Origin of the sequence: Lentzea sp. NPDC102401 (genome assembly GCF_044765805.1) — a bacterium.
GTDB classification, from domain to species: Bacteria; Actinomycetota; Actinomycetes; order Mycobacteriales; family Pseudonocardiaceae; genus Lentzea; species Lentzea sokolovensis.
Map to the genome: position 1 here is coordinate 350,969 of NZ_JBIWKS010000001.1, position 57,671 is coordinate 408,639.

48 protein-coding genes and 1 pseudogene (1 of these 49 cut by a window edge) are annotated in these 57,671 nt (G+C 69.7%); 24 read left to right on the top strand and 25 right to left on the bottom strand.

Annotation, left to right across the window (positions count from 1 at the left end):
- Nucleotides 1–545 precede the first annotated feature (545 nt).
- From ACIRG5_RS01720 to ACIRG5_RS01730, 3 genes are read left to right on the top strand one after another with little or no spacing between them, the layout of a single operon-like run.
- Entirely contained in the window at nt 546–2,948 is a 2,403-nt protein-coding gene (locus ACIRG5_RS01720; RefSeq protein WP_402898572.1) for a type 2 lanthipeptide synthetase LanM family protein, read from the top strand.
- 56 nt (nt 2,949–3,004) lie between these two features.
- Nucleotides 3,005–3,226 (top strand): hypothetical protein, encoded by a 222-nt coding sequence (locus ACIRG5_RS01725; protein ID WP_319974447.1) that lies wholly within the window; start codon nt 3,005–3,007, stop codon nt 3,224–3,226.
- 57 nt (nt 3,227–3,283) lie between these two features.
- A complete protein-coding gene (locus tag ACIRG5_RS01730) occupies nt 3,284–6,151 on the top strand; it encodes an ATP-binding protein (protein ID WP_402898576.1) in 2,868 nt (955 codons plus the stop codon).
- On the opposite strand, the gene ACIRG5_RS01735 is transcribed toward ACIRG5_RS01730, so the two are convergent.
- Nucleotides 6,148–6,522, bottom strand: coding sequence for a nitroreductase family deazaflavin-dependent oxidoreductase (locus ACIRG5_RS01735; RefSeq protein WP_402898579.1), 375 nt, complete (start codon nt 6,520–6,522; stop codon nt 6,148–6,150). The genes ACIRG5_RS01730 and ACIRG5_RS01735 overlap by 4 nt on opposite strands.
- A 64-nt stretch (nt 6,523–6,586) precedes the next feature.
- Between ACIRG5_RS01735 and ACIRG5_RS01740 the strand changes: the two genes are divergently transcribed.
- The 3 genes and pseudogenes from ACIRG5_RS01740 to ACIRG5_RS01750 all read left to right on the top strand — a co-directional run bounded on the left by ACIRG5_RS01740 (nt 6,587) and on the right by ACIRG5_RS01750 (nt 9,483).
- The gene (locus tag ACIRG5_RS01740; RefSeq protein ID WP_402898582.1) at nt 6,587–7,129 is read left to right on the top strand and encodes an SMI1/KNR4 family protein; all 543 of its coding nucleotides are present in this window, start codon (nt 6,587–6,589) and stop codon (nt 7,127–7,129) included.
- A 131-nt stretch (nt 7,130–7,260) separates the two neighbouring features.
- Nucleotides 7,261–9,069 (top strand): annotated as a pseudogene (locus ACIRG5_RS01745) (glycoside hydrolase family 3 protein); the annotation flags it as partial.
- A 27-nt stretch (nt 9,070–9,096) separates the two neighbouring features.
- Entirely contained in the window at nt 9,097–9,483 is a 387-nt protein-coding gene (locus tag ACIRG5_RS01750) for a carbohydrate-binding protein (protein ID WP_402900843.1), read from the top strand.
- A gap of 43 nt (nt 9,484–9,526) precedes the next feature.
- On the opposite strand, the gene ACIRG5_RS01755 is transcribed toward ACIRG5_RS01750, so the two are convergent.
- Nucleotides 9,527–11,992 (bottom strand): CHAT domain-containing protein, encoded by a 2,466-nt coding sequence (locus ACIRG5_RS01755; protein ID WP_402898585.1) that lies wholly within the window; start codon nt 11,990–11,992, stop codon nt 9,527–9,529.
- Between the two features lie 93 nt (nt 11,993–12,085).
- Here ACIRG5_RS01755 and ACIRG5_RS01760 point away from each other — a divergent pair, with 93 nt between their 5' ends.
- Nucleotides 12,086–13,279, top strand: coding sequence for a S8/S53 family peptidase (locus tag ACIRG5_RS01760; RefSeq protein ID WP_402898588.1), 1,194 nt, complete (start codon nt 12,086–12,088; stop codon nt 13,277–13,279).
- On the opposite strand, the gene ACIRG5_RS01765 is transcribed toward ACIRG5_RS01760, so the two are convergent.
- From ACIRG5_RS01765 to ACIRG5_RS01780, 4 genes are all read right to left on the bottom strand, one after another.
- A complete protein-coding gene (locus ACIRG5_RS01765; protein ID WP_402898591.1) occupies nt 13,210–14,340 on the bottom strand; it encodes a glycosyltransferase 87 family protein in 1,131 nt (376 codons plus the stop codon). The genes ACIRG5_RS01760 and ACIRG5_RS01765 overlap by 70 nt on opposite strands.
- A gap of 185 nt (nt 14,341–14,525) precedes the next feature.
- The gene (locus tag ACIRG5_RS01770; protein ID WP_402898595.1) at nt 14,526–15,152 is read right to left on the bottom strand and encodes a response regulator; all 627 of its coding nucleotides are present in this window, start codon (nt 15,150–15,152) and stop codon (nt 14,526–14,528) included.
- Nucleotides 15,149–16,141 carry a sensor histidine kinase gene (locus ACIRG5_RS01775; protein WP_402898598.1) on the bottom strand — a complete coding sequence of 331 codons (993 nt, stop codon included), beginning with the start codon at nt 16,139–16,141 and terminating at the stop codon, nt 15,149–15,151. The genes ACIRG5_RS01770 and ACIRG5_RS01775 overlap by 4 nt, the downstream gene beginning before the upstream one ends.
- Before the next feature lie 69 nt (nt 16,142–16,210).
- Complete coding sequence (locus tag ACIRG5_RS01780) at nt 16,211–17,437, bottom strand: aspartate aminotransferase family protein (RefSeq protein WP_402898601.1); 1,227 nt, start codon at nt 17,435–17,437, stop codon at nt 16,211–16,213.
- 77 nt (nt 17,438–17,514) lie between these two features.
- Here ACIRG5_RS01780 and ACIRG5_RS01785 point away from each other — a divergent pair, with 77 nt between their 5' ends.
- From ACIRG5_RS01785 to ACIRG5_RS01815, 7 genes are all read left to right on the top strand, one after another.
- The gene (locus tag ACIRG5_RS01785; protein ID WP_402898604.1) at nt 17,515–18,384 is read left to right on the top strand and encodes a LysR substrate-binding domain-containing protein; all 870 of its coding nucleotides are present in this window, start codon (nt 17,515–17,517) and stop codon (nt 18,382–18,384) included.
- A gap of 2 nt (nt 18,385–18,386) precedes the next feature.
- Nucleotides 18,387–19,370, top strand: a complete 984-nt coding sequence (locus ACIRG5_RS01790) for a LacI family DNA-binding transcriptional regulator (RefSeq protein ID WP_402898606.1) — start codon at nt 18,387–18,389, stop codon at nt 19,368–19,370.
- A gap of 89 nt (nt 19,371–19,459) precedes the next feature.
- Nucleotides 19,460–20,743 (top strand): extracellular solute-binding protein, encoded by a 1,284-nt coding sequence (locus ACIRG5_RS01795; RefSeq protein WP_402898609.1) that lies wholly within the window; start codon nt 19,460–19,462, stop codon nt 20,741–20,743.
- A complete protein-coding gene (locus ACIRG5_RS01800) occupies nt 20,740–21,630 on the top strand; it encodes a carbohydrate ABC transporter permease (RefSeq protein WP_402898612.1) in 891 nt (296 codons plus the stop codon). The genes ACIRG5_RS01795 and ACIRG5_RS01800 overlap by 4 nt, the downstream gene beginning before the upstream one ends.
- Nucleotides 21,627–22,454 (top strand): carbohydrate ABC transporter permease, encoded by an 828-nt coding sequence (locus tag ACIRG5_RS01805; protein WP_402898615.1) that lies wholly within the window; start codon nt 21,627–21,629, stop codon nt 22,452–22,454. The genes ACIRG5_RS01800 and ACIRG5_RS01805 overlap by 4 nt, the downstream gene beginning before the upstream one ends.
- 47 nt (nt 22,455–22,501) lie before the next feature.
- Nucleotides 22,502–25,204: a glycoside hydrolase family 2 TIM barrel-domain containing protein gene (locus ACIRG5_RS01810; protein ID WP_402898618.1), complete on the top strand. Its 2,703-nt coding sequence runs from the start codon at nt 22,502–22,504 to the stop codon at nt 25,202–25,204.
- A 45-nt stretch (nt 25,205–25,249) separates the two neighbouring features.
- Complete coding sequence (locus ACIRG5_RS01815; RefSeq protein WP_402898621.1) at nt 25,250–26,254, top strand: LLM class flavin-dependent oxidoreductase; 1,005 nt, start codon at nt 25,250–25,252, stop codon at nt 26,252–26,254.
- Here ACIRG5_RS01815 and ACIRG5_RS01820 read toward each other — a convergent pair.
- Nucleotides 26,243–27,472, bottom strand: a complete 1,230-nt coding sequence (locus ACIRG5_RS01820) for a lanthionine synthetase LanC family protein (protein ID WP_402898624.1) — start codon at nt 27,470–27,472, stop codon at nt 26,243–26,245. The genes ACIRG5_RS01815 and ACIRG5_RS01820 overlap by 12 nt on opposite strands.
- Nucleotides 27,473–27,542: 70 nt before the next feature.
- Between ACIRG5_RS01820 and ACIRG5_RS01825 the strand changes: the two genes are divergently transcribed.
- Complete coding sequence (locus ACIRG5_RS01825; RefSeq protein WP_402898627.1) at nt 27,543–28,394, top strand: phosphotransferase family protein; 852 nt, start codon at nt 27,543–27,545, stop codon at nt 28,392–28,394.
- 30 nt (nt 28,395–28,424) lie between these two features.
- Complete coding sequence (locus tag ACIRG5_RS01830; protein ID WP_402898630.1) at nt 28,425–31,463, top strand: BTAD domain-containing putative transcriptional regulator; 3,039 nt, start codon at nt 28,425–28,427, stop codon at nt 31,461–31,463.
- Between the two features lie 22 nt (nt 31,464–31,485).
- Here the strand turns inward: ACIRG5_RS01830 and ACIRG5_RS01835 are convergent, their stop codons facing one another.
- The 12 genes from ACIRG5_RS01835 to ACIRG5_RS01890 form a co-directional block, all read right to left on the bottom strand.
- On the bottom strand, nt 31,486–32,259 hold the full coding sequence (locus tag ACIRG5_RS01835; protein ID WP_402898633.1) for an ABC transporter permease: 774 nt from the start codon (nt 32,257–32,259) through the stop codon (nt 31,486–31,488).
- A complete protein-coding gene (locus tag ACIRG5_RS01840; RefSeq protein ID WP_402898636.1) occupies nt 32,256–33,206 on the bottom strand; it encodes an ATP-binding cassette domain-containing protein in 951 nt (316 codons plus the stop codon). The genes ACIRG5_RS01835 and ACIRG5_RS01840 overlap by 4 nt, the downstream gene beginning before the upstream one ends.
- Nucleotides 33,207–33,274: 68 nt before the next feature.
- Nucleotides 33,275–34,381 (bottom strand): MalY/PatB family protein, encoded by a 1,107-nt coding sequence (locus tag ACIRG5_RS01845; RefSeq protein WP_402898639.1) that lies wholly within the window; start codon nt 34,379–34,381, stop codon nt 33,275–33,277.
- 15 nt (nt 34,382–34,396) lie between these two features.
- Nucleotides 34,397–34,840: a winged helix-turn-helix transcriptional regulator gene (locus tag ACIRG5_RS01850; RefSeq protein WP_402898642.1), complete on the bottom strand. Its 444-nt coding sequence runs from the start codon at nt 34,838–34,840 to the stop codon at nt 34,397–34,399.
- Complete coding sequence (locus tag ACIRG5_RS01855) at nt 34,837–35,778, bottom strand: LLM class F420-dependent oxidoreductase (protein ID WP_402898645.1); 942 nt, start codon at nt 35,776–35,778, stop codon at nt 34,837–34,839. The genes ACIRG5_RS01850 and ACIRG5_RS01855 overlap by 4 nt, the downstream gene beginning before the upstream one ends.
- The gene (locus ACIRG5_RS01860; protein ID WP_402898648.1) at nt 35,775–36,863 is read right to left on the bottom strand and encodes an acyl-CoA dehydrogenase family protein; all 1,089 of its coding nucleotides are present in this window, start codon (nt 36,861–36,863) and stop codon (nt 35,775–35,777) included. Before ACIRG5_RS01860 ends, ACIRG5_RS01855 begins: the two co-directional genes overlap by 4 nt.
- Before the next feature lie 119 nt (nt 36,864–36,982).
- Nucleotides 36,983–38,464, bottom strand: coding sequence for an alpha/beta hydrolase (locus ACIRG5_RS01865; protein ID WP_402898651.1), 1,482 nt, complete (start codon nt 38,462–38,464; stop codon nt 36,983–36,985).
- A gap of 74 nt (nt 38,465–38,538) precedes the next feature.
- Complete coding sequence (locus tag ACIRG5_RS01870; protein WP_402898654.1) at nt 38,539–39,288, bottom strand: glucose 1-dehydrogenase; 750 nt, start codon at nt 39,286–39,288, stop codon at nt 38,539–38,541.
- The gene (locus tag ACIRG5_RS01875) at nt 39,289–40,794 is read right to left on the bottom strand and encodes an aldehyde dehydrogenase family protein (protein WP_402898657.1); all 1,506 of its coding nucleotides are present in this window, start codon (nt 40,792–40,794) and stop codon (nt 39,289–39,291) included.
- Between the two features lie 8 nt (nt 40,795–40,802).
- Nucleotides 40,803–41,651, bottom strand: coding sequence for an SDR family NAD(P)-dependent oxidoreductase (locus ACIRG5_RS01880; RefSeq protein ID WP_402898660.1), 849 nt, complete (start codon nt 41,649–41,651; stop codon nt 40,803–40,805).
- A 23-nt stretch (nt 41,652–41,674) separates the two neighbouring features.
- Complete coding sequence (locus ACIRG5_RS01885; RefSeq protein WP_402898662.1) at nt 41,675–42,760, bottom strand: Zn-dependent alcohol dehydrogenase; 1,086 nt, start codon at nt 42,758–42,760, stop codon at nt 41,675–41,677.
- Between the two features lie 80 nt (nt 42,761–42,840).
- Nucleotides 42,841–43,032: a ferredoxin gene (locus ACIRG5_RS01890; protein WP_402898665.1), complete on the bottom strand. Its 192-nt coding sequence runs from the start codon at nt 43,030–43,032 to the stop codon at nt 42,841–42,843.
- Between the two features lie 45 nt (nt 43,033–43,077).
- On the opposite strand from ACIRG5_RS01890, the gene ACIRG5_RS01895 reads away from it, so the two are divergent.
- Nucleotides 43,078–44,238, top strand: a complete 1,161-nt coding sequence (locus ACIRG5_RS01895; RefSeq protein WP_402898668.1) for an acyl-CoA dehydrogenase family protein — start codon at nt 43,078–43,080, stop codon at nt 44,236–44,238.
- Nucleotides 44,239–44,260: 22 nt separating this feature from the next.
- Nucleotides 44,261–45,172, top strand: coding sequence for an acyl-CoA dehydrogenase family protein (locus tag ACIRG5_RS01900; protein WP_402898670.1), 912 nt, complete (start codon nt 44,261–44,263; stop codon nt 45,170–45,172).
- Here ACIRG5_RS01900 and ACIRG5_RS01905 read toward each other — a convergent pair.
- Together ACIRG5_RS01905 and ACIRG5_RS01910 are read right to left on the bottom strand one after the other, a co-directional pair.
- Nucleotides 45,156–46,244 carry an NAD(P)H-dependent flavin oxidoreductase gene (locus ACIRG5_RS01905; RefSeq protein WP_402898672.1) on the bottom strand — a complete coding sequence of 363 codons (1,089 nt, stop codon included), beginning with the start codon at nt 46,242–46,244 and terminating at the stop codon, nt 45,156–45,158. The two genes, ACIRG5_RS01900 and ACIRG5_RS01905, sit on opposite strands and share 17 nt — an antisense overlap.
- Nucleotides 46,225–47,811, bottom strand: a complete 1,587-nt coding sequence (locus ACIRG5_RS01910) for an acyl-CoA synthetase (protein ID WP_402898675.1) — start codon at nt 47,809–47,811, stop codon at nt 46,225–46,227. The genes ACIRG5_RS01905 and ACIRG5_RS01910 overlap by 20 nt, the downstream gene beginning before the upstream one ends.
- Nucleotides 47,812–47,885: 74 nt before the next feature.
- Here ACIRG5_RS01910 and ACIRG5_RS01915 point away from each other — a divergent pair, with 74 nt between their 5' ends.
- From ACIRG5_RS01915 to ACIRG5_RS01925, 3 genes are all read left to right on the top strand, one after another.
- A complete protein-coding gene (locus tag ACIRG5_RS01915) occupies nt 47,886–48,677 on the top strand; it encodes a crotonase/enoyl-CoA hydratase family protein (RefSeq protein ID WP_402898677.1) in 792 nt (263 codons plus the stop codon).
- A 95-nt stretch (nt 48,678–48,772) separates the two neighbouring features.
- Nucleotides 48,773–49,543, top strand: coding sequence for a hypothetical protein (locus ACIRG5_RS01920; protein ID WP_402898679.1), 771 nt, complete (start codon nt 48,773–48,775; stop codon nt 49,541–49,543).
- Nucleotides 49,544–49,584: 41 nt separating this feature from the next.
- Nucleotides 49,585–50,307, top strand: coding sequence for an HAD family hydrolase (locus ACIRG5_RS01925; protein WP_402898682.1), 723 nt, complete (start codon nt 49,585–49,587; stop codon nt 50,305–50,307).
- Between the two features lie 100 nt (nt 50,308–50,407).
- On the opposite strand, the gene kstD is transcribed toward ACIRG5_RS01925, so the two are convergent.
- Genes kstD through ACIRG5_RS01945 form a run of 4 tightly spaced genes read right to left on the bottom strand, consistent with a single transcriptional unit; the run spans nt 50,408 to nt 55,142 of the window.
- Nucleotides 50,408–52,114, bottom strand: a complete 1,707-nt coding sequence (kstD, locus tag ACIRG5_RS01930) for a 3-oxosteroid 1-dehydrogenase (RefSeq protein WP_402898685.1) — start codon at nt 52,112–52,114, stop codon at nt 50,408–50,410.
- On the bottom strand, nt 52,111–52,563 hold the full coding sequence (locus ACIRG5_RS01935) for a pyridoxamine 5'-phosphate oxidase family protein (protein ID WP_402898688.1): 453 nt from the start codon (nt 52,561–52,563) through the stop codon (nt 52,111–52,113). Before ACIRG5_RS01935 ends, kstD begins: the two co-directional genes overlap by 4 nt.
- On the bottom strand, nt 52,556–54,088 hold the full coding sequence (locus ACIRG5_RS01940; RefSeq protein ID WP_402898690.1) for an acyl-CoA synthetase: 1,533 nt from the start codon (nt 54,086–54,088) through the stop codon (nt 52,556–52,558). The genes ACIRG5_RS01935 and ACIRG5_RS01940 overlap by 8 nt, the downstream gene beginning before the upstream one ends.
- A gap of 25 nt (nt 54,089–54,113) precedes the next feature.
- On the bottom strand, nt 54,114–55,142 hold the full coding sequence (locus ACIRG5_RS01945; protein WP_402898693.1) for an LLM class F420-dependent oxidoreductase: 1,029 nt from the start codon (nt 55,140–55,142) through the stop codon (nt 54,114–54,116).
- A 45-nt stretch (nt 55,143–55,187) separates the two neighbouring features.
- On the opposite strand from ACIRG5_RS01945, the gene ACIRG5_RS01950 reads away from it, so the two are divergent.
- The 3 genes in view from ACIRG5_RS01950 to ACIRG5_RS01960 are tightly spaced (at most 7 nt apart) and all read left to right on the top strand, a layout consistent with a single transcriptional unit that may run on beyond the window.
- Nucleotides 55,188–56,132, top strand: a complete 945-nt coding sequence (locus tag ACIRG5_RS01950) for a Zn-ribbon domain-containing OB-fold protein (protein WP_402898696.1) — start codon at nt 55,188–55,190, stop codon at nt 56,130–56,132.
- 7 nt (nt 56,133–56,139) lie between these two features.
- A complete protein-coding gene (locus tag ACIRG5_RS01955) occupies nt 56,140–57,195 on the top strand; it encodes a thiolase domain-containing protein (RefSeq protein ID WP_402898699.1) in 1,056 nt (351 codons plus the stop codon).
- Nucleotides 57,196–57,671, top strand: the beginning of a protein-coding gene (locus tag ACIRG5_RS01960) for a thiolase domain-containing protein (protein ID WP_402898702.1). 667 nt of this gene lie beyond the right edge of the window; the window shows 476 of its 1,143 coding nt (coding positions 1–476); it begins with the start codon at nt 57,196–57,198; the stop codon falls past the right edge of the window.

Below are 57,671 nucleotides of genomic sequence, written 5' to 3' on the forward strand. Positions count from 1 at the left end.
GGTGTTGGGGGGGGGCGCGGGGGGGGGCTCCCGGCCCGCGCCGGCGCGGTGGGGGGGGGGGGCCCCGGGGGGGCCCAACCCCCCCCCGGGGCCCCGGGGGGGGGGGGGGGGGGGCGCGGGGGGGGCCCCCCACCGCATTACCGGAGATCCGGTCAGTTCTGGCTCGACGTCCAGGAGCAGAGCGTGCAGAGGGAGTTGTCCTCCATCAGCAGCGCGTCGTCCTCGAAGCCCATGGTCAGCAGGTCGGTCGCGTCGACGATCTTCTCCATCGGAATGCACCTCCGTGTAGTGGTTCTCGGTGTTTCAGGCCCCGTTGCGGCCTGACACAAATCTGCCGTCCACCAGCGAAAACCTCATCCGTGGCGGCCACCACCATTCGGAAACCGCAGCTCTGAGCCACCACGGGCAGGGGTGCGACCGGCATGCGCTCAAGCGATTCGCGAGCGGCATGGGTGAGCATGCGTAACGGCCCATGCGCAGCGGCGGGCCAATGGTGGTGTTCTACACCCATGACCCGCCGGTAGCGCCCTGGCACGCTTCGTCTCATGGAGATCGCCTGCCGCGCCACACCCGCTCCCACGGACGTGTTCGCGCACGTCGTGGAGCCTTGGGTGGCCACGGCGAGCGCCCGTCTGCACGCCGCTCTGGCCGCACTGCCCGAGCACGCCGTTGATCCGTCCGCACTGGTCGACGCGTGCGCCGGGCTCCTCACCACCCGGCTCACCCGCCTCGCGGCGCCGGCTCTCGTGCACGAGATGGGGCAGGCGGACGACCTCAAGGGCGCGGACAAGCACGAGCGGTTCCAGGACTTCCTCACCCGCGCCCACTTCGAGCACTACCCCGTGCTCGTCCGGGAGCTGGACGGGGAACGCGACACGGCGGTCGAGGTCATCACCGAGCTGGCCACGCGCTACGCCGCCGACCAGGACCGCCTGACCGGCACGCTGCTCGACACGAGGTCCGCGCTCGTCGCGGCCCGTCCCGGCGGAGATCGCCACAGGGGCGGACGGGCGACGACGGTCCTGGAGCTCGCGGACGGGCAGCGGCTGGTCTACAAGCCGCGCGGCGTCGACGCCCACCTCGCGCTCACGCACGTGATCGAGCTGGTGAACGACCTGGTGGACCTCGGCCTTGCGACCGTCAAGGCGGTGCCGGGCGACGGTTACGGCTGGACCGAGCACGTCGAGCCCGCACCACTGCCCTGTTCCGACGCCACGGCGTACTTCCTGCGACTTGGTGGACTGCTCGCGGTGCTGCACCTGCTGCGCGCCACGGACATGCACCACCAGAACGTGATCACCCGCGCCGACCAGCCGCTGCTGATCGACGTGGAGACCCTCTTCCAGGCCCAGCTGCCCGGTGAGCGACCCGATCCCGCCGTCGTCGCGCTCGGCCGGTCGGTCGCCCGCACCGGCCTACTGCCCGCCGTCGCCGGACGGCACGGGCTCGTGGACATCTCCGGTGTCGGCGGCGACGCCGGTCAGGAGACCTCCAACGCCACAACGGAATGGCTCGACGCCGGCACCGACCGGATGCGCGCGGTCCTCAGGCCCGAGTACGTGATCGGCGCCTCCAACCGCCCGGCGTGGCAGGGCCAGGCCGTCGAGGCCGCCGACCACGCGGACGCGGTGCTGTCCGGGTTCCGGCAGACCTACGACGCGATCTCCTCGCACAGCGCGGAGTTCGCCGCGCTGCTGGCCGGGTGCGCCTCGGTGCCGGTGCGGATCGTGCCCCGGCCGACGACCCAGTACGCCGGACTCCTCGCCGCCGCCCGCGGACCGGAGTTCCTGCGCGACGCCGGTGTCCGGCTCGCCGCGTTCACGACCGCCTGCGCGACGGACTTCCTGCCCGGCCTGGCCGAACTCGAGGCGGCCGAGCTCGACACGGGCGACGTCCCGTTGTTCACGACCCGCGCGGACGGCCACGACCTGGTGTCCGCCAAGGGAAAGCTTCCCGGCGTGCTCGCCACGTCCGGGCTGGAGGACGCGCTCGCGTGCCTGTCCGAGTTCGACGAGTTCGACCGCGACGACCAGGAGTGGGTGATCGCCGCGGCACTGGCGACCCGCCGCGTCGCGGTCACCGGAGCGGGGCCGGGCAAGGTGCGGCAGCACGCCGTCGGCACGGACGAGGTGCTGTCCGCGGCCTGCGCGATCGCCGACCGGATCGTCACGACCAGCTACGGCACCGAGCGGATCAACTGGATCGGTCTCGAACCCGTGGGTGACACGCGGTGGCTGGTGTTGCCGATGGGCGCCGGACTGGCGCACGGCTACACGGGCGTGGCGCTGTTCCTGGCCCAGCTCGGCCGGATCAGCGAGGTCTGCCGCTACGCCGACGTCGCACGCCGTGCGCTCGCGACGGTGCCGGACCTGCTGGCCGCGCTCAGGGGCAACGACGACCTGATCGCCGCGGTCGGCTCCGGCGGCCTGACCGGGTTCGCCGGAATCGGTTACGGGCTCGCGAGGATCGCCACTCTGCTCGACGACGACGAGGTCGCTCGCTGGGCCCGCACGACCGTTCGGTTGGCAGGTGCCGCCGCGGAGTTCGAACCGGAACACGGCCTGGCGGCGGCGATGCGGGCGCTGGACGCGGAAATCGGCTGCGCCGACGCACGTGAGCTGGCCGAGCGGTACCCGGACGGACCGGCCGGCCCCGACCGGTGGTGCCAGCACGATGCTTCCAAATGGACGGACGACGACTTGTCCCTGTGCCACGGGGAACTCGGCCATGCGGACGTGTCCGTGACCGGCTGGTCCGCCGCGACCCGGCACCGCCGTACGGGCGAAGTGCTGGCCACGTTGCGCCGCGACGGTCCCCGCTGCGTCACCCCGGACCGCGTGCCCACCCCGGGACTCCTCACCGGACTCGCCGGACTCGGGATGGGCCTGCTGCGCCTGGGATTCCCGGAACGGACCCCGTCCGTCCTGCGTTTCGAAGCAGGACACTGATCTTCCCCGTCGATCGGGGTAGTGCAGGAAACCGTTACTCACCAACAGGAGAAGCAATGAGATTGCCGGAGACCCACGACCAGTCCGCCTCGGTTCGCGCCACCACCAGGAAGATCGGCCTGCGGATCGCCGCGCTGACCGGCGTCGTTCTCTCCGCCGGCGTCATCGCCGCAGGTCCGAGCGCCGCGGCGCCGACCAGCGCCGACGTCGTGCTCGACTCGGTCGTGTCCGTCAACGGCGGTGGGAACGGTTCCACCTGTTGCCGTCCGGAAAACTGACGCCCGATTTCTGACCGTATGTCACCGTTTCGTGGCAGGTCGTGATCTCATGTGCAAGTGGCATTACGTGCACCAGTCGTCGTCGGTCGTGACCATGAGCTGGGACTGATCAGGACGACGTTGGCGAAAGTCGCTACGGGGAGGGGTCAGGTCGTTTTCCTGACCGGCGAAGCCGGGATCGGCAAATCCCGGCTCGCCACCGCCGCGACCGACCTCGCCTACCAGAGCGGGATGAGCATCATGCGCGGCCGCGGCAGCGCCATGAGCCGCACGATCCCGTTCCGCTGCCTGAGCGAAGCGTTGCTGTCACTGCAACGCCTGGGCACCACCGTCGACATCGACGAGCTGGGCCCCTACCGTCCGGCACTCGCCCGTCTGAACCCCGACTGGGGCACCTCGGCTGACGACGCGTCGAGCAGCTCGCTGATCGTGCTCGCCGAGGGCGTGCTCCGGCTGACCGAACTCGTGGGCCGCGACGGCGGATGTGCCGTCGTCATCGACGATCTGCAGTACGCCGACCCGGACACGTTGGCAGTGCTCGAATACGTCATCGACAACATCTCGCACCAGCCGACGTTGCTGCTCGCGACCATGCGCGACGACGACAGCGCGGCGCTGGAGTTCGCCCGCGCCACCAGCAAACGCGACTCCGCCACGCTCGTCGAGCTCCGGCGTTTCAAGCACGAGCAGGTGTTCGCGCTCGCGGGCGCGTGTCTGGAGGGCGCTTTGCCCGCACCCGCACTGGATCTGCTGTGGGCGGGCAGCGGCGGGCTGCCGTTGTTCGTGGAGGAACTGCTCGACGAGATCGTCTCGGACGGACACCTCGTGCGGACCGGGGACGTCTGGAGCATGGGCGAGGCCGGCGTGCCGCCGTCCGCGTTGGTGCACAGCGTGGCGGGCCGGTTCGGCCGCCTGAACGACCAGGCGCGCGAGTTCGTGTCGGTCGCGGCCGTGATCGGTCTCAGGTTCCCGCTGACCGTCGTCCGCGAGGTCACCGGCCTCGACTACCGCACGCTGCTGCGCCACCTGCAGAGCGAACCCGTGGCGCACCTGATCGGCCCCGACGACCACACCCCCGACTGGTACCTCTTCACGCACGCGCTGGTCGCCGACGCGGTCCTGACCCTGATCCCGGAGGACGTCCAGTCGTCCCTGGCCCGGCGCGCGGCCGACGCCGTCGAGAAGCGCTACCCCGGCGTGCCCGGCGACTGGTGCCACCTCTGTGCGACGCTGCGGGAAGCGGCCGGCCAGACCGCCGAGGCCGGAGCGCTCTACGCCGAGGCCGGACGGCGAGCACTGGCCCAGGGCGCCGCGCAGTCGGCCGTCACGTTGCTGGAACGCTCGCTGGAACTCGTCGAGGACCCCGTCCAGCGCTTCGAGGCGCTCGAAGCCCAGCTGCTGGCGCTGACCGAGGCCGGACAGGTCGACCGCGCGCTGGCCATGAGCTTCGACAGCTCGGGCCTCGACCGCCCGCACCGCGCCCGCCTGCACACGCAGCTGGCGTGGGCGGCGAACCTGGCCGGCCGCACGTCCGACGGCCTGGCCCAGGTGGAGATCGCGCGAGCGTTGCTGGGTGACGCCCCTCCCGAGGACTGCGCGCCCGTGGACGTCGTGGCCGCACACCTGGAACTGGACCGCGCCGAACAGGGCAGCCTCGAACGCGCCGAGGAGACCGCACTGCGCGCCGCGACCGTGGCCGAACGCGTCCCGCTCCCGGTCGTCGCCTGCCAGGCGTGGCAACTGCTCGGTGCGCTGACCCGCCGCCGCGACCCGGCCCGCGCGACGGCGTACCTCGAACGCAGCCGGGCTTTCGCGATCGCGCACGACCTGCCCATCTGGGAGATCCACGCCTTGGTGAGGCTGGGCCTGGACGACGCCCTGCGCTCCGGCGACCTCGGCCGTCTGGAGCAGGCCCGCGACCTGGCGTCCCGGATCGGCGCGGTGATCGCCCGCTACCAGTCCGAGGTCAACATCGGCCTGCAACTCGTGCTGCGCGCCGACTTCGCGGCCGCCTCCCTGGTCGTCGACGACGTCTCCTCCGCCGCGAAACGCCTGGGACTGCAGGAGATCAGCCAGTTCATGGCGGTGCTGCGAGCCGTCCTGGCGGGCCACCGCGGCGACCGGACGACGTTGACCGAAGCCTGGTCCGTGCTGTCCGAACCAGGCGGCGAACAACACACCGCCCGCCTGCACGGCCTCGCGGCGACGTTCTGCTCGCTCCTCGAAGAGGACAGACCGAGGGCGCGGGCCGATCTCGCACTGGCGTTGGCCGCCGAACGCGCCACCCCCACGACCTACCACCTGACCGGCCGCCTGGGCCTCTCCCTGTTGCTCAGGGCCGTGGACGGCGACCTGACCAGAGCCGAGTACGACTCCGTCGTCGCCGACCCGGCCGCGGGCCTGCGCTGGGATCACCACTTCGCCCTGCTGGCCTCCGCCGTCCTGGCCGGCGCAGAAGGCGACAAGGACGCCGCACTGGCCCAGGTCCAGGAGAGCGGCGACATCGGCCACCTCTACCCGATGGCCCGCCACCTCGGCCTGCGACTCGTCAGCGAGGCCGCCGCCCGCGACGGCTGGGGCGACCCGGAAACCTGGCTGCGCGCCGCCGAACACCACTTCCACGACGTCGGCATAGCCGCCGTGGCCGGAGCATGCCGCGCCCAGCTGCGGCTGATGGGCGTGCGGGTGACACAACGCCGCTCCGGCGCCGACGAGGTGCCCGACGAGCTGCGGCTGGCCGGCGTGACCGTCCGCGAGTACGAGGTGCTGCGGCTGCTCGGGGTCCGGCTCGCCAACAACGAGATCGCCGCGCAGCTGCACCTGTCGCGGCGGACCGTCGAGAAGCACGTGTCGAGCCTGCTGACCAAGACAGGGCTGACCAACAGGCACGCGCTGGGCAAGCTCGCCACCGAGCGGTCGGACTAGCGGGCGGCGAGGTCCATCCGGAGGAACTCCTTGATGCGGAGGGACTTCGGCGGACGCTTCACCTCGTCAGCCAGTGCCGCGAACGCCTCCGCCTCACCGACTACACGCGGTGAGGTCAGTTCGAGCTCCTCGCCGTCGACCGTCAGCTGCGCGCGACCGGACGCCATGACGTTGCGGACCCAGTCCGAGTTCGATCCGTAGACCAGGACGACCAGGTAGCCGCCGTCGACCGGGTGTGCCTCCATCGGCGTGCGGTAGGGCATTCCCGAGCTGCGGCCCACGTGCGTGAGCACCGCCCACTTGCCGCTCTTGATCGCGCGCGGGTTGAACACGCGTTTGTTGACGTGGCCCCACCATCTGGGCATCGGCATGTCGGACTCCTCTCCTCGTCCCAAGACGCCGTTCGCGGACGATCTGTTGAAGTAGCGTGCGCGCGTGGAGATCACTGACGACCGGGACTTCCCCGCCGCACTGGCCGCACTGAGCGGCATCGACTTCCCCTGGGAGTACGACGAGAAGGCCGACGAGCCCTCGCCGGGCAACATGGACTACGAGCCCTACCAGGAGTTCGACTCCGCTGAGGAGACGACCGACTGGATTCGGTCGTGGACCGGCAACAAGGAACTGGGCGGGGACGCGTTCCGGCCGTTCGGGCAGGACGGCACCGGCGGGCTGGCCGTGCTGTGGCTGGTGAGGGAGGGGCCGCTGACCGTGCAGCCCGTCGTGTTCTTCGGGTCCGAGGGTGAGGTCGGGCCCGTCGCGACGAACCTGGGCGAGTTCCTGTGGTTGCTCGCGGGTGGTGTGGGGCCGCAGGAGGCCGTCGAGTTCGGGTCGGACACCGGTGTGCCGAACGCCGAACTGCGTGCCGTCGCGGAGAAGTACTCGGGAATCGAGCCACTCACGCCGGCCGAGGTGCTCGCCAGGGCACGGGCGGAGTTCCCCGATTTCGCGGAGACAGTGCAGTCCTGGTGTCGTTAGGGCAGGCCAGGGGAACCGGTACTCGTTCCGGTTCCCCGATGGTCTATACCACTTTGTGAACACGGGTTACGCTCAGCGAACCCTGTTGTGCCGCAAGGTAAACAGGACCTCGTCCTGCGGAGGTCTGCCCTGTGAGAAAGTTCCTCGCGGCCGCACTACTGCTCAGTGCCGCCGTCATCCCCACCGGTACGGCCGCCGCGGCCGACCCGATCTACAAGGACCCGGCGCAGCCGATTCCGGCGCGGGTCGCCGATCTGCTCGGCCGCATGTCGCTCGACGAGAAGGTCGGGCAGATGACGCAGGCCGAGCGCAACGCGGTCAGCAACGCGGACCTGACGAACTTCCGGATCGGGTCGCTGCTGTCCGGTGGCGGTTCCGCGCCGTCGCCGAACAACGCCACGTCGTGGGCGAACATGTACGACAACTTCCAGCGGGCGGCGATCGCGACGCCGCTGGGCATTCCGATGATCTACGGCGTGGACGCCGTGCACGGCCACAACAACGTCGTCGGCGCCACGATCTTCCCGCACAACATCGGCCTGGGCGCGACGCGCGACCCGGCGCTGGTGCAGCGGATCGGGCGCGCCACCGCCGAGGAGGTGTCGGGCACCGGCATCGACTGGGACTTCGCGCCGTGCCTGTGCGTCGCGCGCAACGACCGCTGGGGCCGCACCTACGAGTCGTTCGGTGAGACGCCCCAGGACGCCACGTCGATGACGACGATGATCACCGGCCTGCAGGGCTCGAAGCTGTCGGACTCCGGCTCGGTGCTCGCCACGGCCAAGCACTACATCGGTGACGGCGGCACGACCAACGGCACCGACCAGGGCAACACCCAGGTCAGCGAGGCCGAGCTGCGCGCGACGCACCTGCCGCCGTTCCGCGACGCCATCGCCAAGGGCGTCGGCTCGGTGATGATCACCTACAGCAGCTGGAACGGCGCGAAGCTGCACGGCCACAAGTACCTGATCACCGACGTGCTGAAGAACGAGCTCGGCTTCAGCGGCCTCGTCGTGTCGGACTGGAACGCGATCGACCAGATCGACGGCCAGGCCGGCTTCACCGCGGCCGAGGTGCGCGACTCGATCAACGCCGGCCTCGACATGATCATGGTGCCGACCGCGTGGCGTCAGTTCATCACCTACCTCAAGCAGGAGGTGCAGGCGGGTCGCGTGCCGATGTCGCGCATCGACGACGCCAACCGCCGCATCCTCACCAAGAAGTTCGAGCTCGGCCTGTTCGAGAAGCCGCTGACCGACCGCGCCTACACGCCGACCGTCGGCAACGCGGCGCACCGCGCGCTGGCCCGTGAGGCCGTGCGCAAGTCGCAGGTGCTGCTGAAGAACCAGAACGGCGTGCTGCCGCTGCCCAAGACCGCGTCGAAGATCTTCGTGGCGGGCAAGAGCGCGGACAACATCGGTTACCAGAGCGGTGGCTGGACGATCTCCTGGCAGGGCGGCAGCGGCGCGGTGACGCCGGGAACCACTGTGCTGCAGGGCATCCGCTCGGCCGTGTCGACCTCGACCACGGTGACGTACAACCGCAACGGCACCGGCATCGACGGCACGTACCAGGCCGCGATCGCCGTCGTCGGCGAGACCCCGTACACCGAGGGCGCGGGCGACCGGCCCGGCGGCCTGAGCCTCGACGCCGAGGACATCGCGACCCTGAACACGTTGCGCGCCACCGGTGTCCCGGTCGTCGTGGTGCTCGTCTCCGGCCGTCCGCTGGACATCGCGGCCCAGCTGCCGCAGTGGCACTCGCTGGTCGCGGCCTGGCTGCCCGGCACCGAGGGCAACGGCGTCGCGGACGTCCTGTTCGGCGACTACCGGCCGACCGGCACGCTGCCGTTCACGTGGATGCAGAGCGCCTCGCAGCAGCCGATCAACGTCGGCGACGGCAAGACACCGCTGTTCCCGTACGGTTTCGGCGCCCAGTTCCCCGCCACGCAGAACGCGTACGCGCTGATCGGCGCCTCGTACTACGACGAGCAGAGCGGCACGCAGGTCGAGCGCTGCACCGACTCGGGCTGCGGGCAGAACGTCGGCTACCTGACGCCGGGCGACTACGTGGCCTACGCGGACGTCGACTTCGGCGCCACTCCCCCGACCTCCGTGACCACGCGGCTCGCGTCCGGTTCCACGGCGAACGGCACCCTGCAGTTCCGCCTGGACAGCCCGACCGGTCCGCTGGTCGCGACCGTCTCGGCGGCGAGCACGGGTGGGTGGCAGACGTGGGCCAGCCGCACGACCGCGGCGTCCGGCGCCACCGGGGTGCACCGGTTGTACCTGGTGGCGACCGGTGGCACGGGTGGTGACCTGGCGAACGTGAACTGGTTCCAGTTCGCTCGGTAGTCGTGAGGCTGAACGGGGTTCCGGGCGGGAGCCCCGTTCAGCTCTACGCTCCCACGCACACGAAACCGTTGGGCCGGCCCAGTTCCTCCTGCGCCTCGGCCAGCGCCGCCGCGGGCGAACGGCCTTCGCGCAACCGGCGGTGCACGCCGAGCATCAGGTCCTTGGTCTCGGCGTCCGGCACCGGCACGACCGGGGCGATCAGCTGAGCGGTCCCGCGTTCGAGGAACGTGGCGGCGAGGCCCAGAAGTTCGTTGCCGGACACGACGACCGAACGGCCGACGTCGCAGGCCGCCATGATCACGGTGTCCGGGACCTGTTCGAGGCGTTGGACGTCGTAGACCACGAGTGGGCCGTCGTGCAGGTCCAGCGCGGAGAACAGCGGGTTGTCCGGGTTCAGGCGGCCGTGTGCGGCCAGGTGCACGGTGCTGGCCGTGGCCAGCGCTTTCAGGACGTCGTCGACCGTCGCGTCACGCGGGTTCGTGGTGGCGTGGAGGTCCGCGATGGCCTGGGCTTCCTCCTCCGCGCCGGGCAGGCCCGGGCCACTGGCCACGGCGAACGTGCGCGGGCGAGCGGGCCGGGAGGCGGCGCTGCGCCACGACGTCGCCGAGGGTGCGACGACGACCGGTTTTCCGCGGCACGACGGCAAAGTCGACCACGGCACGTTGTGCAGCAGGCCGGTCGGCACGACCACCAGCGGCCGGTCGCAACGCGGCAGCAGCAGTGAGTCCAATGTGGACGTCGTGGTGCGCAGCAGCTGCAGGATCTCGGGACGCGGGCGGCGGGCCAGGTGCCGCAACGCGAACGGCACGCGTTCGAGCAGGTCGGCCACCTCGCGCACCGGGCCCACGACGCGCAGGTCCAGGCGCCGGTCGGTGAGGGTCAGCGCCAGCAGGTCGCCGTCGGCCTCGACGTACTGGACGAGCACCCGGCCGCCGAGGTCCAGTTCGGCAGGGCGCACCGGTTCGGACGGGCCGGGACCGGTGGTCCGGAGTAGGCGGCTGCGGTCCTTGATCCGGCGTTCCAGCTCCACCTGGCGATGGGTGAGCTTCGTGGCGCGCAACAACTGCAGCAGCGCGGCGAGTTCGGGATCGTCCGGCGGGCGGACCGGGCGGTGCAGGAAACGGCTCGCGCGGCCCCGTTCGGCCCATTCGAAGACGTCGGCGAGCCTGCCGGACCTCAGTGCCACGCGCAGGCCCAGTTCCGCCAGGTCCGCGCGGTGGGTGGCCGAGTGGGCGCGGAGATCGCTGGCGCCGAGTGCCGCGTGGTTCTCGTCGAGCACGCGCAGGCCTCGTCGTGCTGCGGCCGCGGCGCGTTGAGGCGTGGTGCGTTCGTGCAGCAGGGCTTCGGCGTACCAGCCACGCGCACGCAGCGTCGCCGGGCCACGTGTCCGCGCCCGGCTCGCGGTGGTCAGGTGCGCGACCACGCGAGCCGGTCGCCGTCGACGTCCGGCGACCACGGCCAGATCGAGGTGCGCCTGCACGGCGGGCCTGCCGTGCAGCGCGGCCACCATCGCGTCGGGATCGCTGATCCGGCAGGGCTTTCCGGCGCTCAACGCGGCGCGCAGCACCGTCGCCCGAGCGAAGGCGGCGTGCTGGTCGCGGCCCTGGCGGACGAACTGGGCGAGCGCGGCGCGCGCGTGCCGACCGGCGGCGGCCCAGTCGCGGCCGAGCAACGCCGCGTCGGCCAGCAGCAGCAACGTCTCGGGAACCATGAGCCGGCGTCCCTCGGCACGGAACGCCGCAACCGCCTGCGAAGCGTGCTCTCGCGCCTCCCCGGCCAGACCGACGGACAGCAGCAACTCGGCGCGGTCGAAGAGAACGGGCGCGAGTTGGCCACCGTGCCGGGCGATGATCTCCTCGGCCCGGTCGAAGTGCGCGAGCGCGGCAGGGACGTCACCGCGGCGGCTCTCCACGAAGCCCAGGTTCTCGGCGATGATCCCGACCGCGAGGTCACGGCCGAGATCGCGCGCCAGCCTCTCGGCCTCCACCAGATCTCTCACCGCGAGCCCGAAGTTCTGGCGTTCGGCCTGCACGATTCCCCGGTTGACGAGGTTCCGTTGCACCGCCAGCTTCTCGCCGCGCCGACGCAACGCGCGGTCGGCGGCCTGATAGTCGGCGAAGGCGTCGTCGAGCCTGCCGAGGTGGTAGAGGATCACGGCGCGTTGACTTCGAGCGCGCGCACCCAGCAGAGGAACGGCCAAGTCCACCTCGCGGAGCGCGGACGTGGGTCTCCCCTGCTGCACGAGCGCGAAGGCGAGCTTCATCCGGCTCTCTGCCGCCGCCTTGCCCGCGCCCAGCCTGACCGCGCGACGCAGGTGTGTGACCGCCTCGCCGATCTGGCCGGTCTGGCACAGCGCGTGGCCCCACGCCTGCTCGGCCAGCGCGAGGGCGGGGACGTCGTCGCGAGAATTCCTCACGACCTGTGCCGCCAGCGGGATCGCCCTGATCGGGTCGACGTCGGCGAGCCGCATCGCTTCGCGCGCCGCGCGTAACACCGATCCCGCCAGCATGATGACCAATGTGCACGGCGAGGCCGTTCTTCGCCAGGTATCAGGGCGAGCCGTTCCGGCATCGGTTCACCGGAGACCCCAACGGAGGCTGAGATGAACCCCGAACAGGACAACACGACCGCCGTTCTCGACGAGCTCGTCGTCGACACCCACCACCTCGGCGCCGTGCGGCACGTGCTCGGCGAACTGCACATCGAGGACGCCGTCAAGGACGCCATACCCGAGTTCGACCTGACACTGCTCACCCTGAAACACGGGGACACGCAGAACCCCGTCACCGACCTCGACCCCGTGCTCACCGAGGTGCGCGCACGGCTCGCGGGACGCAGCGGCGGCTGGACACCGCTGATCGGCAAGAACCGGAAGATGGGGCACGTCTTCGGCGCCTACCCGCAGACCAAGAGCCAGGCGTTCTGGAACCCGATGCCCGCCACTCACGAAGGTCCGTGGATCCAGGGCGACGCGGGCCAGGGCGTGCGCGTAGGCATGGTGGACACCAAGATCTACCAGCACTCCCAGCTCCCCAAGACCTCCGTCCACGCCTCTGAGCACGACTGGTTCACCAAAGACCGGCAGGGAACCAGTTACTTCGAGGAGGGCCACGGCGTCTTCGTCGCCGGGCTGATCCTCAAAACGGCACCGGGCGCCACGGTGGTTCCGCGCGCCGCGCTGGGTCCCGACGGCAAGGCCGAGGCGTGGGAGGTGGTCAAGAAGCTCGCGACGTTCCTCGCGGACAAGCCGGAGGACCGGGTCCACCTGATCGTGATGGCCAACGGCTGCCGCACCCACGACGGCCAGCCGCCGCTGATCCTCGAACGGGCCGTCGAACGGCTCAGCCCGCACATCACCGTCGTCGCGGCGGCCGGCAACCACGGGGGCTTTCTCGGCATGACCTCGTCGCTGATCACCCGCAACTCCGCGACGTGGCCCGCCGCGCTGCCCGGTGTGATCGCCGCCGGGGTGCCGGACCTGCCCGACCCCGACCCGACCACGCACTACAGCCCTGATCTGCCGTGGGTGACGCACATCGTTCAGCCGGAGGTCGACGACACGTTCACCAGCACCTATCTCGACTCCGCGACGGTGACGATGTTCAAGGGCGACCCCGCCACCGACCTCATCACGGGGTACGCGACGTGGCGAGGCACTTCCTGCGCGGCCGCGTACCTCGGCGGCCTCATCGCCGCGGAGATGCCCTCCTCCGGCATGGACGCCGCTCAGGCGCTGGCGCGGGTGGTCGCCGGTCCCCTGGTCGACGAGTTCGCCTGGCCGCGCCCCACGCCCTGAGCGGACCGGACCGCGCACCAGCAGAGGAACGCGAGGCCCAGCCAGACGTAGGCGTTGCCGACGAGGTGCTGCCACCACGTCCACGCCAGTTCATGGTCGCCCGCGGTCGGCAGCAGCCAGTGCGGGCCGACCGCGAACACCGCCACGACCACGATCCTCACCCGGCCGTGCAGCAACAGCAGTGCGGGCGCGATCCACACCCAGTGGTGGGACCAGGACACCGGCGAGATCAGCAGACCTGCTGCCGCGACCGCGACGAGGGCCGTGAGGTCGTCACGCAGCCGCGGCAGCATCACGATGGTCAACGCGAACACGGCCGCTGCCGCGACGAACCACATCGGCTCGGGCGCACCGAGCCGGAACAGCAGGCCGCGCAACGACTGGTTCGCGCTGTAGGAGAGGCCGCCGACGCGTTCCGGGTCGAGCATCGCGTGGAACCAGAACTGCTTCGACTGCCCCGGCGCGAGCGCCCAGGCGAGCGCGCCGCACGCCGTGAACGTCGCCACGGCGGTCAGCGCGGGCCGCCATCGCCCGCGGGACAGGAAGAACAGCACGAAGATCGCCGGGGTCAGCTTGATCGCGGCGGCGAGTCCGACGAGAAGGCCGCGCGGCCACGGCGTGCGCGGCAGCAGGCAGTCGGCGGCGACCAGGCCGATCAGGATCATGTTGACCTGACCGAGGTCCAGGCCGCCGCGCAACGGTTCGAGCAGCAGGCACAGCGCGGCCAGGCCGAGGCCCGTCCGCAGGCGCGGCGCCGCGACGACACAGGCCGCGGTGAAGAGCTCGATGCCCGCCGCGGTGAACAGCAGGGCGTTGAGCGGCAACGGAAGGAGGGCGAGGCCGCTGAACAGCATCGCCGCGAACGGCGGGTAGGTGAACGGAAGACCTTTGGGGCCCTGGAAATCCGCGGTGTAGAGGTCCGTGCCCGCCCGCCACGCCTCACCGCCCGCGAGGTAGACCCGCAGATCCAGCAGGCCGGTGCTGAACCCGCGCACGAACACCCAGAGGAGCAGGCAGGCGCCCACGACGACCCAGATCCGCTGGGGATCGACCCGGGGCATCGCACTGAGGGGCCACCACCCGAACCTCCGCACCTGATCCAGCACAGTCCAGAACCCTTCGTCCACAACGAAATCCGTTGTGGACGAGCCTGCTGGCGCGGCGGGTACCGCCGGATCGGCCGCGGAGCCGCAAGATCATGGCCGTCAGGACGGAATCGAGCCGAGGACTGGCCGTCCGGCCATCGTCAGCCGGCCACCACGTGCGAACGGAAGGCCCACGCGACGATCTCGACGCGGTTGCGCGCGCCGACCTTGGTCTGCACGGACGCCAGGTAGGCCTTGACCGACGACACGGAGACCTTCATCGCGGCGGCGATCTCGTTGTTGCTCAGTCCCTGCGCGACGTGCCGCACGACGTCGAGCTCACGTTCGTTCAGCACGCCCGCGTCGGCGCTCGCGACCGGCTGCGCCGACCGCCGCAGCACCCGCAGAACCACCTGGGGTGACACGAGCACGTCGCCGCGCGCCGCCGACCTGACCGCCTCGGCCAGCAGTCCTGGACTCGCGTCCTTGGTGAGGAACCCGCACGCACCGAGGTCCAGCGCCTTGTTCAGCACCTCGTCGCTGTCGAACGTCGTCACCACCACGACACGGGTGTGCGGAGCGAGCTGCCGGGTGACCTCCAGCCCGTCGAGGCCGGGCATCCGCACGTCCACGAGGCACACCTGCGGTTCCAGCTCACGGGCGCGCTGCACCGCGCTCACCCCGTCCGCCACGTCGGCGACCACGGTGATGTCCGGCTGCGCCTCCAGGATCAGCCGGAACCCCGCCCGCACCATGTCCTGGTCCTCGGCGATGAGCACGGAGATCACGCACGCACCTCCAGCGGGAGCTCGGCGGTGACCAGCCAGCCCTCCCCGGTGGAACCCGCGAAGAACCGCCCGCCCAGCTCGTGCACCCGTTCCCGCATGCCCACCAACCCGAACCCACCGGAGTGCGACGGCATCGCCCTGCCGTTGTCCACAACGGACAACAGCACGGCGTCGGCGCCCAGCCGCACGTCCACCTCCACGTCCGTCGCGTCGACGGCGTGCTTGCGGACGTTGGTCAGCGCCTCCTGCACCAGCCGGAGCACCGACCGCCCCAGTTCCGGTGGCACGTCCGAGGCGAGCTCGACGTTCGCGCGCACCTGGAGCCCCGACTTCTCCACGAGGTGGAGCAGATCGGCGGAGAGATCGGTGGTCGCGACCGCCGCACCGTTGTCCCGCAACGTCCTGACCATCAGGCGCATCGCACCCAGCGCGTCGGTGCCGCCGTCGACGATGCCGTTCAGCATCGTGCAGGCCTTGTCCCTGTCCTGCTCCGCCACGACGAGCGCGGCCTGTGCCTGCACCAGCATTCCCGTCACGTGATGGGCCACGATGTCGTGCAGTTCACGTGCCATGTCGAGGCGTTCGTCGCGCCGCACCCGTTCCTCCGCCGCGGCAGCCTGTTCTGCCCGCGACCGCTCCAGCAGACGCACGTACAGCCCTGCGCCCACGGCGACCAGGCCGGCCACCAGTACCAGCGGGAGGTAGGTGAAGCGGAAGCTGACCCAGGTGGCGTGCGCGGACACCAGTTCCAGCGCCACGAGCGACACCAACGCCGGCCGGAACGGCGCCTTCCAGGCCAGCCAGAAGGCGACTCCCAGCACGAGGAACGCCTGAACAGCCGCCACCGGAGGGGTTCTCAACACGGTGTGGTCGATCCCGGGAGCATCCTGGAAGAGCGCCCGGCTGAACCCGTTGCTGAGACCGGTCACGACGAACACGGCCGCGCAGACGATCACAGTGGCGACCAACGGCCGGTGGTGTACCCGCATGCGGGCGATCGTAGGAGAGGCTGCGACCGCCCTGCCTCGACCGTCCAGCCGAGACGAATGGCCAGATGGTCAGGCCGACCCGATCGCCTCGTCCAGGATGCCCAGCCCGAGCGCCAGCTCCTCCTCCGACGCCGTCAACGGCGGCGCGATCCGGAACACCCCGCCCATCCCGGGGATCTGCACGATGTTCATGTGCAGCCCCAGATCCAGACACCTCTGGGTGATCGGCGCGCTCAGCGACTCGTCCGCGATCTCCAGTCCGACCAGCAGCCCACGCCCGCGCACGTCCGACACGAGCGAGTGGCGCGCGGCGATGTCGTCCAGCCCGTTGCGCAGGAACGCACCGAGCTTCGCCGCCCGTTCGTCCAGCCGTTCCTCGACCAGCACGTCCAGCACGGTGTTGCCCACCGCGGCCACCAGCGGGTCCGACACGTGCGTGGTGAAGAACAGGTAGTTGCGAGCGTGCGCCTCCGCCTCGATCTCCGCGGACGTGATCACGGCCGCCAACGGCAACCCGGCGCCCAGAGTCTTCGACAGCGTCAGGATGTCCGGCACCACGCCGTCCCGCTCGAACGCGTACCAGTTGCCCGTCCGGCACAGCCCGGTCTGCGCCTCGTCCATGATCAGCAGCATCCCGCGCTCACGGCACTTGGCCGACAACGCGGCGAAGTAACCGGGCGGCGGTTCGAGGATCCCACCGGAGCTCAGGATCGGCTCGACGATGCACGCCGCCAGCGAACCCACCGACTGAGCGTCGATCAGGTCGAACGCCAGGTCGAGCTGCGCCTGCCAGTCACCGGACGGCGCCGGGATCGCGAAGTTGCCGGGCGTGGCGGGACCGTAGCCCTTGCGGCCCGCGCTGTAGGTCGCGGCGGCCGCGGCGGCGGTCATGCCGTGCCACGAGCGGGCGAACGCCACCACCTCGTGCCTGCCGGTGACGAGCTTGGCCATCCGCAGCGCTGCCTCGTTCGACTCGGCGCCGGTGGTCAGCAGCTGCACCTTCGACAACGACTCGGGCAGCGTGTCGGAGAGCCTGCGGGCCAGGTCCACCACCGGGCGGCTGAGCATGCCGCTGAACAGGTGGTCGAGGTTCGCGATCTGGCGCTGCACGGTCTCGACGATGCGCGGGTGCGAGTGGCCGAGGATCGCGCTCATCTGCCCGGACGTGAAGTCCAGGATCCGGCGGCCGTCCTCGGTGAACAGGAAGCTCCCCGACGCGCTGTCGATGATCTCGCGCGTGAACGTGCCGCCGTAGCGGACGAGGTGGCGGTCGACGTCGTCCCAGAAAGTCTCCATGCGGAAAACGCTAGGACGCGCCGAGCATCAGGTCCATCTCACAATTCCACGCTCGCTGTTCGGAAATACTGCACAACATGACGCTGAACCCGTGGCGGCTGCGCCTGCTCAGCCAGCTCGACGCGCTGGGCACCGTGCGGGCCGTGGCGCAGGCCGCGAACCTGAGTGCTTCGAGCGTGTCGCAGCAGCTCGCGGTGCTCGAAAGCGAGACGCGCACCCAGCTGATCGAACGGACCGGGCGGCGCGTCCGGCTCACGTCGGCCGGGCACATCCTGGCGAGACGGGCGCGGTCGATCCTCGACCAGATGGACGCCGTCGAGGCCGAGCTCAGGGGCCTCAGCCAGGAGCCGTCCGGTCTCATCCGGCTGGGCGCGTTCCAGAGCTCGATCCACACCCTGGCCGTGCCGGCGATCGGGCGGCTCGACCACCCGCACCTCGACGTCGAGATCGTCGAGCTGGAACCGCACGCCAGCATGCCCGCACTGCTGGCCGGCGAGGTCGACGTGATCATCACGACCACCGACTTCGTGGAGCTGCCCGTGCCGCGCGACATCGACGTCGTGCCCCTGGGCGAGGATCCGATCGTCCTGGTCACGCCACCGAGCCATCCCGCGACGGACGTCCCGGCGTGCAAGGACGAGCCGTGGGCGTTCGACATCCCCGGCTCGTACATGGCGAAGCTCGCGACGCGGCTGTGCCGGCAGGCCGGGTTCGAGCCGAGGGTGGTCGGGCGGTTCAGCAACTACATGCTGACGCTCAAGCACGTCGAGGCCGGGCTGGCGGTCGCGGTGCTGCCCGCGCTGGCCGTCGACCGGCGGTTCGACGTGGTCACCAGGGAGTTGCCGGTGACGAGAAGGATCACCGCCGCGGTGCGCCGCGACTCGCGCGCCGCGATCACCGTGGTGCTCGACGCCCTGCATACTCGGTCGCAGTCGGACGAGAGGTGATCATGGGCAAGCGCGTCACGATCAACGACGTCGCGCGGGTCGCCGGGGTCTCGCGGCAGACGGTGTCGCGGGCGCTCAACGACAAGGGCGAGATCGACGCGGGCACCAAGCAGCGGGTCCTCGACGCGGCGCGGGAGCTGGGCTATCGGCCGAGCCGGTTCGCCAGGGGCCTGGTGCGGCAGGACAGCACCACGATCGGCCTGGTCATCCCCGATCTGCTCAACCCGTTCTTCACCGAGGTCGCGGCCGGGGCGCTGGAGGCCGCGCGGGCCCGCGGCTGGCACGTGATCGTCTACGACACGGCCGACAGCATCGTCGAGGAACGCAGCACGCTCGAAGTCGTCGTGGCGCAGGTGGACGCCGTGGTCGGCTACTTCAGCCTGGACGAGTCCGAGCTCGACCGGCACCTCGGCGGCATGCCCGCGGTGCTCATCGGCCGTGACCACCGCTCGCCGCGCTTCAGCTCGATCCGCATCGACGGCGAGCAGGGCGTGCACGAGGCCGTCGATCATCTCGTCGCCGCAGGTCACCGCAGGATTGGCATGCTCGACCACGCCGGCCGCGCTGAACCGAGCCTGCGCCGTGACTGGTTCACCGACGCGATGGACGAGCACGGGCTGCACGCTCCCGTCGTCGGCAACGCCGTGCAGTCGGCCGACGGTGGCGCGGAGGCGTTGAACGAGCTGCTCGACCAGCATCCCGACCTCACCGCCGTGTTCACCTACAACGACATCATCGCCATGGGCGCGCTCAAGGCGGCCCGCAGGCTCGGCAAGGCCGTGCCCGGCGACCTCGCGGTGATCGGGTTCGACGGGCTGCAGCTCGGCACGGTCGTCGATCCGGCGCTCACGAGCGTCGCGCTCGACACCCGCCGGATCGGTGCGCTCGCGATAGCCCAGGCCGGTCGGCTGATCGCGGGCGAACCGTCGTTGACTGAGGAAGAACTGCTGGTCAGCGCCGTTCTGTTAGTGCGCGAATCTGCCTGACCCTTGACAGGGTCACCCGTTCAGCTCATCATTCGCGGCAATCCGTGAACGCTCACGGGAGCGTTCACGGGCTCCCCGGAGGGTCCCCGATGACGTTGACTCGACGCAGGTTCCTGACCGGCGCGGCCGCACTCGGTGCCACCGCACTGGGCGCGACCGCGTGCACCAGCCCGACCACGGCCAACCCCGGCAGGATCACGCTCTGGTACTCCACGAACGGCCTGTCGGAAAAGGTGCTGGGCGAGGCCGTGCGGCGCTTCCCCACCCAGAACCTCACGCCGTCCAAGGTGAGCGGCGAACTGAACCGGCGGCTGCTCGCCGCGCTGTCCGGTGAGGCCTACCTGCCGGACATCACGATGCTCGGCGACGGCATCTCCACCTACTTCTCCGCCACGGACAGGTTCGCCGACCTCAACGCACTCGGCGCGAAGCAGGACGAGTCGCGCTACCTGCCGTGGAAGTGGCAGTCGGGCCGCAGCCCCGACGGGTTCCAGCTCGGCTTCCCGATCGACACCGGCCCGGCCGCGCTCTACTACCGGCACGACCTGTTCGCCGAGGCCGGCCTGCCGAGCGAACCGGACGCGGTGGCCGCCGCACTGTCCTCCTGGGACGACTACTTCGAGTTCGCTTTGCGGGTCAAGGAGAAGCTGCCCGGCCGGTACCTGATCACCGACACGAAGATGGTGTTCACGTACTCGCTCGCGCAGGAGAAGCAGAAGTACCTCGACCGGCAGAACCGCTACCTCGACGACCAGTCGCAGGTCCGGCGCGCCTGGGACCGCGCGGTCAAGGCGTTCCAGCTGGGACTCACCGCGGGGTACGCGGGGTCGGCCACCGGCGAGGGCGTCGACCGGCGCGCGGCCTGGACGAACGGCAAGGAGGTCGCGTTCGTCAACGCCTCCTGGATCACCGGCAACCTCAAGCAGTCCGCGCCGGGCACGTCCGGCCGGTGGCACGTCTGCCAGGCACCCGGCGGTCCCGGCAACCAGGGCGGCTCGTTCCTCGCGATCACGAAGTACTGCCCCGATCCGCAGGGCGCCTACGAGGTCGTGAAATGGCTGATGTCGCCGGAGAACCAGGCGTCGGCCTACCTCGAACTCGGCCTCTTCCCGTCGAGTCCGGCCGTGTACTCCGACCCGTTGGTGCTGGCGGCAGAGGAGTTCTTCGGCGGGCAGGCCACGATCCAGGTGTTCGGCGAGATCGCGGAGAAGGTGCAGCCCGTCTACTTCTCGCCTTGGGACATCACGATCTCCGACACCTACACCGATGAGCTGACCAACGTGGAGAGCGCGGGCAAGGACCCGGAACAGGCCTGGCAGGACGCCCGGACGGCCGTCGAACGGCTGCTGCGCCGGCAGGGGGTGCTCGCGTGAACCGCAGGTGGAAGTACCTTCCGCAGTACCTGGCCATCGCGCCGTTCTTCGTGCTGTTCGCGATCTTCGGGGTCTACCCCGTCGCGTACTCGCTGTGGTTGTCGCTGCAGCGCTGGAACGGCGTCAGCGAGATGAAGTTCGTCGGGCTGGAGAACTTCGCGTTCCTCCTCACCGACACGGCGTTCTGGGACGCGATCGGCAACACCCTGATCATCTGGGTGATGTCGACGGTCCCCATGCTGGTGCTGTCGATGCTCGTCGCGCTCGGCCTGAACTCCTCGGTGCGCCACAAGGGTTTCCTGCGGGTGGCGTACTTCCTGCCCAACGTCACGTCGATCGTGGCGATGTCACTGGTGTTCGGCTCGTTCTTCTCCAGCGAGTTCGGCGTCCTGAACTGGTTCCTCGGCCTGATCGGCGTGGATCCGGTGCAGTGGCTCACCGATCCCTGGGCGATCAGGACCGCCATCTCGGTGATGATCATCTGGCGCTGGACGGGTTACAACGCGATCATCCTGCTGGCGGGCCTGCAGGCACTCCCCCAGGACGTCTACGAGGCCGCGAAGCTCGACGGCGCCGGCCCGGTGCAGACGTTCTTCCGCGTCACGCTTCCGTTGCTGCGCCCGGTGATCCTCTTCTCGGTCGTGATGTCGGCGATCGGCGGCCTGCAGATCTTCACCGAGTCGCAGATCCTGCTCGGCGACCGCGGCGGACCCGAAGGCGCGGGCATGACGATGGTCCTCTACTTCTACAACACGGCGTTCGCGGACAACGACTTCGGCTACGGCGCCGCCATCGCGTGGGGCATCTTCGTGGTCGTGGTGCTCTTCTCGATCCTCAACTGGCGGCTCGTGCAGCGCCCGGCCCGCGTGAACGGAGGCCACAGGTGAACCGGACGAAACCCGGCAGCCTCCTCACCTACGGCGCGTTGGTGGCCGGTGCGCTGATCACGCTGTTCCCCTACTACCAGCTCGCGGTGATGGCCTCGAACACCACCGCCGACATCTACTCGTCACCGCCGAAGTTCTGGTTCGGCGGGCACCTGGCCGAGAACATCGGCGAGGTGTTCGCGAAGGTCGACTTCTTCGGGTCGGTGCTGAACACCCTGGTCGTGGCGATCGCGATCACGGTGCTGGTGCTGTTCTTCGACTCGCTGGCAGCCTTCACGTTCGCCAAGTACGACTTCCCCGGCAGCAACGTCCTCTTCGGAATCCTGCTGGCGACGTTCGTGGTGCCGACGCAGCTCTCGGCGATCCCGCAGTTCGACCTGATGGCGAAGTTCGGTCTGGTCGGCAGCCTGAACGCGCTGATCATCCCGGCGGCCGCCAACGCGTTCGGCATCTTCTGGATGCGCCAGTACGCCCGCGGCGCCATCGCGGACGAGCTGCTGGAAGCCGCTCGCGTCGACGGCGCCGGTTTCTTCCGCACCTACCTGTCGGTCGGCCTGCCCGTGCTGCGACCTGCCTTGGCGTTCCTCGGGATCTTCACGTTCGTCAACGCGTGGAACGACTACCTGTGGCCGCTGGTCGTGCTGATCGACTCGAACCACGTGACGCTCCAGGTGGCGCTGGCCCAGCTCAACGGCCTGTACCTGCAGGACTACGCCGTCGTCATGGCGGGCACCCTGGTGGCGATCGTGCCGCTGGTGATCGTGTTCCTGATCGGCGCGCGCCACTTCATCCGCAACATCGCCGCCGGCGCAGTGAAGGGCTGAACATCTTGTTGTCGTACGTCGAAGACATGGGTCCCGGCTTCGGTTCGGTGGCGCCACGCTCCTTCTTCACCTCCGACGCGGCCTCGTTGTCGCTGGACGGCACCTGGGACTTCCGTCTCGACGAGGGCGACTGGGGTGCCATCACCGTGCCAGGGCACTGGCAACTGCAGGGCCACGGTTCGCCCGCGTACACGAACGTGCGCTACCCGTTCCCGGTCGAGCCGCCGTTCGTGCCCTCCGACAACCCCACGGGCGACTACCGGCTGGTGTTCGACCTGCCGGAGAACTGGCCGGACGAGCCGGCGGTGCTGCGCTTCGACGGCGTCGACTCGTGCGGACTGATCTGCCTCAACGACGCCGAACTGGGTGTCACCCGCGGCAGCAGGTTGCCCGCGGAGTTCGAGGTAGGACACCTGCTCCGCCCTTCGGGGAACGTGCTGACCGTCCGCGTGCACCAGTGGTCGGCCGGCAGCTACCTGGAAGACCAGGACATGTGGTGGATGTCCGGGATCTTCCGCTCGGTGACGCTGCTGTCCCGGCCGCGCGGTGGCGTGGCGGACTACGAGATCCACGCCTCCTACGACCACGTCACCGGTTCGGGAACGCTGTCGGTCGAGGGCGGACTGCTCTCCGTGCCGGAGCTGGAGGTGACCGATCTCCCGCCGGGGCAGTCGTTCTCGCTGCCCGTCGAGCCCTGGAGCGCGGAGAGCCCTCGGCTGTACGACGGCGTTGTGCACACCGAAGCCGAACGTGTGCCGGTGCGGATCGGGTTCCGGACGGTCGCGATCTCCGAAGGCGTGCTGACGGTCAACGGCGCTCGTGTCGTGTTCCGGGGCGTGAACCGGCACGAGCACCATCCCCGGTTCGGCCGCGCGGTGCCACGAGAGATCGCACTGCAGGACGTGCTGCTCATGAAGCGGCACAACGTCAACGCCGTGCGCACCAGCCACTACCCGCCGGACCCGTACTTCCTGTCGCTGTGCGACGAGTACGGGCTGTGGGTGATCGACGAGTGCGACCTGGAGACGCACGGATTCGGTGAGCTGGACTGGGCGGGCAACCCGAGCGACGACCCGCGCTGGGCCGAGTCCTATGTGGACCGGATGCGCCGGATGGTCGAGCGGGACAAGAACCACCCGTCGATCGTGCTGTGGTCGCTGGGCAACGAGTCGCACACCGGTCGCAACCTCGCGGCGATGGCTTCGTGGACCCGTGACCGCGATCCGTCCCGGCCGGTGCACTACGAGGGCGACTTCGACTGCGAGTACGTCGACGTCTACAGCCGGATGTACGCCTCGCACGAGGAAGTCGACCAGATCGGGCGCGAGCACACGCACGGACTTCCGTTCGTGCTGTGCGAGTTCGCGCACGCGATGGGCAACGGGCCGGGCGGGATGCTCGAGTACCGCGAACTGTTCGAGCGCTACGAGCACGTGCAGGGCGGGTTCATCTGGGAGTGGATCGACCACGGGATCGAACGCGACGGGCATTTCGCGTACGGCGGCGACTTCGGTGAACCGCTGCACGACGGCAACTTCGTGATCGACGGACTCGTGTTCCCCGACCGGACGCCGTCGCCGGGCCTGCTGGAGTTCGCCAAGGTCTTCGAGCCGGTGCGGATCACGGGCACCGGGGCCGGGATCCGGGTCGAGAGCTTCTACGACCACACAGGGCTGGACCACCTGCGGTTCGACTGGGTGTACGAGGACGACGGGGTGGAGGTCGCCTCGGGCACGCTGGAGGTTCCCCGAACCACAGCGGGAGTGCGCGCCGACATCGCACTTCCTGAGCTTCCTGCCGTGTCCGGTGAAGGCTGGCTCACCGTCCGCGCCTCCCTGGCCGCCCCCACCTCCTGGGCCGACGCCGGCCACGTCGTCGCCTGGGGCCAGATCCTCGTCGCCGAACCCCCGCCGGCCGTCCCGTTCAGCGGCGTCGAACGCGTTCACCTCGGCGACGTCCTGCGGCACGGCATCGGCGAGTTCGACCCGGTCACCGGCCTGCTGACCAAGCTCGGCGAGCTCACCCTCGACGGCCCCCGCCTGGACCTCTGGCGCGCCCCCACCGACAACGACCGCGGTTCCAGCCACCCCGACGAACGGGCGTGGCGCGACGCGGGCCTGCACCGGCTCCAGCACCGGGTGGTCGACGTCGACACCCACCCGTCCGGACTGGTCGTGCACACCCGTGTAGCGCCTCCCGCCTGGGGTTTCGGCATGCTCGCCGACTACCACTGGACCGCGGACGGCGACCGGCTGCACCTCCGGGTCGACATCACCCCGGACGGCGAGTGGCCGTGCACGCTCCCCCGGCTCGGCCTGCGCATGGCACTACCGGCCGCGGACGCCGTCGAATGGTTCGGAAGAGGCCCCGGCGAGGCGTACGCGGACAGCCGCCAGGCCGCCCGCACCGGCCGGTTCACCTCCACCGTCGACGCGCTGCAGACGCCGTACGTCTTCCCGCAGGAGAACGGCAACCGCGCCGACGCCCGCTGGCTGCGGATCGGCGGCGTCCTGATCGAGGGCGAGCCGGTGTTCGACTTCACCGCCCGCCGCTGGACCAGCGAGGACCTCGACGCGGCCAAGCACACCGACGACCTCGTGCCGGGCGATCTCGTGCACCTGAACCTCGACCTCGCCCAGCACGGCCTCGGCACGGCGTCGTGCGGGCCGGGCGTGCTGCCGCAGTACCGACTGCACGCGCGGAAGGCGTCGTTCGCGGTCACGTTCGTTCCAGCATCTGGACGTAGTTGAGACGTCACCTAAACTCGGAGGGGAGACTGGATCGAGGAGGGTTCCGTGCCGCGGAAGTCAGAGCCGTTGCGAAAGCTGGGTTTTCTCACGATCGGCCTGTTCGACGAGAAGGACCCGGGAGCGGGCCACCGGTCCACGCTCGACGTCATCGTGCTCGGCGAGGAACTCGGGTTCGACAGCGCGTGGGTGCGGCACCGGCACCTGCAGTTCGGCATCTCGTCGCCGGTCGCGGTCCTGGCCGCCGCCACCCAGCGGACCAGCCGGATCCAGCTCGGCACCGCGGTCATCCCGCTGGGCTGGGAGAACCCGCTGCGGCTCGCCGAGGACCTGGCCACGGTCGACGTGCTGTCCGGCGGCAGGCTGAATCCCGGCATCAGCGTCGGGCCGCCGATGCACTACGACGACGTCAAGCACGCGCTCTACCCGGAGACCGCGGACGTCGAGAACTTCGGCTACGACCGCGTGCAGCGGCTGCTGGACTTCGTGGGCGGCGAGAAGGTGGCGTCGTTCAGCGGTGTCGAGGGCATCGAGGTCTGGTCGGACCGCGTCCAGCCGCACGCCCAGGGCCTGCGCGAACGGATCTGGTACGGCGGCGGCAGCCTGCGCTCGGCGAAGTGGGCGGGTGAGCACGGCATGAACCTGCTGACCAGCAACGTGGCCCAGTCCGAGCAGTCCGAGGACTTCGCCGAGACCCAGCTGTCGCACATCAGGACGTTCCGCGAACATGGCGGCAACCGCGTGTCGCAGGGCCTGGTGGTGATCCCGACCGACTCGGCCACCTCAGAGCAGCGCGCGAAGTACGAGGCCTACGTCGAGGGACGCGCGGCGCGCGCCGGCAGGACGTTCGGCCCGCGCAAGTACATGTTCGAGCGCGACATCATCGGCACATCCGCGGAGATCGCCGAGCAGTTGTACGCGCACCTCGGGTTCCAGGAGGTCGACGAGGTGGCGTTCGCGCTGCCGTTCAGCTTCGACCACGAGGACTACGTGCAGATCCTCACCGACATCGCCACGAAGCTCGGCCCGGAACTGGGCTGGTCACCCGCTTAGCGACCACCAGGTGTCCATGCGGGGCACCGACCTGAGGTCACCCTGTTCCACGCGGCCCGCGTGGAACAGGAACCCGGCGATGCCCGCCGCGCCCTGCATCCAGCCGATGCCGGGCGGCAGCAGCGGGTCGTCGTTGCGGTGCTCGATGAACCTCCAGCACACCCCTGCACCGTCCGGGACAGCGCGCTCCACCACCACGTCGGCCAGGTGGAGCGCGAAGTCCGTGTGCTGTCCCGAGTCGAGCAGCACGTCGCCGACGCCCGCCGTGCCGCAGCACCGGCCGTCGTTGTCCCAGAAACCCGGATACCTCCGTTCGGGCAGGCCGGACACGCGAACGCTGTGCAGGCACCGGCGATGCCAGTCGGCGACGTCCACGCCGGCCACCTCGGTCACTCCCGCGTGCCGCAAAGCCGGCCACAACAACGAGGTGCCGGTCGGGCCGTGGCACCAGCCGTAGCTGAACGGTTGCACGTCCTCGACGCCGGGACAGCGGGTTTTCACCCGGAATCCGCCATCGCTGGTGTCCCCGAGCGACACGAGGTGCTCGGCACCGTCGACGGCCGCCCCGACGAGGTCCGGTCGCGCGAACTCGACACCGGCCAGGACGAACGCGGCGGCGATGCCCGCGACGCCGTGCGAGAAGTTCGGCGAGTGCCAGTCGTTCGTCGTGAAGCGCTGCGGCACCCACCGCCAGTTGGCACCGAACTCCGCCTCCTCCCGTTCGGCCAGCAGCACGTCCGCCGCCACCCGCGCGAGCTCCTCCGCCCCTTCGACGCCGTGCCGGCGAGCCCACACCGCGGTCAGCAGCACGCCCGCCGAGCCCACCACCAGGTCGTGCGCACGAGCGCCGGGCAGGTACTTCTCCGCGTTGTCCAGGAAGTCCTGCGGCCACCCGTCCGGTGTGGACAGTTCCAGCAGCCTGGCGACGGCCGCGTCGGCTCCGGGCGCGCCCAAGGTCGTCAGCACGCTGACCGTGCTGCCCAGCCCGTTGAAGAACGTGATGTCGCTCGTCGTACCGATGCTCGCCTGGACGCGTGCCGCGATGGCGTCGGCCAGCTCCGCTTCGCGCGCCGTCCACTCCCGGCTCAGACGGATCTCCGCCAGCACGTGGGCCAGTCCGCCGATGCCCGCGTACATGCCGTCGCGGAGCCGGAGCTCCAGGTCACCGCCCGGATACTCCGGAATCCACGAGCCGTCGTCGTATCGCACCTGGTCCATGACCCATCGCCAAGCAGCCTCGGCGGTCCCCCAGTACGTCCCCATGCGTTCGATCATTACATTGGCGGAGGTGACGGTGCAGCGAATCCTCACCACCGCCGGGCTCACCGGCGCGACGACGAGCCCGTTGGGCGGCGGCACCTACAACTCGGTGTTCTGCGTGTCGGCGCGTGAGGGCGAGTTCGTGCTGAAGGTGTCGCCGGGCGACCAGCCGGGCCTGGCCTACGAGCGGCACCTCATGCGCACCGAGGCGTTGTTCTGCACGCTCGGTTCCAAGGTCGCACCGGTGCCAGAGGTCGTCTACGCGGACGACACGGCACTCCTGGCGACGTGCCTGCCGGGCCAGCCGGTCTTCGGCCGGTCCGATGTCGACCGCCCACTGCTCCGCCGTCAGCTGGGGCAAGCAGTGAGAGCGCTGCACGAGGTGACCGGGCCCGGCTTCGGCTACCCGCAGCTCGGCCTGTACGAGACGTGGACCGAGGCGTTCTTCGGGATGTTCGACGCGGTGCGAGCCGACGCCGAACGCTATGGCGTGAAACTCCCGACCGCTGATCTGCACCGGCACACCAAGGCGTTCGACGAGGTGCGACGACCGGCGTTGGTGCACTTCGACCTGTGGGACGGCAACGTACTCGCCGATACCGGACTCACCGGACTGGTCGACGGCGAGCGCGCGTTCTGGGGCGATCCGGTCGCGGAGTTCGTGTCGCTCGCCCTGTTCGGGTCCATCGAGGACGACGAGGACCTCCTGCGGGGCTACGGCTTCGAGTTCACCGGCTCCTCACGCCTGCGGCTGGCCGCCTACCAGGCCTATCTCTACTCGATCATGCTGGTGGAACGGGTGCCGCGCGGCAGCACCGACGAGGCGATGGAGAGCATGATCACCGGTGCGCTGACCCGCGCACTCGGCGTTCTCGCCTGATCGCCGCCGACGATCTGGGAAGCTGGACCTGTGCGTGTGGCATTGCTGGGGCCGACGAGTGTCGAGGCCGAGGACGGCACACCGGTCGACATCGGTGGTGCCCGCGTTCGCATGCTCGTGGCCCGCCTCGCGCTCGACCCCGGCCGTGCCGTGCCGACGACGACGCTGATCGACGACCTGTGGGGCGAGCAGCCGCCCGCCGACGCCGTGAACGCCCTGCAGTCGCTCGTGTCGAGGCTGCGCAAGGTCTGTCCCGTCGCGCTGGAGCCGGGCGGGTACCGGCTGGGCGTCGCGACCGAGGACGTCGACGTCTTCCGGTTCGAACGGCTGCGCGCCGCCGGACGGCTGGACGAGGCGCTCGGGCTGTGGCGTGGTGAGGCGCTGGCCGACGTGCGGGACGCGCCGTTCGCCGCTCCCACCGCCGCTCGTCTCGAAGAAGCACGCCTCTCCGCCGAGGAGGACAGGTTCAGGACCGGTGAGCTGGACGTCGCCGCGCTGACGGCGATGCACGAGAAGCATCCGTTGCGGGAACGGCTGGCCGGGCTGCTGATGCGGGCGTTGTGCGCGCAGGGCAGGCAGTCCGACGCGCTGCACGTCTACGCGGAGGTCCGCGACCGGCTCGCCGACGAACTGGGTGTCGATCCGTCCCAGGAACTGCAGGACGTTCATCTCGCGGCACTGCGCGGCGAACTCGGGCCGCGGGCCGTCGTCGACCGGTTGCCGGTGCGGCTCACCAGTTTCGTCGGGCGCGACGACGAACTCGCGGAGATCGCCGGGCTGCTCGGCCAGTCCCGGCTGGTGACGCTGGTCGGGCCCGGCGGTGCGGGCAAGACGCGGCTCGCCACCGAGGTCGCGGCGCGGCATCCGTTGCACGGCAAGGGACGCGTGTGGTTCGCGGCACTGGCGGGCGTGCGGGCGGCGGAGGACCTGGCCGGTGCGGTGCTCGGCGCGTTCGAACTGAGCTTCGTCGCCGATCCGATGCGGCGGGCGAGCGAGAGCATGAGCCGGATCGCCGAGGTGCTCGGCGCGGGCGAGTCGGTGCTGGTGCTGGACAACTGCGAGCACCTCATCGGCGCGGCCGCCGAGTTCACCACCGACCTGCTGCGCCGGGTGCCGAACCTGCGAATCCTCGCGACCAGCAGAGAACCTCTCGCGATCGACGGCGAGTCGCTGTGCCCGATCGGCCCGCTCGCGGTGCCCGACGGGCAGGTGGACGTGTCCGGGTTCGGCGCGGTGCGGTTGTTCCTGGACCGAGCGAACGCGGTGCGGCCGGGGTTCGCGCTCGACGAGTCCACTGTGGACGACGTGCGGCTGATCTGCCGCAGGCTCGACGGCATGCCGCTCGCACTCGAACTGGCCGCCGCCCGGCTGCGGTCCATGACGATCCGGCAGATCACCCAGCGCCTGGACGACCGGTTCCGGCTGCTCACCTCGGGCAGCCGCACGGCGTTGCCCCGCCAGCGCACGCTGCGCGCGGTCGTCGAGTGGAGCTGGGACCTGCTGACCGAGGAGGAGCTCCGGCTCGCCAGGAGGCTCGCGGTGTTCCCCGCGGGAGCGGGCCTCGACGCGATCGAGGAGGTCTGCCTGCCGGACGCGCTCTACGTGCTCACGTCACTGGTCGAGAAGTCCATTGTGGACGTGATCGAGCTCGACGGCGAGGCGCGGTACCGGATGCTGGAGACGATCCGGGTCTACGCGGCCGAGCAGCTCGACGCGTCCGGGGAGAAACGCGAGTTCGTGAACCGCTTCCGGCACTACTACCGGGAGCTGACCGACAGGTGGGAGCCGCTCACCCGCACGGCCAGGCAGATCGAGGCGATCAAGGTCTACGAGACCGAACAGGACAGCATCGTGGCCGCGTTGCGCGGCGCGCTCGACGACCGGGACGCCGGACTGGCGGCGGACCTGCTCAGCGGCGTGTTCTGGTACTGGCTGATCAAGGGCGACAACGAACGCGCGGAGACCTCGGTGCGCGACCTGCTCACGCTCGGCGACGAACTGCCCGCCGACATCCTCGCCACGTTCCGGGCGATGCAGCTGATCATGGCCGCCGTTCCCGGCCTGCCGGACTCGAACGACACCGTGCAGGTCATCGAGGACTGCGTGAACACCGGCGCCACCCAGAAGTACCCGTCGCTCGCGATCGCACTGCCCATGCTCGCGTTCCTGAGCCAGAACCGCGAACTGGCCCGGCGGGAGGTCGCGCGTGCGGCGGCGAGCGAGTACCCGTGGGCACGGGCGGCGGCGGACTGGGCGCTGAGCTTCATCCTGTCCGACGAGGGCGATCTCGACGGCGCCGAACTGGCCCGCGACCGCGCGTACGACCAGTTCGTGGCCGTCGGCGACCGGTGGGGCTCGGCGATGACGCTCGGCATGAAGGCCGCGTTCGTCTCGCACACCGGCGACAACCTGGCGGCGATCGCGCTGTACCAACGGGGTCTGGACGCGGCGCAGGAACTGGGCTCCCTGGACGACTCCGTCCAGCAGCGGTGGCGGCTCGCGGTCGAGTACGCCCGGCTGGGCGATCACGCCGCCGCCGAGCGCGAGGTGGTCGAGGCGGAGCGGTACGTCCAGAACATCGGCAACGACCAGATGGCCATGATGATCGGCTACGCGCGGGCGGAGGTCGTGCTGCGCGCCGGCAAGATCGCGCAGGCACGGGATCTCAGCTCCCGGTTCAAGGAGTCGGCCACGTCCTCGTCCGTGCTCGGCTCGTTCGTGGCGGAGTGGGCGGCGATGCTGGACGCCCGCATCGCGATCGCCGACGGCACACCTGACGAAGCCGAGGCACGCATCGTCGTGGCGGTCAAGACGACGTCCGAACGCGGCGACATGCCGGACCTGTCGACGGCGACCGAGCTGCTCGCCCTGGTCAGGCACGCGCAGGGCCGCACCGACGCCGCAGCCGAGCTGCTCGCGCTCGCCCAGCTCCTCCGCGGCCGTCTCGACCTGGGCGACCCCGACGTGCGCCGGCTGGTCGCGGAGCTCGGCGAACCGGAACGGCTCACGATCATTAAGGCCGAGGCACTGCAACGGATACGCGAAGAGGCGGGCATCAGCGAAAGCTGACGCCCGCCCCGTTTCCGAGACGTCACACGCGCTTGCGGTAGGCCCACATCGCCAGCGGGAAGAACACCGCGACCGCGCCGGCCATCCAGATCAGCGATCCGGTGAGCGGCCCGGCGATCGCGCCGCCGTTGAGCAGCCCGCGCAGCGCGTCCGAGAGCATGCTGACGGGGCTGATGTCCGCCCACGCCTTGAGCCAGCCCGGCATCGTCGAGGTGCCGACGAACACGTTGCTGCCGAACGTCAGCGGCATGATCAGCACTATCATGATGCCCTGCACCGCCTGCGGGGTCTTGAGCAGCATGCCCACGAACACCGCCGCCCAGCAGAAGCACAGTCCGAACGCGATCGCGAGCCCCGACGCGATCAGCAGCTCAGCCGGTCCGGTCTGCACCCGGTAGCCCATGATCGTCGCGACGACCATCAGCACGACGATGCAGACGACGTAGCGCACGATGTCCGCGAGCACAGCCCCCACCAACGGCGCCGAGCGCGCGATCGGCATGGAGCGGAACCTGTCGAACACGCCCTTGGAGACGTCCGTGTTCATCTGCACGCCCGCCGTCATGCTGGACTGCAGGATGACCATCACCATGATGCCCGGCACGAGCATCTGCAGGTAGGCGTCCGTGTTGCCGGCGAGCGCACCACCGAACAGGTAGGTGAACATCACCAGGAAGATGATCGGGGCGATCGTCACGTCCGCCAGCTGCTCGGGGTTCTTGCGGATCTTGAGGATTCCCCGCCAGGCCAGCGCGAAGCCGTGGCGCACACTCCTGTCCAACGTGATCGTGCTCATACCAGGCTCCCTTCGTTCTGCTTGCCGGTGAGTGCGAGGAACACCTCGTCGAGCGACGGCAGCCGCAACGCCAGTTCGTCGGCGGTGATACCGGCGTCGTCGAGCTTGCGGACCAAAGTGGACAGCAGCACCGGGTCGCCCACCGGCGCCGTCAGCAGTCCCGTGTCGTCGTCGCGGGTCGGCCGGACCCCCGTCAGGTCACCGAGAATCCGGTACACCGCGTCGAGATCGCGCAACGACGTCGGCCGCACCTGCAGCGTCTGCCCGCCCACGCGCCGCTTGAGCTCGTCCGGCCTGCCCTCGGCCACGACCTTGCCGTGGTCGAACACCGTGATCGAGTCCGCGAGCTGGTCGGCCTCCTCCAGGTACTGCGTGGTGAGCAGAACCGTCACACCGTTCGCGACGAGCTTGCGCACCACCGCCCACACCTCGTTGCGGGCGTGCGGGTCCAGCCCGGTGGTCGGCTCGTCCAGGTACAGCACGGACGGGTTGCCGACCAGGCTGGCCGCGAGGTCGAGCCGCCGGCGCATACCTCCCGAGTACGTCTTGGCGGCCCTCCCCGCGGCGTCGGTGAGCTCGAACTGCTCCAGCAGCTCCGCGGCCTTCGCCCGTGCCCCCGCACGGGAGAAGTCGAGCAGCCGGGCCAGCAGCACGAGGTTCTCTCGACCGGAGAGGTCCTCGTCCACCGACGCGTACTGCCCGGTCAGTCCGATCAGCGACCGGACCGCCCTCGGGTCCTTCAGCACGTCGTGCCCGTGCACGGTGGCGTGCCCCGCGTCCGGGCGCAGCAACGTCGCCAGCACCCGCACCGCCGTGGTCTTGCCCGCGCCGTTCGGCCCGAGCACACCCACGACCTTCCCCTCAGGCACCTCGAGGTCGACGCCGTCCAGCGCTTTCGTCTCCCCGTAGTGCTTGACCAGGCCTTCTGCCCTGATCGCCAGCGCCATCGTTGGTCCCTCCCTGTGTCGGGAGGAACTGTGCGCCGCCGCGCTGGCAGAGCGCTGGCAGCCCGCTGTCAGCGGCTGGCAGACATCCGGCGCACGGCTTCGGTGATGATCTCGGGCGAGGTGCCGATGTTGAACCTGACGTGACCGGCGCCGCCGCTGCCGAACTCCGTGCCCGACATCAGCGCGACCTTGCCGCGGTCGACGAAGTACGTGGCGGGGTCGTCGCTGATGGCCCGGCAGTCGAGCCAGGCCAGGAACGTCGCTTCGGAGGGTTCGTAGCCGATCTCGGGCAGGTGCTCGGTGAGCAGGTCCTTGAGGAGTTTCCGGTTCTCGTCGAGGCCCGCCAGCAGGGCGTCCAGCCACTCGCCGCCCTCGCGGAACGCGGCGGCGTGCGCGATCGTGCCGAAGTGGCTCGGGCCGTGACTGACCTCTTCCGGCAGCCGGTCGAGTTCGTCGGTGTTGGAGAGCGCGACCGCCGCGCGCATGGCCGCCAGGTTCCAGCCCTTCGAGGCGGACATGAGCGACATGCCGTTCGGGTCCACGCTCAGGTAGGGCACGAACGTGGTGCTCAAGGGCGCGTGGATCTCGTCGGCGATCACGCGGACGCCGTACCGCGCGGCCAGCACGGCGAGGCCGGTGAGTTCCTGTTCGGTGTGGACGGTGCCGGTCGGGTTGTGCGGGCTGCACAGCAGGTACACCGGGTGGTCGGCTTTGACGTGCCGGAACGTCCGTTCGATCACGTCGAGGTCCAGGCGTGCGTTCGTCAGCGGTGCCTCGACGACCGCGCGGCCCATGCTCCTCACGAACTGGAAGAACGGCGGGTACACCGGCGGGCTGACGATCACCGGATCGCCGGGCCCGGACACGAGCTTGATCAGCTCGACGATGCCGAGCATCACGTCCGACACGAGCGCCGTGCGTTCGATCGCGATCCCGTCCCAGCCCCAGCGTCGTTCCGAGAACGCCTTCAGCGCCTCCTGGTACTCGGTGCCCGCCGGGTAGCCGGTGTCACCGAGGTCCAGGGCTTCGACGATCGCCTGCCTGATCGGCTCAGCCGGTTCGACGTCCATCTCGGCCACCCACAGCGGCAGCACGTCGTCCGGGTAGCGTTGCCACTTCACGCTCTTGCGCTGCCGCAACCGATCGAGAGACACCTGTGCCAGCGGGTTCAGCATGTGTCCCAACGTAGGTCACCCGGGATGTGCCGTCACGTTGTGCGCGGTGATCTCCTCGCCGCAGCACCGGCACGCGAGGAACGCGTCGGCCGGGTTCCCGCAGGCGCTGTGCTCCAGCACGATCGGCGGTCCGTCCGGGTCAGGCACGTGCCGGTCGCCCCACTTCATGAGGATCACGATGGCGGGGAACAGCTCCAGCCCCGCCTCGGTGAGCCGGTACTCCTCGCGGTCCTCCGCGTACGGCACACGCTGGAGCAGCCCGGCCTCGACCAACGTCTTCAGCCGCGCGGACAGCGTGGGCCGCGGCACGGTGAGGTTGCGGACGAACTGCCCGTACCTGCGGACGCCGAAGAACGCCTCGCGCAGGATCAGCAGCGTCCACTTCTCCCCCACCAGATCGAGCGCCCGCCCGACGGATTCACTGCGGAACCGGCGGTCGAGGGCGTCGGAGTCGATCATCGGCGTCCCTTCGTCAGCAGTGGGGAGAGCGTGGTCAGCAGCCCGTGGCCCGCTGGATCCTCTGCCGTCGCCGGAACCAGGCCGACGTGCTCGGCGCCCGCGTCGAAGTACTCGTCGACTCGGTCGGCGATGTCCTGGGCCGAGCCGATCGCGGCCACCGCCTCGATGAGGTCCGCGGGGATGGCCTGGGCCAGTTCGGCACGCGGCCTGCCGGCTCTGGCCTGCTCGACCAGGGTGCCGTGGCCGAGGGCGGTGAACATCTCGCCGTAGCCGGGCGGGGACAGGTAGACGGAGAGCTGGGCGCGGAGTTGGTGGAGGGTGGCCGGACCGGGGTCGAGGGCGGCGGGGATCCAGACGGCCAGGGGCGGCGGAACACTCGCCAACGCCATGAACTGTTTCTTCGCATTGGCGACGTGGTCGGCGCTCACCAGGTTGAGCACCACCTCGTCCGCCACCGCCGCTGCCACCCGGGTCATGGCGGGTCCGAACGCCGCCACCGAGATCGGCGTGCCAGGAACCGGTTGCCGCAACCGAAAGCCGGCCACCCGGTTCCCGTCCAGGATCGCCCGCGTGTCCCGGACGGTCTCGCGCATCCGCCGCACCGGTTCCCAGTCCCGGCCGTGCCACTCGGTCACGATCCGCGGACTCGAAGCCCCCAGCGCCAGCCCTGCCCGCCGCCCGGTCGTCGCGACCACAGTGGACAGTCCCAGCGCCAGTGCCACCGGACTCCGCACGCCGACCGCGAGAGGCCCGATCTTCAGCGAGATGTTCGACGTTCGCAGCCCTGCGGCCGTGGCCAGGGCGAACGCGTCGAACGTCGCCATCTCCCCGATCCACAACGTCCCGAACCCGGCCTCATCGGCGGCGACGGCGATGTCCAACGCCTCGGCGGGCGGCCGGTCGAGCCAGAACGGCGTCACCACCCCGACCGACGTCACAGCTGCTCCGTCCGCGCGGGCACGCCGAGCAGCACCTTGCCCGGCAGCTCGAAGGACGCGGCGTTGACCTGGAAGTGCGCGGAAGCCGTGTGCGCGTCCCGGAACCGCCGCTGGATCGGCGCCCCGTCGTAGATCGCGCCCCCACCGGCCAGGTCGTACAGCGAGGAGACGACCTCACGAGCGGTCCGGGTCGCGTGCGTGGCTGCCAGCCGCACACCAGCCCGAGCCTCGACCGGCACCGGCTCACTCCCCTGTGCCGCCTCCCAGGCCTCGGACACCGCTTCGTAGAAGAACGCCCGAGCGGCCCTCAGCGACGCCGAGGCCGAGGCCACCGCGGCCTGGGTCGATCCCCGTTCGGCCAAGGTGCGGCTGGACCCGAGCGGCTTGCGGCCGGCCAGCGCCACGAAGTCGTCCAGTGCGCCGAAAGCGTTGCCCAGAGCCGCGACCGCGACCGACGACGCGAAGAACCCGAACACCGGGAAGCGATACAGCGCACCGTCCCGCAGCGGTCCATCCAGAACGGACAGAATCCGGGAGCCGGGCACGAACACGTCCTGTGCCACGCAGTCGTGGCTTCCGGTACCGCGCAACCCTGTGGTGTGCCAGGTGTCGAGCACCTCCAGCGACGTCTTGGGCAGCGCCGCGACCTTCAGCGCGCCGTCGTGCACGAACCCGGCGAACAACCAGTCGGCATGCCCGATCCCGGAACAGAACGACCACTGCCCCGACACCACTACGCCACCGTCGGCCGTGACGCCGCGTCCCTTCGGCGCCCACACCCCGGCGGCGACCGACCGGACGTCCCCGAACACCTCCTCGGCGCCCGATTCCGGCAGGTACGCCGCCAGCAGACCGGAGGTCGCCGCGATCGACACGCACCAGCCGGCGGAAGCGTCACCGCGGGCGATGGACTCGGCGACGGCCAGCGTCTCGGCCGGCGCGAGCTCCGCCCCGCCGAGCGTGCGCGGGACGCCGAGCCGGAAGAGTCCCTGCTCGCGGATCGCTTCCGCCAGTTCAGGAGCGAGCGCGCGGGCCGCCTCGGTCCTGGGCGCGAGTTCGCGGGCGAGGTCGGCGACAGCCTGCACAGCGCCTCCTGGTTCAGAATTCTTACCGGTTCAGTTTCGTTACCGTAGCCACGCTCCAGCGGGCAAAGCAAGAGGGGCCCCACCCGGCAACAGGTGAGGCCCCTCCGTCAGCAACGAACTCAGGCGAACGGCGACCTGTCGATGCCGCACGTCTTCTGAGCAGGCAGCACGCCGGTGAAGAGGTACTCCCGCTTCACCTTCTCCGCGCACGCGCTGCGCACGTACATGGAGGTGTGCCCGTATCCCTCGACGGTCAGGAACCCGGTGCGGGCCATCTCCGCCGCGCCGTCCCGGGCACCGTGCAGCGGCGTCGACGGGTCGAACCTGCTGTTGATGAACAGGATCGGCGCCGCCGTCCTGCGGTTCCACGGACCGGTGTAGCGGTCGTCGTCACGGCCCTGCCAGAACGCGCAGGCCATCATGTCGAACACCACCGCACGGCCCCAGTACGGAACGCGCTCGTCCTCGCTCTTGCCGTACTTCGAGTACACCGCCGGGTCGCGCGGGAAGTCGCTGTCCGAGCACTGCACGGCGTTGAACCCCTCGAACCGGTTCGTGACGTAGTCGGCCGACGCCGTCAGCGAGGCCGGCGCCTCCCAGACCCCCTGCAGCACACGAGCCGTGTCCTGCCAGGTGTCCGGCTGCGCCAGCGCGTCCCACACGAGACTGATCAGCGAAACGCGGTCGAAGCGGCCGTCCGGCGTGGTCACCGGAGACGCCGTCACCTTCGCGACGAGGTCCGCCCACTTCTGCTTGAGGTCACCGCCCGCGAACGCGCACTGGGCACCGGGAGCGGCGCACAGCCGCAGGAACTGGTCGAACGTCTCGGCGACACCGCGCGGCACGTCCTGGCGGGTGTCCAGCGGGACGGTCGTGCCCTGGTCACCGTGCCCGGTGGCGTTGCCGACGAAGTCGAGCGAGCCGTCGAACGCGAGCGCGCGAACCTTGTCCGGGAACATGTTCGCGTAGATCGCGCCGAGGTGCGTGCCGTACGAGATGCCGTGGTACGTCAGCTTCTTGTCCCCCACCGCCTTGCGCAGCAGGTCGAGATCGCGGGCCGTGTTCGCGGACGAGACGTGGTCCAGCAGGTCGCCGGACTTCTCCTCGCAGCGCCGGACGAACTCGCGGTAGCTGTCGTAGAAGGCGGGTTCCTCCGCCGCGGTGTCCGGATACACCGGGATGGAGTTGAGGAAGGACTGCTGCTCCTCGACGCTGTCGAAGCAGCGCACGGTCGCCGAACGGCCGATGCCGCGCGGATCCCACGACACCACGTCGAACCGCGCACGCAGCTCAGGCGAGAACAGCCACTCCCACTTGCTGCGACCCCGCAGTCTGTCCACACCGGACGCTCCGGGTCCGCCGAAGTTCACGAACAGCGAGCCGATCCGCTTCGACGGATCGGTGGCGGGCAGCCTGATCAGCGCCAGGTCGATCTTCGAGCCGGACGGCTCGTCGTAGTCCAGCGGGACCTTCGCGGTCGAGCACTGGAACCCGTCCTGACAGTCCTGCCACGACAGCACGGGCGTCTGCGCCTCTTCGGCGGCGAGCGCGACCGGCGCCAGTCCGACGAGCAGCGCGGCCGTCAACAGTAGTGATTTCACATGGAGCTCCCCAGGTTCGACCTCTCGGTCATGAAGACGCCATGGAGATCAACCGGGTTGCTTGCCGGCAGGAGTCAGCCGCTCAGCGCGTGCGTCGCTGTCGCCCCTCCGTCCACCACGAACTCCCCGCCCGTGCAGTACGCGCTGTCGTCACTGGCCAGGAACAGCACGACGTTCGCGACGTCCTCCGGCTGCCCGATCCGGCGCAGCGCGAGCTTCTTGCCGATCGGCGACACGTCGATCGGCCTGCCCAGGGCCTCGCTGACCATCGGGGTGTCGATGGCGCCGGGATGCACGGAGTTCACGCGGATCCCGTGCTGCCCCAGCTCCATCGCGGCGACCTTGGTCATGCCCCGGATCGCGAACTTGGACGCCGTGTACGCCACCAGATACGGCATACCGCCCAGCCCTTCGACCGACGACACGTTCACGATCGACCCGCCGCCCGCGGCCCGCATCGACGGGACGATCGTGCGCATGCCGAGGAACGTCCCGACCTGGTTGATGCCGATCACCCGCTGGTAGTCGGCGAGCTTCGTCTCGGCCAAAGCGGAGAAGTGCAGGATTCCGGCGTTGTTCACGAGAACCGTGATGTCGCCGAACGTCTGCACGGTGAACGCGACGGCCTCGGCCCACTCGTCCTCCGACGACACGTCTAGGTGGCAGTACTCGGCACCGATTTCAGCGCTGAGTTCCTTGCCCTGGTCGTCGAGGACGTCGGTGATCATCACCCGCGCGCCCTCGGCGACGAACCGGCGTGCCGCGGCCGCGCCCTGCCCCCGGGCCGCGCCGGTGATCAGGGCGACCTTTCCGTCCAGCCGCATCTACATCATCTCGTCGGTCAGCGGCATCATCACGGTCTTGAGCTCGGTGTAGGCCTCGTAGGCGCTCTGCCCGCCCTCCCTGCCGAGGCCCGACTGCTTGTAGCCGCCGAACGGGAGGTGCGGTTCGAGCTGGAACCCGTTGATGCCGACCATTCCGACGCGCAGCGCCTTCGAGACGCGGAACGCGCGGCGCACGTCGTTGGTGTAGACGCCGGCGCCCAGGCCGTACTCGGTGTCGTTCGCGATGCGGATGGCCTCTGCTTCGTCGTCGAACGGAACGACGGTCAGCACCGGGCCGAAGATCTCGTCACGGGCGATCGCCATGTCGTTGCTGGCGTCGGCGAAAATCGTCGGCGCGACGAAGTTTCCGGACGCGTAGTCGCCGTCGAGCCGGGTGCCGCCGGTGACGAGCCTGGCACCCTCCTCCTGACCGCGCTCGATGTAGCCGAGCACGCGTTCGAGTTGCTTGCCGTTGATCAGCGGGCTTGCCAGCACGGCCGGGTCGAACGGGTCGCCGAACGTCACCGCGCCCGCGAGCATCTGCGCCATCGAGATGAACTCTTCCTGCGCGTCCCGTTGCACCAACGCCCGCGTGTGCGCGACGCACGCCTGCCCGGACAGGCCCATGGTGACCATGCCCATGCATGTCATCGCGGCCAGGCCGACGTTCGGGGCGTCCGCGAACACGATCGCCGGCGACTTCCCGCCCAGTTCCAGGGACACGCGCTTCATCGTGCCGGCCGAGGCCTCGACGATCCGGCGGCCGACCGTCCGGCTGCCGGTGAAGCTGATCTTGTCGACGCCGGGGTGGGTGATCAGCGACTCGCCGGTCGGGTTGCCGGGGCCGGTGACGAGGTTGATCACGCCTTCCGGCAGGCCCGCCTCGATCAGCAGCTCGACCATCCGGATCACGCAGAACGACGCGTACTCCGACGGCTTCACCACGACCGTGCAGCCCGCGGCCAGTGCCGGCGCGAGTTTCTGGGCGAAGAGCACGAACGGCGCGTTCCACGGCAGGATCGCCGCGACGACGCCGACCGGTTCGCGGAACGTCATCGCGAGGTGGTCGCCGCCCTGGTACGGCGGCAAGGTCTGGCCGCCGACCTTGTCGATCCAGCCCGCGTGGTGGTCGAAGATGTCCGCCGCGATGCCGACCGAGGTGGCGTAGATCTGGCCGAACGACAGCGGCACGCCGTTGTCCAGCGCCTGCAGGCCGCGCAGCTCGTCCGCGTGCTCGCGCAGCAGGTCGCTGTACCGGCGCAGGATCTTGATCCGCTCGCCGGCCCGGCTGCGGGGCCAGGGTCCCTCGTCGAACGCCTTGCGGGCCGCGAGCACCGCCGCGTCCACGTCCTTGGCCGACGCGACGGCGAAGCTGCCGATCTCCTCGCCGGTGGCGGGGTGGTGGTGGGTCCAGGTCTCGTCCGCCTCGCGGAACTCGCCTCCGATGAGGAGCCGGCCGTCCTTGAGGCCCAGCGTCTCGCGATGCGGTTGGACGGTGAGCGGCACAGCTCCTCCTACAGGTCCATCGTTTCCGTGCAGGCGAAAGTCCTTTGTGGATCGCGATCGGCGAAGTAGCCGTCGAGATCGGTGAACGCGCCGAACTTCTGTTCGACGGTCGGTGGTGCCATCAGCGCGACCATGCCGCCGTGCACGACGAAGACCTGTCCGTTGATCTTGTCTCCGGACGGACCGGACAGGTGCGCGACGAACTTCGCGACGTGCTCCGGCGCGAGCGAGTCGTCGCCCTCTGGTGCGTCGCCGAACACGTGCGCCGTCATCTGGGTGCGGGCGCGTGGGCAGATCGCGTTGGCGCGCACGCCGTAACGGCTCGTGCCACGAGCGGTCGCCACGGTCAGCGCCGCGATTCCCGCCTTGGCCGCCGCGTAGTTGGCCTGGCCTTCGGAACCGAGCAGGAAAGCCTCCGAGGAGGTGTTGACGATCCTGGCGTAGACCGGTTCGCCCGCCGCCTTCGACTGCTGCTTCCACAGCGAGACGGCGTTGCGCGACAACAGGAAGTGCCCGCGCAGGTGCACCCGTACGACCAGGTCCCACTCCTCGTCGGACATGTTGAACAGCATCCGGTCGCGCAGCACGCCCGCGTTGTTCACGAGGACGTGCAGCCCGCCGAACTGCTCCATCGCGGCGGTGACGAGGGCGTCGGCGGTGCTCCGCTCGCCCACATCACCTTCGACCACGACGCATTTCGCGCCCAGCTCCTCGATCTCGGCCGCAGCGGCGTCGGCCGATCCCGGCAGGTCGTTGAGCACGATCGACGCACCGGCTCTCGCGAGCTCCAGCGCTTCCGCGCGGCCGAGCCCGGCACCGGCGCCGGTGACCACGGCGACCTTCCCCGCAAGGTCCACAAGAGACTCCCAGAAGAGATGTGTCAGTCGAAGAGAACGACCTGCCGGATCAGGGATCCTCCGCCACGCAGGGCCTGCAGGCCCTCGTTCACGTCTTCGAGCCGGATCCGCTTGCTGATCATGCTTTCGAGATCGAGCCGGCCCTGCCGCCACAGCGCGATCATGCGCGGGATGTCCCGGCGGAAGTTCGCCGTCCCGTAGAACGATCCGTGCAGGGTCTTGTCGTGCAGGAAGAGTTCCTGGGCGCTGAACGACACCATCGCGTCCGCCCGCCCCGCGCCGACGACGACCGTGTGGCCACCGCGGCGGGTCAGGTCCCACGCCTGGCGGATGGTCGCGGGCAGGCCGACGACGTCGAACACGTAGTCGAAACCCATGCCGAAGTTGAGCTGGTTGTTCAGGTCCGCGACGCCGTCGGGCGTAGTGGCGTGCGTGGCACCGAACTTCTGCGCCACCTCGTGCTTCTCCAGCACCGGGTCGACCGCGACGATCCGCGTGGCGGCGGCGAGCCGCGCGCCCTGGATCACCGCGACACCGACACCACCGCAGCCGATCACGGCAACGCTGGAGCCCGGTTCGACCTTCGCGGTGTTGAGCACGGCACCGACACCGGTCAGGATTCCGCACGACAGCAGCGCGGCGATCTCCCACGGCACGTCGTCGTCGATCTTCACCGCGGCGTCGGCGGGCACGACCATCTCCTCGGCGAACGCGCCGAGTCCCGCGTATCCGAAGGCCGGGTTGCCCCCGACGACGAACCTCGGTGACGTGAACGCCGAAATGGTGTGCACGAGGCACAGATGCGATTGGCCCGTGACGCACTGGGCGCACTTCCCGCACGGCGGCACGAAAGTGATCGCCACGTGGTCGCCGACCGCGAGCGACGTCACGGCGCTCCCGATCTCCGCGATCTCGCCGGCACCCTCGTGCCCGACGACGCCGGGGGTCAGCGCGGGCAGCGTTCCGTCCATTGCGGACAGATCACTGTGGCACACCCCGCACGCCTTGATCTTGATGCGGATCTCCTGCGGTCCCACCGGGGCGGTGGTCACGTCGTCGCGGAGCTCGAGCTTGTCGTCGCCTACCTGGTTGAGCACGGCAGCCTTCACCGGTATCACTCCTCGCTGAGCTCACACGGTCGAACTACCCGTCGCACACTAGAATCTGTTCTTGTTCATGACAAGGCCCATCAGCGTGAGAGGCGCAGTGCGCCCTTGGGGCAGGACGCGACCGCGCGTTCCGCCGCAGACACCTCCGCCGAAGCCAGCTCACCGTCCCGGATCTGCAGAACCTCGTCATCGTCAAGGTCAAACACCTCGGGCAGGATTGACATGCACTCCCCGTGCGCCTCGCACAGCGAAGGGTCGACGCCGACCTTCATCGCGGCCTCCTGACATCAAGTAGAACTTGTTCTAGAGTAGCGGTCATGCGCATCGGTTTCACTCCCGAACAGGAGCAGTTGCGCCAGGAGCTGCGGGCGTACTTCGCCGCGCTCATGACGCCGGAACGCAGAGCGGGCCTCGCCGGTGGCGGCGACTACGGGGACGGTGAGGCCTACAAGGACACCGTCCGCCAGATGGGCCTCGACGGCTGGCTGACCATCGGCTGGCCGCGCGAGTACGGCGGCCGCGACCGTCCGATGATCGAGCAGCTGATCTTCCTGGACGAGGCGTCGGCGGCCGGCGCGCCCGTGCCGTTCCTGACGCTGAACTCCATCGGGCCGACGATCATGAGCTACGGAACGCCGGCGCAGAAGGCGTTCTACCTGCCGAGGATCGCGTCCGGGGAGATCCACTTCGCGATCGGCTACTCCGAACCGGAGGCGGGCACGGACCTCGCCGGGCTGCGCACGCGAGCCGTACGCGACGGGGACGAGTACGTGATCAACGGCCAGAAGATGTGGACGAGCCTCATCCAGTACGCGGACTACGTGTGGCTGGCCTGCCGCACCGACCAGGAGTCGCAGCGGCACAGGGGCCTGAGCATCATCGTGGTGCCGACCACGGCCCCCGGCTTCTCCTGGACGCCGGTGCCGACGATGTCCGGCCCGACCACGAGCGCCACCTTCTACGACAACGTGCGCGTGCCGGCGGCGAACCTCACCGGCGAGGAGCACAAGGGCTGGAAGCTCATCACCAACCAGCTCAACCACGAGCGCGTCGCCCTGTGCTCGGCCGCACCCCTGCAGACCGCGCTGCGCGAGGTTCGTCAGTGGGCGGACGACACCGGTGCCGCGAAACAGGAGTGGGTGCGCCTGCACCTCGCCCGCGTGCACGCCAAGACCGAGTTCCTCAAGCTCATCAACTGGCGGATCGCGTCCGGCGGTGACGACGCCCCGTCACCCGCGGAGGCTTCCGCCACCAAGGTGTTCGGCACCGAGTTCGCCACCGAGGGCTACCGGCTGCTGATGGAGGTGCTGGGCGCCAACGGAATCGTGCGCACCGGCTCACCGGGAGCGTTGCTGCACGGCCGGGTGGAACGCATGCACCGGTCGTCGCTGATTCTCACGTTCGGCGGCGGCACCAACGAGATCCAGCGGGACATCATCGCGCGCGTGGGCCTCGGTTTGCCCGCGGTGCCCCGATAAGTCGCTTCGGCAAGGAGACTTCGTGGACTTCACCCTGACCGAGGCGCAACGCGAGCTCGCCGCCCTGACCCGCAAGATCCTCGACTCGTCGGACTCACCGTGGCTCGATCTCGTGAAGTCCGGGGTCGTGCCGGAGCAGCCCGACGACTTCGGCGTGCTGGAGCAGTGCTCGGTGCTGATCGAACTGGGCCGCGCCGTGTCCCCCGTGCCCTACCTGCCTGCGACGGTCGCGGCGTCGGCGCTCGCCGAGTTCGGCACGCCCGAGCAGCGCGAACGCTGGCTCACGCCGGGAACCGTGCTGTCCGTGGCACTCGCCGAGGCCGACGGCGTGAAGACGACCGTGCCGTTCGCAAGGACCGCGGCCGCTTTCCTGGTGGCACAGGACGAGCAGGTGTTCCTCGTCGAGCCGGACCAGGTGGAGATCACCGCGCAGGAGCTGGTCGACGGCTCGGTCGCGGGATCCTTCGAGCATTCCGGTGGGGAACTGGTGCCGGGCCTCTCCCCCGGCTGGCTGATCACGAGGTACACGCTGGGGTTGTGCGCTCTGCAGCTCGGCGTGACCGAACGCGCGCTGGAGCTGACGGCCGAGTACGCGCGGACCCGTGTGCAGTTCGACCGGCCGATCGGCAGCTTCCAGGCGGTGGCGCAACGGCTTGCTGATGCGTACATCGACGTCGCGGCCATCCGTTTGACGCTCTGGCAGGCGGCCTGGCGGCTCTCCGAAGGCCTGGACGCTTCAGAAGAGGTGGCCACCGCGAAGTTCTGGGCTGCCGACGCAGGACACCGCGTCGCGCACACCGCCGTGCACGTTCATGGCGGCACGGGCATCGACATGAGCCACGAGGTGCACAGGTACTTCACGGCGGCCAAGCGCAACGAGTTCGAGCTGGGCGGGGCGACCGCCCAGCTCCTCAAACTCAGCGCAGCTTGGTGAGGCGTTCGACCGTCGCGTCGAACTCCGCCAGCAGCTCGGCCATCACGTCCGCGACCGGCCGCACGTCGTTCATCCGCCCGACGATCTGCCCGACCGGCATCGACACCACGGACGGATCGTCGGATCGGGCGATCCGCAGATGCGCCTCGCTCACCAGGATGTTCTGCAACGGCATCGGCAACGGGTCCGGGGCGCCCGGCTCGGCCCACGCCTCGGTCCACCGCGTCTTCAGCAGCCGCGCGGGTTTGCCGGTGTAGACGCGGGTGCGGACGGTGTCGCTGGAACCGGCGGCGAGCAACGCCTCCTTCGTGCTGGTGTTGCCCAGGGTGTACTCGGCCGTGGTGAGCCAGTACGAGCCCATCCACACCCCGGAGGCGCCCAGCGCCAGCGCCGCGGCCGCCTGCCGGCCGGAGCCGATGCCCCCGGCGGCGAGCACCGGGACGTTCACCGCGTCCACGATCTCCGGCACCAGCACCATCGACGCGACCTCACCCGTGTGGCCGCCGGCCTCGTAACCCTGCGCCACCACGATGTCGACGCCGTTGGCGACGTGCCTGCGCGCGTGCTCGGCCTTGCCCGCCAAAGCAGCGACCGGAACTCCGGCCGCGTGCACTCGTTCGATGACGTCGGTGGGTGGCGAGCCCAGGGCGTTCGCGATGAGCCGGATCGGGTGTTCCAGCGCCACGTCGACGTGCGATCGCGCGACCGAGTGCAGCCAGCCGAGCACGCCCTCGCCGCCTTCGCCGTCGGGCAGCGGGGGCACGCCGAGCTTCAGCAGCGTCTGTTGCACGAACTCCTTGTGGCTCTGTGGAATGAGTCCGGCCAGGTCGATCTGCGTGCCTTCCTTCGGCACGGTCGCGGGCATGACGATGTCGACGCCGTACGGTTTGCCCTCGGTGTTCTCGTCCATCCACGTCAACGCGCGGTCGAGGTCCTCCGCGTCGTTGAACCGCACGCATCCGAGGACGCCGAGCCCGCCCGCCCTGCTGATCGCCGCCGCCACGTGCTCGGACGGCGTGAAACCGAAGACGGGGTGCTCGATGCCGAACTCGTCACACAGGCTGGTGCGCATGGTCCTCCACGTGGCGCCTCGCCCACTGGTAGTCGGGTTTGCCGCTGGGGGTGCGGCCGATCTCGCCGACGAGCCACAACGACCGCGGCACCTTGTAGCCGGCGAGGGTCTCGCGCACGTGAGCGTCCAGTTCGGACAGTGTCGGCGTCGCACCGTCGCGCGGCTGGATGATCACGCCGACGCGCTGGCCGAGCAGATCGTCCGGGATGCCGATCACGAGCGCGTCGAACACGTCCGGATGCGACTTCAGCACTCCCTCGACCTCTTCCGGGAACACCTTCTCGCCGCCGGTGTTGACGCAGGTGTTGCCGCGCCCCAGCAACGTGACGTCGCCGTCCTCCTCGAACCGGGCGAAGTCGCCGGGCACGGTGAACCGCTTGCCGTCGACCTCCACGAACATCCGCGCGGTCTTCTCGGGGTCCTTGTAGTAGCCGATCGGGATGTGCCCGCCGCGCGCCAGCTTGCCGATCACGCCGGGCACGGGCTCGAGCTTGTTGCCATCGTCGTCGATGACGATGGTGTCGTCGTTGAGCTTCACCTTGGTGCCGTCGGTCTTCACGATCTCCTTCGACACCGCGCCGATGCCGGTGGACCCTGTCTCGCTCGACCCGATCGACTCCAGCAGCGTCGTGTGCGGCAGGTGCTCCTGGTACTGCTTCTTGACGGTGTACGAGAACAGGGCGGCGCTGCTGTTGAGGATGAACAGCGACGAGCCGTCGTAGGAGCCGCGCTGGAACTCCTCGATCAGCGGCCGGCCCATGGCGTCTCCGGTGATGGCGGCGACCTGGACCTTTTCCCTTTCGATCACCCGCCAGATCTCGGCGGGGTCGAACTTGGGCACCAGCACCACCGTGCTGCCGCTGAACAACGCGCCGAGCACGGCCCACTGCGCCGCGCCGTGGATCAGCGGCGGCAGGCACAGCCTGACGAGCCCGTAGTCCTTGCCGGCCTTGGACTGCTGCCACTCGTCGGTCAGCCGCTCGCCGGTCACGAAGTCGATGCCTCCGCCGAGCGTGCGCCACACGTCCTCGTGCCGCCACATCACGCCCTTGGGCATGCCGGTCGTGCCGCCGGTGAACAGGATGTAGAGGTCGTCCGGGCTGCGCGGCTCGAAGTCCCGTTCCGCCGACTCCTCGGCGAGCGCGGTCTCGTAGTCGGCGCCCCCGAACGTCTCCTCTGTCTCGTCGTCGATCACGACCGTGTGGCCGGGGGCGCCGACCTCCGCGACCAACGGCGAGTACCGCCGTTCGTGTACGAGTGCCTTCAGATCCGCTTCACCGAACAAGTACTGCAACTCGTTCTTGGTGTAGCGGTAGTTCACGTTGATGGCCACGGCACGCAGCTTGAAGACCGCGAGCATGGCTTCGACGAGCTCGATCGAGTTGCGCGCGTAGAGCCCCACGTGCGCACCCTGTGTCACGCCGTTCTTTGCCAGGTGGTGAGCCAGTTTGTTGGCTCGCGCCTCAAGTTCGGCGTAGGTGACCCTCTTGGACCCGCACACGAGCGCGGTCCGGTCGGGCACGGTGTCGGCGGCGTGTTCAACGAGGTCTGCGACGTTGAGGGCCATGGTAGGCAAAGTAGAACGTGTTACTGTTCTGGACAATCCCCCGTGCGGTCAGACTCGATCCAGGAGGCACGTGAATGACGACCACGACGGAACCACATGCGTTGGTGGACTTGGTCGGCAACGTCCTGGTCGTCACGATGAACCGCCCGGAGGTCCGCAACGCGTTGTCCGGCCCGATGCTGGCCATCATGCGCGAGGCGTGGGACCGCGTGGACTCCGATCCGGACGTGCGCGTCTGCATCCTCACCGGCGCTGGCGGCTCGTTCTGCGCGGGCGCGGACCTGAAAGCCATGACGTCCAACCATCCCAGCGAGAACGCCGGCAAGTTCGACTTCTCCGTCATCGAACCACTGCTGAAAGGTCGTCGATTGACGAAACCGCTCATCGCGGCGGTGGAAGGACCCGCGGTCGCGGGCGGCACGGAAATCCTTCAGGCGACGGACATCCGAGTGGCCGGCGAGAGCGCGCGGTTCGGCGTCTCCGAGGCGCGCTGGGGCCTGTTCCCGCTGGGCGGCTCGGCGGTCCGGTTGCCACGGCAGATCCCGTACACGGTCGCGGCCGACCTTCTGCTGACAGGACGGCACATCCGCGCGACGGAGGCCAAGGAGATCGGGCTGATCGGGCACGTCGTGCCGGACGGTCAGGCGCTCGACAAGGCGATGGAGCTGGCCGCGTTGATCACGGCCAACGGGCCGATCGCGGTCCAGAAGATCCTGCAGACCATGCGGGAGACCGAGGCCATGCACGAGAACGACGGGTTCGAAGTGGACGCTCGGCTCGGGATGGAGGTGTTCTCCAGCGAGGACGCCAAAGAGGGCCCTCGCGCCTTCTCCGAGAAGCGCAAGCCGGAGTTCAAGGGCCGCTAGACACCTCCCGAACCAATTCGTTCGCGCCCGTAACACTTCGCGCGACTGCTCCGATCTGCGTATCAAACATCCGCGGTCCGGGGCAGGTGCAGGTCTTGAAACACTCCGATCAGTCGGCCGAGAACGACATCAGCGGGGATGTCCACGGCACGTCGTTGCAGGCCACGTCGATGGGCGACGTCTATCTCGGCGAGCCCGCCAGGCCCCGGTGGCTCAAGGCGGTGCAGTACCTGGCGGTGCCGGCGGTGGCGGTCATCGCGGGCGCCACGCTGACGGCCGTCCAGCTGGTGTCGCCGAACGAGCCGATCACGGAGACCCCGCTGGCCGGGGCGAGTTCTGTCCCGGCGGAGACCACCACGACCCCGTCATCGTCCTCCGCGGCCGGTGCGCAGACTCCGGCCACAATGGCCGGTGCGAACCGTCCGGTGCCGCCCGGATCGACCCCGCGCACCGCGAGTGGCACCTCGATCACCGCCACGCACGCCCCGAAGACCAAGGTCACCTCGCCCGCACCACCGATCACGCAGTCCGGCGTGCGGTACAGCGGCAAGCTGCGGTTCGGCAGTTTTCACCTGGACCCCGCCACCCCGCGCGACGTGCCGGAGTCGAACGTCTGGGCGCTCACCCCGACCCGCCTGCACGGCGACCCCGGCTACTGGCTGGCGGAGTGGCACGGCGACGGTGTGCCGGGGCAGCAGGAGTGCGTGGCGCACCTCGAGAAGAACTCCACGCTGGACGCGGACAACGTGGTCGTGGGCAGCCGGGTCTGCGGCAAGACCCCTGAAGGCCGGATCTTCCGCATCGACGTCACGGTGCTGGACGGCAGCGCGATCACCGGCCAGGTCACCGTGTGGGAGTCCTCCTAGACGTCGCTCGGTTCGCGACGGAGGTCGTTAGCATCGGATCCGTGAGACCTGTCGTCATCGTCGACCTCGACGACTGCCTGATCCCGGACGGCGCCGCGGCGCGTGCCGCCATCGCCGCCGTGCTGGACGAGCTCGCGATCGCCGCGACCGAGCAGGCCGTCGACACGGTGCTCGCCGCCGCCCGCCGGGAATGGCGCGACCACAGGCGCGTCACCCATCGCGAAGTCGAACGGGTCGCGTCCTGGGAGGCGCTCTGGGCGGACTTCCACGAACTGCCGATGCCGAGCGAGACCGTTCAGGCGCTGGTCGGCAACGACGTGCGAGCGTGGCGGCTCGCCCTGGACGACCTGGGAAGCACCGCCGACGCCGCACGGGCCGCACTGGCGTTCCGCAGGCTGCGCAGGGCTTTGGTGCGGCCGTTCCCCGGCGTGGAGTCCGCATTGGACTCGCTGCGCGAACGCCACGAACTGTGGCTCGCCACGGACGGCTGCCGGTCGCTCCAGCGCGCGAAGATACAACTGTCCGGGCTGGCAGACCGGTTCGAGCGCGTGTTCGTCTCGGGCGAGGTCGGGCATCCGAAGGGCACCGCCGAGTTCACGGCGGCCGTCCGCACCGCTCTGACGGACGGCCGGACCGTGTGTCTCGTCGCGGGCGACAGCACGACCACCGATCTCCTGCTCGCGGAGACCGGTGGCTGGCCTTTCGTGCAGATCACCGACGAGGTGCGGTTCGTGGACGTGCCCGCACTTTGCCGCTGTTCCTAGTGGCATGACCCAGAACATCGGCTGGGTAATTCACGCTCAGCAGGGCACCTCGCGGCGCGTCTGACCGCGAATTCGCCCGGCGACGTTCTGGGCCACGCAACTAGACGTCGTTGGCCGCGATGTACCCGAACGTCATGGCGGGCCCGATCGTCGACCCCGCCCCGGCATAGCTGTGGCCCATCACGGCCGAGCTGACGTTGCCCGCCGCGTACAGCCCTGCAATCACCGAACCGTCCGGCCGCAGCACGCGGGCTCGCGCGTCTGTGACCAGGCCGCCCTTCGTGCCGAGGTCGCCGGGCACGATCTTGAAGGCGTAGAACGGCGGCGCCCACAGCGGCGCGAGGCACGAGTTCGGGAAGACCGCGGGGTCCGTGTAGTAGTGGTCGTAGGCACTGTCGCCACGTTTGAAGTCGGGGTCGCGGCCGGTCATGGCCTGGCCGTTGAACCGGCTGACGGTCGACTTCAGGTTCGCGCCCGGCACGCCGATGGCCGAAGCCAGGCCGTCCAGAGACCAGTTCTTCACCACGGCACCGGACTGGTACCAGCCGTCGGGCAGCGGCAGGGTCGGGGCCACGTCGGCGAACAGGTACCTGTTGCGGTAGTTCTGGTCCACGACCAGCCAGGCCGGGATGCACGGATCGGCGGGGTTCTTGTCGTACATGACGTGCACGACGTCGCTGTAGGGCGCGGCCTCGTTGACGAAGCGCTTACCCGCCGCGTTGATCATCAGGCCGCCGGGGAGCGTGCGTTCGGCGAGACAGAAGTACGGGGAGCCCGGCGTCGGGATGGCCGGTCCCCACCAGGCGTCGTCCATCAGGTCGAGCGCCGCGCCTGCCCGTTGGCCCGCGCGGTGACCGTCGCCGGTGTTCTCCTTCGCGCCGACAGTCCACTGTGTACCGATCGGCTGGCGTTGGTACTGGGCGCGCATCGCCGCGTTGTGCTCGAAGCCGCCGGAGCCCATGATCACGCCGCGTCGTGCGCGTACGACGCCCCGCGAGGTCAGCACCCCCTTGACGGCGCCGTTCTCCACGAGCAGGTCCTGGAGGCCGGTGTTGAGCCACACCGGGACGTTCGCCTGCATCAGGCCCGCTCGCAGACCACCGGCCAGCGCCTGGCCCATGGTCAACGGCTTCTGGCCCGCCAGCGCGGCGGCCGTACCACGAGCCAGCGCCGCCGCGGCCGTCGCCGCACCCTTCGCGTTGACCAGGGCCAGCGCCAGCCACTTGTAGTCGGCGCCGTAGATGACCATGCCCGCCGGGGTGGCGAGGTAGGGCGCGTTCAGGTTCGCGAGTTCGGCGCCGAGGATCCGGCCGTCGATCATCTCGGGTTCGATCGAGCGGCCCTTCGCGATGCCACCGGGGTATTCCGGGTAGTAGTCGCTGTAGCCGTCCATGTGCCGGAAGCGCAGCGGGCTGTTGCGCATGACGAACGAGATCATCTGCGGCCCGTGCGACAGGTAGGCCTGCTGCCGCACCAGCGGGATGTCCCCGACGACCGCCGCCATGTACTGCGCGGCCTTCGCGGGCGTGTCCGGGATGCCGGCCGCGAGGATGACCTCGTTGTTGGGGATCCAGATGCCGGCACCGGACCGGGCGGCCGAACCGCCGTAGGTCGGTGCCTTCTCCACGACCACGCAACTCAGGCCGCGTTTGGCGGCGGTGAGCGCGGCGGTCATGCCGGCCGCACCCGCGCCGACGACCACGACGTCGAACTCGCCGAGGTCCGCGGAGGCCGATGACGGCTTCACCAGTCCTGAGGCCAGCGCGAGACCGGCTCCGGCGAGCACCTGACGGCGGTTCAGGTTCATGGGGTCACTCCAGACATCGTCTTCCGGTGGTCCCAGCTGGCGGTCTTGGTCGGACGGAAGATCACGGCGGCGCGCCGGGACATCGCCTTGCGCAACGCTTCACGAGCATCGGGATCATCGCCGACCTCGCCGAAGTTGCGCGCCACCACGGCGTCCACTACTGGGCCGAGCTCGGTGAACTCGGTGACGCCCTCCATGTGCACGCCGCGCAACTGGTCGTAGGTCTCCCCCGCCTCGGCCAGCACGCTGCAGCGCGGATCCCGTTGCAGGTTCACGATCTTCTGCGACTTGCGGTCGGTGCAGAACACGAGTTCGCCGTCCACCCACGCGAACCACATCGGCGCGAGGTGCGGCAGCCCGTTGCGGCCGATGGTGGCGACGATCAACGTCTTCTGCTCACCCAGAAACGCCTCGACCTCTTCGGCCGACATCTTGATCGCGTCACGCACTGCCTGAACTTCCTTCTTGGCTGCGCAGCTTTCGCTTGTACAGCTTGCCGTTCGGATCCCGCGGTAGCTCAGCGAGGTACTCGACAGTACGCGGCAGCTTGAACTTCGCGAGACGGGTGCGCGCGAACTCCAGCAGTTCCTCGGTCAGAGCGTCCGAAGCCTCGACGCCATCGGCAGGCTGCACGACGGCCTTGATCGCCTCGCCCCAGTCCGGATGCGGCACACCGAACACGGCGACGTCCGCGACCTTGGGGTGGCAGATGAGCTCACCCTCGATCTCGGCAGGGTAGATGTTCACGCCACCGGAGATGATCATGTCGTTCTTGCGGTCGCACAGGAACAGGTAGCCGTCCTCATCGAGATACCCGATGTCCTGCAACGTGAACAGCCTGCCCACCCGCGCGGCACGGGTCTTCTCCGCGTCCTTGTGGTACTCGAAGGTCGCGTCGCCCATCCGCATGTAGACCAGGCCCTGTTCGCCCACCGGCAGCTCGGTGCCGTCCTCACCCAGGATCTTGATCTCGGACGTCGGCCACGGCAGCCCGACGGAACCCGGTTTGCGCAGCCATTCCTGAGCGGTGATCGCCGTGCCGCCGCCCTCGGTGGCCGCGTAGTACTCGATCACGACCGGCCCCCACCAGTCGAGCATGCGGCGCTTGACCTCCAGGGGGCACGGTGCCGCGCCGTGGATCATCGCGCGCAGCGAACCCATGTCGTACTTGGCTTTGACGTCGTCCGGCAGCGCCAGGAGCCGGTGGAACTGGGTCGGCACCATGTGGCTGTGGGTGACCTTGTGCCGTTCGATCAGCCGCAGCATGTCCTCGGGTGCCCAGTGGTCCATGAGCACCGCGGTGTGGCCGAGCTGGATCGAGATGGTCACGAAGTTCAGCACGGCCGTGTGGTAGAGCGGAGATCCACAGAGGTGCACGTGGCCGTCGTGCGGCTTGATCCCGAAGATGCCGAAGAACCAGGGCGCGGACGGCGGCACGACGTCGGGGTCGGCGCCGGTCAACGGCCTGCGCACGCCCTTGGGCCGGCCGGTCGTGCCGGAGGTGTAGAGCATCGGCGACCCGGTGGTGCGCCCCTCGGGACGACCTTCCTCCCCGGCGCCGAGCTTCGCCAGCGGATCGAAGTCCGGGATGTCCCCGACCGCGAACCGCGCGTTGGCGGGCAGGCTGGCCGAGGCCTCCGCGGCGGCGGCCGCGAACCGTTCGTGGGCAACGAAAGCCTTGGCTCCGCTGTCCTGCACGAGGTACGCGACCTCGGCCCCGGTCAGGTGCCAGTTGGCCATCACGACGTAGAGGCCGGTCTGGAAGGCGGCGAAGTACACCGACACCAGGTCGGCGCTGTTGGGCAGCATCAGCACGATGCTGTCGCCGGGTTCGAGCCCCAGGGCCCGGAACCCGCGTCCGTAGCGGTTCGCGGAGTCCGCGAGCTCCGAGTAGGTGATCTCTCGACCACTCGGATCGACCAGCGCGGTCAGGTCCGGCTGATCGGCAGCGATGTTCCAGAGTCCTGTGACCACACCCTCAAAGTAGAACGCGTTTCACCTACTGACAAGCCTCCGACAACGCCTTGATCGAGGCAACGTCGCGGCAGCCGACGAGCAGCGTCGTGACGCCCGCCTTCTCCCACCGGCGAACCTCGTCGCGCACGTGCTCGGCGTTGCCGACGATGCTGATCTCGGCCACCAGCTCGTCCGGAACCACCTGCGCGGCCTCGTCCTTGCGGCCCGCCTGGAAGAGCTTGCCGACGTCCTCGACGACCTCGCCGTATCCCATGCGGGTGAACACCTCGGCGTGGAAGTTCATCCCCGGCGCACCCATTCCGCCGATGTACAAAGCGACGAACGGCTTCAGCATGGCGCGCACCGAGGCCGGATCATCCGTCACGACGACCTGGCAGGTGGCCGCGACCTCGAAGTTCTCCCTACTACGCCCTGACTTGGCGAACCCCTCGTCGAGCCATTCGTCGTACATGCCGGCAAGCCTTGGCGCGTAGTATATGGCGAGCCACCCGTCCGCGATCTCGGACGTCAGCGCGACGTTCTTCGGACCCTCAGCACCGAGCCAGATGGGCAGGTCAGCGCGCAGCGGGTGGGTGATGGGCTTCAACGGCTTGCCGAGTCCCAAAGCGCCCGGCCCCTGATAGGGCAACGGGTAGTGCGGGCCGTCGTTGCGCACCGGCGCCTCGCGGGCCATCACCTGACGCAGGATCGACACGTACTCCCTGGTCCTGGCCAGGGGTTTCGCGAACGGCCGCCCGTACCAGCCCTCCACGACCTGCGGCCCGGACACGCCCAGCCCGAGCACGAACCGGCCACCGGAGAGGTGGTCCAGGGTCAGCGCGTGCATCGCGCAGGCGGCGGGTGTGCGCGCCGACATCTGCACGACGGACGTGCCGAGCCGCACCCGCGAAGTCCCGGATCCCCACCACGCCAACGGGGTGAACGCGTCCGACCCCCACGCCTCGGCGGCGAACACCGCGTCGAAGCCGAATTCCTCCGCCGCCGCCACGAGTTCGGCGGCGTTCTGGGGCGGACCGGCGCCCCAGTACCCGAGCTGCAGACCGAGCTTCATGCACCCATCTTGCCACCATTTCGAGAACCTGTTTCACTTTGATCTGTGACTCGGCCGCTGAGTGCTCCGCTCGACGTTGGCTTCGACTACACGCGCTCGCTCGGCCCGACGCTGGGCCGGTTCCTCTCGGATCTCCGCCGCCGCAGGGTGACCGGGATCCGCGGCAGTGACGGGCGTGTGCACGTCCCGCCGCTCGAGTACGACCCCGTGACCGCCGAACGCCTCCATGAGTTCGTGGACGTGACGGCGACCGGTGTCGTGCGCGGGTGGTCGTGGATTCCCGAACCCCTCGAAGGACAGCCGCTCGACCGGCCGTTCGCGTGGGCGTTGATCCAACTCGACGGCGCGGACACCTCGTTGCTGCACGCCGTCGACGCGGGTTCGCCGGACCAGATGGCGACCGGAAAACGCGTGCGCGCGAGGTGGCGTGGCGAACGCGTCGGCGCGATCACCGACATCGAGTGCTTCGAGATCTCCGACGAGCCCGCCGACCCACCCGCCGACGCCGAGGCCGTCACGATGGTCACGACACCGGTGAACCTGCACTACACGCACTCGGCGTCGCCGACGGAGGACCCGTTCCTGCGCGGTCTCATGGAAGGCAGGCTGATCGCCCAGCGCTGCCCGGTGTGCGAGAAGGTCTACTTCCCGCCGCGCCCCGCCTGCCCCGTGGACGGCGTGCCGACGACGGACCAGATCGAGCTGTCCGACCGCGGCACCATCACCACTTACTGCGTGGTCAACGTGCCGTTCCTCGGCCAGCGCATCCCACCGCCGTACGTCTCGGCGTACGTGCTGCTCGACGGCGCGGACATCCCGTTCCTGCACCTGCTGCTCGGCGTCGCACCGGAGGACGTGCGGATGGGCATGCGCGTGGAGGCGGTCTGGAAGCCGCGCGAGGAGTGGGGCCCGACGATGCAGAACATCGACCACTTCAAGCCGTCCGGCGAGCCGGACGCGCCGTTCGACTCCTACTCCCAGCACCTGTGAGGCTCGCGTGCGTGACATTGCGGTAGTCGGCTTCGCGCAGACGCCCTGCGTGCGCGAGACCGACGGCACCACCAACGGTGTCGAGATGCTGGTGCCGATCTTCCACGAGGTGCTCGGCGGGCTCGGGATCACCAAGACCGACATCGGGTTCTGGTGCTCCGGTTCCTCGGACTACCTGGCCGGGCGCGCGTTCTCGTTCGTCTCCGCGGTCGACGCGATCGGCGCCTTCCCGCCGATCGCCGAGTCGCACGTCGAGATGGACGCGGCCTGGGCCCTGTACGAGGCATGGGTGAAGCTGCTCTGCGGCGAGATCGACACCGCCCTCGTCTACGGCTTCGGCAAGTCGTCGGCCGGCCAGCTGCGGCGGGTCATGGCCATGCAGCTCGACCCCTACCTCGTGACGCCGCTGTGGCCGGATTCGCTCGGCCTGGCCGGGATTCAGGCGCGCATGGGCATCGAGAACGGGCTGTGGGACGAACGCGCGATGGCCGCCGTGGCCGCGCAGAGCCGTTCCGCCGCCCTCTCGAACCCGCTTGCCCAACTGTCCGGCACGGTCGACGCCGACGAGTTGCTGAACTCGCCTTACGTCACGGATCCGTTGCGCCGTCACGACTGCGCGCCGATCACCGACGGCGCGGCCACGATCGTGCTGGCTGCCGGAGATCGTGCACGAGAACTGTGCGAACGTCCAGCGTGGATCACCGGCTTCGAACACCGGGTCGACTCACCGTCGTTCGGCACGCGCGACCTCACGACTTCTCCTTCAGCGGTAGCGGCGGGCAAGGCAGCGGGCACCGACGGTGTCCAGGTGGCCGAGCTGCACGCGCCGTTCACCCACCAGGAAATCCTGCTGCGCCAGGCACTCGGGCTCGGCGACGACGTGACCGTGAACCCGTCCGGCGGAGTGCTGGCGGGCAATCCTATGTTCGCGGCCGGGCTGGCGCGCATCGGTGAGGCCGCCCGCAGGATCCACGACGGCTCGGCGACCAAGGTCCTCGGGCACGCCACCAGTGGACCGCTCCTCCAACAGAACCTCGTCTGCGTGATGGAAGGGCGGGAGTAGATGCGACCGGCAGCAGTGGTCGGCGTCGGCCAGACGCACCACGCCGCGAAGCGCCTCGACGTGTCGATGGCGGGCCTGTGCCGTGAGGCGATCGACCGCGCGATGGCCGACGCCGGTGTGGACTGGTCCGACATCGACGCCGTGGTCCTCGGCAAGGCACCGGACCTGTTCGAGGGCGTGATGATGCCCGAACTGTTCCTCGCCGACGCCCTGGGCGCGGTCGGGAAACCGTTGCTGCGCGTGCACACCGCCGGTTCGGTCGGCGGCAGCACGGGTAACGTGGCGGCCTCGCTCGTCCAGTCCGGCGTGCACAACCGCGTGTTGGCCGTGGCGTTCGAGAAGCAGTCCGAGTCGAACGCGATGTGGGCGCTGTCCGTGCCGACGCCGTTCACGATGCCCGTGCACGCGGGCGCGGGCGGCTACTTCGCGCCGCACGTGCGTTCCTACATCCGCCGAGCCAGCGCTCCCGAGCACAT

Coding starts and splice junctions, on each gene's coding strand:
- ACIRG5_RS01845 (WP_402898639.1), bottom strand. CDS start 34,381: ATGCTGAACCCGCTGGCACAGGTGTCTCTCGATCGGTTGCGGCAGCGC.
- ACIRG5_RS01820 (WP_402898624.1), bottom strand. CDS start 27,472: ATGGACCAGGTGCGATACGACGACGGCTCGTGGATTCCGGAGTATCCG.
- ACIRG5_RS01890 (WP_402898665.1), bottom strand. CDS start 43,032: ATGAAGGTCGGCGTCGACCCTTCGCTGTGCGAGGCGCACGGGGAGTGC.
- ACIRG5_RS01910 (WP_402898675.1), bottom strand. CDS start 47,811: ATGGCCCTCAACGTCGCAGACCTCGTTGAACACGCCGCCGACACCGTG.
- ACIRG5_RS01840 (WP_402898636.1), bottom strand. CDS start 33,206: ATGGCGCTGGCGATCAGGGCAGAAGGCCTGGTCAAGCACTACGGGGAG.
- ACIRG5_RS01850 (WP_402898642.1), bottom strand. CDS start 34,840: ATGATCGACTCCGACGCCCTCGACCGCCGGTTCCGCAGTGAATCCGTC.
- ACIRG5_RS01835 (WP_402898633.1), bottom strand. CDS start 32,259: ATGAGCACGATCACGTTGGACAGGAGTGTGCGCCACGGCTTCGCGCTG.
- ACIRG5_RS01895 (WP_402898668.1), top strand. CDS start 43,078: ATGCGCATCGGTTTCACTCCCGAACAGGAGCAGTTGCGCCAGGAGCTG.
- ACIRG5_RS01785 (WP_402898604.1), top strand. CDS start 17,515: ATGACGCTGAACCCGTGGCGGCTGCGCCTGCTCAGCCAGCTCGACGCG.
- ACIRG5_RS01775 (WP_402898598.1), bottom strand. CDS start 16,141: ATGCGGGTACACCACCGGCCGTTGGTCGCCACTGTGATCGTCTGCGCG.
- ACIRG5_RS01760 (WP_402898588.1), top strand. CDS start 12,086: ATGAACCCCGAACAGGACAACACGACCGCCGTTCTCGACGAGCTCGTC.
- ACIRG5_RS01735 (WP_402898579.1), bottom strand. CDS start 6,522: ATGCCGATGCCCAGATGGTGGGGCCACGTCAACAAACGCGTGTTCAAC.
- ACIRG5_RS01780 (WP_402898601.1), bottom strand. CDS start 17,437: ATGGAGACTTTCTGGGACGACGTCGACCGCCACCTCGTCCGCTACGGC.
- ACIRG5_RS01790 (WP_402898606.1), top strand. CDS start 18,387: ATGGGCAAGCGCGTCACGATCAACGACGTCGCGCGGGTCGCCGGGGTC.
- ACIRG5_RS01795 (WP_402898609.1), top strand. CDS start 19,460: ATGACGTTGACTCGACGCAGGTTCCTGACCGGCGCGGCCGCACTCGGT.
- ACIRG5_RS01915 (WP_402898677.1), top strand. CDS start 47,886: ATGACGACCACGACGGAACCACATGCGTTGGTGGACTTGGTCGGCAAC.
- ACIRG5_RS01945 (WP_402898693.1), bottom strand. CDS start 55,142: ATGAAGCTCGGTCTGCAGCTCGGGTACTGGGGCGCCGGTCCGCCCCAG.
- ACIRG5_RS01765 (WP_402898591.1), bottom strand. CDS start 14,340: ATGCCCCGGGTCGATCCCCAGCGGATCTGGGTCGTCGTGGGCGCCTGC.
- ACIRG5_RS01905 (WP_402898672.1), bottom strand. CDS start 46,244: ATGCGCACCAGCCTGTGTGACGAGTTCGGCATCGAGCACCCCGTCTTC.
- kstD (WP_402898685.1), bottom strand. CDS start 52,114: ATGAACCTGAACCGCCGTCAGGTGCTCGCCGGAGCCGGTCTCGCGCTG.
- ACIRG5_RS01870 (WP_402898654.1), bottom strand. CDS start 39,288: ATGCGGCTGGACGGAAAGGTCGCCCTGATCACCGGCGCGGCCCGGGGG.
- ACIRG5_RS01755 (WP_402898585.1), bottom strand. CDS start 11,992: ATGCTGGCGGGATCGGTGTTACGCGCGGCGCGCGAAGCGATGCGGCTC.
- ACIRG5_RS01725 (WP_319974447.1), top strand. CDS start 3,005: ATGAGATTGCCGGAGACCCACGACCAGTCCGCCTCGGTTCGCGCCACC.
- ACIRG5_RS01720 (WP_402898572.1), top strand. CDS start 546: ATGGAGATCGCCTGCCGCGCCACACCCGCTCCCACGGACGTGTTCGCG.